The sequence below is a fragment of the Ketogulonicigenium robustum genome, assembly GCF_002117445.1.
Classification (GTDB): domain Bacteria; phylum Pseudomonadota; class Alphaproteobacteria; order Rhodobacterales; family Rhodobacteraceae; genus Ketogulonicigenium; species Ketogulonicigenium robustum.
In genome coordinates, this window is the sequence record NZ_CP019937.1 from 280001 (window position 1) to 335619 (window position 55619).

Annotated in this window: 54 protein-coding genes, 2 tRNA genes, 2 rRNA genes and 3 pseudogenes (2 of these 61 running past the window's edge); 32 read left to right on the forward strand and 29 right to left on the reverse strand. The window is 62.8% G+C overall.

All coding sequences use genetic code 11. The features are described 5' to 3' along the window. From BVG79_RS01455 to BVG79_RS13385, 5 genes and pseudogenes are all read left to right on the forward strand, one after another. A 23S ribosomal RNA gene (locus tag BVG79_RS01455) occupies positions 1-1072 on the forward strand; it begins 1765 nt to the left of the window's first position. Positions 1073-1144: 72 nt separating this feature from the next. After that, positions 1145-1259 (forward strand): 5S ribosomal RNA (gene rrf / locus BVG79_RS01460). Between the two features lie 45 nt (positions 1260-1304). Then, positions 1305-1381, forward strand: a tRNA-Met gene (locus BVG79_RS01465). A gap of 292 nt (positions 1382-1673) precedes the next feature. Next, positions 1674-2165 carry a GntR family transcriptional regulator gene (locus BVG79_RS01470; RefSeq protein WP_257789405.1) on the forward strand — a complete coding sequence of 164 codons (492 nt, stop codon included), beginning with the start codon at positions 1674-1676 and terminating at the stop codon, positions 2163-2165. Then, a pseudogene (locus BVG79_RS13385) lies at positions 2144-2263 on the forward strand (integrase core domain-containing protein); the annotation flags it as partial. The gene BVG79_RS01470 and the pseudogene BVG79_RS13385, both read left to right, overlap by 22 nt. A gap of 39 nt (positions 2264-2302) precedes the next feature. Here the strand turns inward: BVG79_RS13385 and BVG79_RS13800 are convergent. The 3 genes and pseudogenes from BVG79_RS13800 to BVG79_RS01480 all read right to left on the reverse strand — a co-directional run bounded on the left by BVG79_RS13800 (position 2303) and on the right by BVG79_RS01480 (position 4264). Continuing rightward, on the reverse strand, positions 2303-2434 hold the full coding sequence (locus BVG79_RS13800; RefSeq protein WP_257789406.1) for a hypothetical protein: 132 nt from the start codon (positions 2432-2434) through the stop codon (positions 2303-2305). Positions 2435-2654: 220 nt separating this feature from the next. Continuing rightward, positions 2655-2966: pseudogene (locus tag BVG79_RS13870) on the reverse strand (hypothetical protein); the annotation flags it as partial. 340 nt (positions 2967-3306) lie between these two features. Continuing rightward, positions 3307-4264 (reverse strand): annotated as a pseudogene (locus BVG79_RS01480) (IS481 family transposase). A gap of 239 nt (positions 4265-4503) precedes the next feature. On the opposite strand from BVG79_RS01480, the gene BVG79_RS01485 reads away from it, so the two are divergent. After that, positions 4504-5630 (forward strand): IS3 family transposase gene (locus BVG79_RS01485; RefSeq protein WP_418268921.1). Its coding sequence is split into 2 segments (ribosomal slippage): positions 4504-4765 and positions 4765-5630, totalling 1128 coding nucleotides; the frame shifts between segments, so codons are not numbered across the junction. An 874-nt stretch (positions 5631-6504) separates the two neighbouring features. Here BVG79_RS01485 and BVG79_RS01490 read toward each other — a convergent pair. From BVG79_RS01490 to BVG79_RS01515, 6 genes are all read right to left on the reverse strand, one after another. After that, entirely contained in the window at positions 6505-8304 is a 1800-nt protein-coding gene (locus tag BVG79_RS01490) for an ABC transporter ATP-binding protein (RefSeq protein ID WP_198167866.1), read from the reverse strand. A gap of 32 nt (positions 8305-8336) precedes the next feature. After that, entirely contained in the window at positions 8337-10100 is a 1764-nt protein-coding gene (locus BVG79_RS01495) for a gamma-glutamyltransferase family protein (protein ID WP_085785332.1), read from the reverse strand. Continuing rightward, positions 10097-10975: an ABC transporter permease gene (locus BVG79_RS01500; protein ID WP_085785333.1), complete on the reverse strand. Its 879-nt coding sequence runs from the start codon at positions 10973-10975 to the stop codon at positions 10097-10099. The genes BVG79_RS01495 and BVG79_RS01500 overlap by 4 nt, the downstream gene beginning before the upstream one ends. Then, complete coding sequence (locus tag BVG79_RS01505; protein ID WP_085785334.1) at positions 10972-11919, reverse strand: ABC transporter permease; 948 nt, start codon at positions 11917-11919, stop codon at positions 10972-10974. Before BVG79_RS01505 ends, BVG79_RS01500 begins: the two co-directional genes overlap by 4 nt. 69 nt (positions 11920-11988) lie before the next feature. Beyond that, on the reverse strand, positions 11989-13494 hold the full coding sequence (locus BVG79_RS01510; protein ID WP_085785335.1) for an ABC transporter substrate-binding protein: 1506 nt from the start codon (positions 13492-13494) through the stop codon (positions 11989-11991). A gap of 385 nt (positions 13495-13879) precedes the next feature. Further along, complete coding sequence (locus BVG79_RS01515) at positions 13880-14527, reverse strand: carbonic anhydrase (protein ID WP_085787179.1); 648 nt, start codon at positions 14525-14527, stop codon at positions 13880-13882. A 185-nt stretch (positions 14528-14712) separates the two neighbouring features. Between BVG79_RS01515 and BVG79_RS01520 the strand changes: the two genes are divergently transcribed. From BVG79_RS01520 to BVG79_RS01530, 3 genes are all read left to right on the forward strand, one after another. Next, complete coding sequence (locus tag BVG79_RS01520; protein WP_085785336.1) at positions 14713-15123, forward strand: hypothetical protein; 411 nt, start codon at positions 14713-14715, stop codon at positions 15121-15123. 80 nt (positions 15124-15203) lie between these two features. Further along, on the forward strand, positions 15204-16616 hold the full coding sequence (locus tag BVG79_RS01525; protein ID WP_085785337.1) for a leucyl aminopeptidase family protein: 1413 nt from the start codon (positions 15204-15206) through the stop codon (positions 16614-16616). Continuing rightward, positions 16616-17437 (forward strand): C40 family peptidase, encoded by an 822-nt coding sequence (locus tag BVG79_RS01530; protein ID WP_085785338.1) that lies wholly within the window; start codon positions 16616-16618, stop codon positions 17435-17437. The genes BVG79_RS01525 and BVG79_RS01530 overlap by 1 nt, the downstream gene beginning before the upstream one ends. On the opposite strand, the gene BVG79_RS01535 is transcribed toward BVG79_RS01530, so the two are convergent. Next, positions 17434-17766 carry a DUF2794 domain-containing protein gene (locus BVG79_RS01535; RefSeq protein ID WP_085785339.1) on the reverse strand — a complete coding sequence of 111 codons (333 nt, stop codon included), beginning with the start codon at positions 17764-17766 and terminating at the stop codon, positions 17434-17436. The genes BVG79_RS01530 and BVG79_RS01535 overlap by 4 nt on opposite strands. A 39-nt stretch (positions 17767-17805) precedes the next feature. Continuing rightward, complete coding sequence (locus tag BVG79_RS01540) at positions 17806-18096, reverse strand: I78 family peptidase inhibitor (RefSeq protein WP_085787180.1); 291 nt, start codon at positions 18094-18096, stop codon at positions 17806-17808. 95 nt (positions 18097-18191) lie between these two features. Between BVG79_RS01540 and mbfA the strand changes: the two genes are divergently transcribed. From mbfA to zapE, 4 genes are read left to right on the forward strand one after another with little or no spacing between them, the layout of a single operon-like run. After that, positions 18192-19169, forward strand: coding sequence for an iron exporter MbfA (gene mbfA, locus BVG79_RS01545; RefSeq protein WP_085785340.1), 978 nt, complete (start codon positions 18192-18194; stop codon positions 19167-19169). Positions 19170-19215: 46 nt separating this feature from the next. Continuing rightward, on the forward strand, positions 19216-20142 hold the full coding sequence (locus tag BVG79_RS01550) for an AEC family transporter (RefSeq protein ID WP_085785341.1): 927 nt from the start codon (positions 19216-19218) through the stop codon (positions 20140-20142). After that, positions 20139-20582, forward strand: coding sequence for a YaiI/YqxD family protein (locus BVG79_RS01555; protein WP_085785342.1), 444 nt, complete (start codon positions 20139-20141; stop codon positions 20580-20582). The genes BVG79_RS01550 and BVG79_RS01555 overlap by 4 nt, the downstream gene beginning before the upstream one ends. 1 nt (position 20583) lies before the next feature. Beyond that, entirely contained in the window at positions 20584-21639 is a 1056-nt protein-coding gene (gene zapE / locus BVG79_RS01560; RefSeq protein ID WP_085785343.1) for a cell division protein ZapE, read from the forward strand. A 127-nt stretch (positions 21640-21766) separates the two neighbouring features. On the opposite strand, the gene BVG79_RS01565 is transcribed toward zapE, so the two are convergent. Together BVG79_RS01565 and accD are read right to left on the reverse strand one after the other, a co-directional pair. Then, entirely contained in the window at positions 21767-23074 is a 1308-nt protein-coding gene (locus BVG79_RS01565; RefSeq protein WP_085785344.1) for a bifunctional folylpolyglutamate synthase/dihydrofolate synthase, read from the reverse strand. 2 nt (positions 23075-23076) lie between these two features. Further along, complete coding sequence (accD, locus tag BVG79_RS01570) at positions 23077-24006, reverse strand: acetyl-CoA carboxylase, carboxyltransferase subunit beta (RefSeq protein ID WP_085787181.1); 930 nt, start codon at positions 24004-24006, stop codon at positions 23077-23079. A 113-nt stretch (positions 24007-24119) separates the two neighbouring features. On the opposite strand from accD, the gene cls reads away from it, so the two are divergent. From cls to BVG79_RS01590, 4 genes are all read left to right on the forward strand, one after another. Further along, entirely contained in the window at positions 24120-25646 is a 1527-nt protein-coding gene (cls, locus tag BVG79_RS01575) for a cardiolipin synthase (RefSeq protein ID WP_085787182.1), read from the forward strand. Positions 25647-25747: 101 nt separating this feature from the next. Then, positions 25748-27481, forward strand: a complete 1734-nt coding sequence (ilvD, locus tag BVG79_RS01580; protein WP_085785345.1) for a dihydroxy-acid dehydratase — start codon at positions 25748-25750, stop codon at positions 27479-27481. 178 nt (positions 27482-27659) lie between these two features. Then, a complete protein-coding gene (locus BVG79_RS01585; protein ID WP_085785346.1) occupies positions 27660-28424 on the forward strand; it encodes a DUF6478 family protein in 765 nt (254 codons plus the stop codon). A 7-nt stretch (positions 28425-28431) separates the two neighbouring features. Beyond that, a complete protein-coding gene (locus BVG79_RS01590; protein ID WP_085785347.1) occupies positions 28432-28845 on the forward strand; it encodes a hypothetical protein in 414 nt (137 codons plus the stop codon). A 36-nt stretch (positions 28846-28881) separates the two neighbouring features. Here BVG79_RS01590 and map read toward each other — a convergent pair whose 3' ends face one another. Next, positions 28882-29703, reverse strand: a complete 822-nt coding sequence (map, locus tag BVG79_RS01595; RefSeq protein WP_085785348.1) for a type I methionyl aminopeptidase — start codon at positions 29701-29703, stop codon at positions 28882-28884. Positions 29704-29838: 135 nt separating this feature from the next. Between map and BVG79_RS01600 the strand changes: the two genes are divergently transcribed. The 4 genes from BVG79_RS01600 to BVG79_RS13710 are packed head-to-tail and all read left to right on the forward strand — an operon-like array spanning position 29839 to position 32172. Continuing rightward, positions 29839-30561 carry a competence/damage-inducible protein A gene (locus BVG79_RS01600; protein ID WP_085785349.1) on the forward strand — a complete coding sequence of 241 codons (723 nt, stop codon included), beginning with the start codon at positions 29839-29841 and terminating at the stop codon, positions 30559-30561. 5 nt (positions 30562-30566) lie between these two features. Further along, positions 30567-31283, forward strand: a complete 717-nt coding sequence (locus tag BVG79_RS01605) for a GNAT family N-acetyltransferase (protein WP_085785350.1) — start codon at positions 30567-30569, stop codon at positions 31281-31283. Beyond that, positions 31283-32032: a hypothetical protein gene (locus BVG79_RS01610; RefSeq protein WP_236951388.1), complete on the forward strand. Its 750-nt coding sequence runs from the start codon at positions 31283-31285 to the stop codon at positions 32030-32032. Before BVG79_RS01605 ends, BVG79_RS01610 begins: the two co-directional genes overlap by 1 nt. Beyond that, positions 31945-32172 (forward strand): OmpA family protein, encoded by a 228-nt coding sequence (locus BVG79_RS13710; protein WP_236951445.1) that lies wholly within the window; start codon positions 31945-31947, stop codon positions 32170-32172. The genes BVG79_RS01610 and BVG79_RS13710 overlap by 88 nt, the downstream gene beginning before the upstream one ends. Here the strand turns inward: BVG79_RS13710 and rsmD are convergent. Beyond that, a complete protein-coding gene (rsmD, locus tag BVG79_RS01615; RefSeq protein WP_085785351.1) occupies positions 32129-32710 on the reverse strand; it encodes a 16S rRNA (guanine(966)-N(2))-methyltransferase RsmD in 582 nt (193 codons plus the stop codon). The two genes, BVG79_RS13710 and rsmD, sit on opposite strands and share 44 nt — an antisense overlap. Then, entirely contained in the window at positions 32707-33924 is a 1218-nt protein-coding gene (locus BVG79_RS01620; RefSeq protein WP_085785352.1) for an NAD(P)/FAD-dependent oxidoreductase, read from the reverse strand. Before BVG79_RS01620 ends, rsmD begins: the two co-directional genes overlap by 4 nt. An 89-nt stretch (positions 33925-34013) precedes the next feature. Here BVG79_RS01620 and BVG79_RS01625 point away from each other — a divergent pair, with 89 nt between their 5' ends. Next, positions 34014-34502, forward strand: coding sequence for a peroxiredoxin (locus BVG79_RS01625; RefSeq protein ID WP_085785353.1), 489 nt, complete (start codon positions 34014-34016; stop codon positions 34500-34502). Between the two features lie 3 nt (positions 34503-34505). Here the strand turns inward: BVG79_RS01625 and BVG79_RS01630 are convergent, their stop codons facing one another. Genes BVG79_RS01630 through BVG79_RS13605 form a run of 5 tightly spaced genes read right to left on the reverse strand, consistent with a single transcriptional unit; the run spans position 34506 to position 38786 of the window. Further along, complete coding sequence (locus BVG79_RS01630; RefSeq protein ID WP_085785354.1) at positions 34506-34781, reverse strand: 4a-hydroxytetrahydrobiopterin dehydratase; 276 nt, start codon at positions 34779-34781, stop codon at positions 34506-34508. Beyond that, on the reverse strand, positions 34781-35947 hold the full coding sequence (locus tag BVG79_RS01635; RefSeq protein ID WP_085785355.1) for a GNAT family N-acetyltransferase: 1167 nt from the start codon (positions 35945-35947) through the stop codon (positions 34781-34783). The genes BVG79_RS01630 and BVG79_RS01635 overlap by 1 nt, the downstream gene beginning before the upstream one ends. 3 nt (positions 35948-35950) lie before the next feature. After that, on the reverse strand, positions 35951-36415 hold the full coding sequence (locus BVG79_RS01640; RefSeq protein ID WP_085785356.1) for a RidA family protein: 465 nt from the start codon (positions 36413-36415) through the stop codon (positions 35951-35953). A gap of 41 nt (positions 36416-36456) precedes the next feature. Beyond that, positions 36457-37629 carry a beta-barrel domain-containing protein gene (locus BVG79_RS01645; protein WP_198167867.1) on the reverse strand — a complete coding sequence of 391 codons (1173 nt, stop codon included), beginning with the start codon at positions 37627-37629 and terminating at the stop codon, positions 36457-36459. After that, positions 37626-38786 (reverse strand): type I secretion system permease/ATPase, encoded by a 1161-nt coding sequence (locus tag BVG79_RS13605; RefSeq protein WP_198167868.1) that lies wholly within the window; start codon positions 38784-38786, stop codon positions 37626-37628. The genes BVG79_RS01645 and BVG79_RS13605 overlap by 4 nt, the downstream gene beginning before the upstream one ends. A gap of 190 nt (positions 38787-38976) precedes the next feature. Between BVG79_RS13605 and BVG79_RS01655 the strand changes: the two genes are divergently transcribed. Next, on the forward strand, positions 38977-39375 hold the full coding sequence (locus BVG79_RS01655; protein ID WP_085785359.1) for a hypothetical protein: 399 nt from the start codon (positions 38977-38979) through the stop codon (positions 39373-39375). On the opposite strand, the gene BVG79_RS01660 is transcribed toward BVG79_RS01655, so the two are convergent. Next, a complete protein-coding gene (locus BVG79_RS01660; protein WP_085785360.1) occupies positions 39376-41706 on the reverse strand; it encodes a transglycosylase domain-containing protein in 2331 nt (776 codons plus the stop codon). A gap of 288 nt (positions 41707-41994) precedes the next feature. Here BVG79_RS01660 and BVG79_RS01665 point away from each other — a divergent pair, with 288 nt between their 5' ends. Together BVG79_RS01665 and amt are read left to right on the forward strand one after the other, a co-directional pair. Beyond that, positions 41995-42333, forward strand: a complete 339-nt coding sequence (locus BVG79_RS01665; RefSeq protein WP_085785361.1) for a P-II family nitrogen regulator — start codon at positions 41995-41997, stop codon at positions 42331-42333. 24 nt (positions 42334-42357) lie between these two features. Further along, a complete protein-coding gene (gene amt / locus BVG79_RS01670; protein WP_085785362.1) occupies positions 42358-43707 on the forward strand; it encodes an ammonium transporter in 1350 nt (449 codons plus the stop codon). Positions 43708-43787: 80 nt separating this feature from the next. Here amt and BVG79_RS01675 read toward each other — a convergent pair whose 3' ends face one another. From BVG79_RS01675 to smpB, 3 genes are all read right to left on the reverse strand, one after another. After that, a complete protein-coding gene (locus BVG79_RS01675) occupies positions 43788-44972 on the reverse strand; it encodes an amino acid aminotransferase (RefSeq protein WP_085785363.1) in 1185 nt (394 codons plus the stop codon). After that, positions 44972-45853, reverse strand: a complete 882-nt coding sequence (gene sseA, locus BVG79_RS01680; RefSeq protein WP_085785364.1) for a 3-mercaptopyruvate sulfurtransferase — start codon at positions 45851-45853, stop codon at positions 44972-44974. Before sseA ends, BVG79_RS01675 begins: the two co-directional genes overlap by 1 nt. A gap of 85 nt (positions 45854-45938) precedes the next feature. After that, complete coding sequence (gene smpB / locus BVG79_RS01685) at positions 45939-46412, reverse strand: SsrA-binding protein SmpB (RefSeq protein ID WP_085785365.1); 474 nt, start codon at positions 46410-46412, stop codon at positions 45939-45941. A 172-nt stretch (positions 46413-46584) separates the two neighbouring features. Between smpB and BVG79_RS01690 the strand changes: the two genes are divergently transcribed. Next, entirely contained in the window at positions 46585-47037 is a 453-nt protein-coding gene (locus BVG79_RS01690) for a c-type cytochrome (protein ID WP_236951389.1), read from the forward strand. Positions 47038-47089: 52 nt separating this feature from the next. After that, positions 47090-47593: a tryptophan-rich sensory protein TspO gene (gene tspO, locus BVG79_RS01695; RefSeq protein WP_085785367.1), complete on the forward strand. Its 504-nt coding sequence runs from the start codon at positions 47090-47092 to the stop codon at positions 47591-47593. Between the two features lie 15 nt (positions 47594-47608). On the opposite strand, the gene BVG79_RS01700 is transcribed toward tspO, so the two are convergent. From BVG79_RS01700 to dapA, 3 genes are read right to left on the reverse strand one after another with little or no spacing between them, the layout of a single operon-like run. Further along, positions 47609-48667: a dipeptidase gene (locus BVG79_RS01700; RefSeq protein ID WP_085785368.1), complete on the reverse strand. Its 1059-nt coding sequence runs from the start codon at positions 48665-48667 to the stop codon at positions 47609-47611. 20 nt (positions 48668-48687) lie between these two features. After that, entirely contained in the window at positions 48688-49215 is a 528-nt protein-coding gene (locus tag BVG79_RS01705; RefSeq protein WP_085785369.1) for an isopentenyl-diphosphate Delta-isomerase, read from the reverse strand. Continuing rightward, positions 49199-50068, reverse strand: coding sequence for a 4-hydroxy-tetrahydrodipicolinate synthase (dapA, locus tag BVG79_RS01710; RefSeq protein WP_085785370.1), 870 nt, complete (start codon positions 50066-50068; stop codon positions 49199-49201). Before dapA ends, BVG79_RS01705 begins: the two co-directional genes overlap by 17 nt. Positions 50069-50200: 132 nt before the next feature. On the opposite strand from dapA, the gene BVG79_RS01715 reads away from it, so the two are divergent. The 4 genes from BVG79_RS01715 to BVG79_RS01730 all read left to right on the forward strand — a co-directional run bounded on the left by BVG79_RS01715 (position 50201) and on the right by BVG79_RS01730 (position 53588). Then, positions 50201-52207 carry a lytic transglycosylase domain-containing protein gene (locus tag BVG79_RS01715; RefSeq protein ID WP_085787183.1) on the forward strand — a complete coding sequence of 669 codons (2007 nt, stop codon included), beginning with the start codon at positions 50201-50203 and terminating at the stop codon, positions 52205-52207. Between the two features lie 78 nt (positions 52208-52285). Next, on the forward strand, positions 52286-52747 hold the full coding sequence (locus BVG79_RS01720; protein WP_085785371.1) for an Rrf2 family transcriptional regulator: 462 nt from the start codon (positions 52286-52288) through the stop codon (positions 52745-52747). Between the two features lie 117 nt (positions 52748-52864). Continuing rightward, positions 52865-52939, forward strand: a tRNA-Phe gene (locus BVG79_RS01725). Positions 52940-53126: 187 nt separating this feature from the next. Then, positions 53127-53588, forward strand: coding sequence for an Lrp/AsnC family transcriptional regulator (locus BVG79_RS01730; RefSeq protein WP_085785372.1), 462 nt, complete (start codon positions 53127-53129; stop codon positions 53586-53588). On the opposite strand, the gene BVG79_RS01735 is transcribed toward BVG79_RS01730, so the two are convergent. Next, on the reverse strand, positions 53579-55054 hold the full coding sequence (locus BVG79_RS01735; RefSeq protein WP_085785373.1) for an aminotransferase class V-fold PLP-dependent enzyme: 1476 nt from the start codon (positions 55052-55054) through the stop codon (positions 53579-53581). The two genes, BVG79_RS01730 and BVG79_RS01735, sit on opposite strands and share 10 nt — an antisense overlap. A 306-nt stretch (positions 55055-55360) precedes the next feature. On the opposite strand from BVG79_RS01735, the gene BVG79_RS01740 reads away from it, so the two are divergent. Next, positions 55361-55619, forward strand: partial view of a transglutaminase family protein gene (locus BVG79_RS01740; RefSeq protein ID WP_085785374.1) — the 5' end (the start) only. It continues 3041 nt past the right edge of the window; only the first 259 of its 3300 coding nucleotides appear in the window; the start codon lies at positions 55361-55363; its stop codon lies off the right edge, out of view.

Below are 55619 nucleotides of genomic sequence, written 5' to 3' on the forward strand. Positions count from 1 at the left end.
CGTAAGACGACGTATACAGTCTGACGCCTGCCCGGTGCTGGAAGGTTAAAAGGAGAGGTGCAAGCCTTGAATTGAAGCCCCAGTAAACGGCGGCCGTAACTATAACGGTCCTAAGGTAGCGAAATTCCTTGTCGGGTAAGTTCCGACCTGCACGAATGGCGTAACGACTTCCCCGCTGTCTCCAACATAGACTCAGCGAAATTGAACTGCCCGTGAAGATGCGGGCTACCCGCGGTTAGACGGAAAGACCCCATGCACCTTTACTCCAGCTTCACATTGGCATCAGGCCAAGCATGTGCAGGATAGGTGGTAGGCATTGAAACAGAGACGCCAGTCCCTGCGGAGCCATCCTTGAGATACCACCCTTGCTTTGCTTGATGTCTAACCGCGGTCCGTTATCCGGATCCGGGACCCTGTGTGGTGGGGAGTTTGACTGGGGCGGTCGCCTCCCAAAGTGTAACGGAGGCGCGCGAAGGTTGGCTCAGACCGGTCGGAAATCGGTCGTCGAGTGCAATGGCATAAGCCAGCCTGACTGCGAGACTGACAAGTCGAGCAGAGACGAAAGTCGGCCATAGTGATCCGGTGGTCCCGAGTGGAAGGGCCATCGCTCAACGAATAAAAGGTACGCTGGGGATAACAGGCTGATGATGCCCAAGAGTCCATATCGACGGCATCGTTTGGCACCTCGATGTCGGCTCATCTCATCCTGGGGCTGGAGCAGGTCCCAAGGGTATGGCTGTTCGCCATTTAAAGAGGTACGTGAGCTGGGTTTAGAACGTCGTGAGACAGTTCGGTCCCTATCTTCCGTGGGTGTAGGATACTTGAGAGGAGTTGCCCCTAGTACGAGAGGACCGGGGTGAACGGACCACTGGTGGACCAGTTATCGTGCCAACGGTAGTGCTGGGTAGCTATGTTCGGACAGGATAAACGCTGAAGGCATCTAAGCGTGAAGCCCCCCTCAAAACAAGGTATCCCTGAGGACCGTGAAAGACCATCACGTCAATAGGCTAGAGATGTAAGTGCAGTAATGCATTCAGTTGACTAGTACTAATCGTCCGATAGGCTTGGTTTGATCCAGAAATAGCTCAACCAAATCAAAAATCATACATAACAGTATACTTGAACAAAAATGCTTCTTTCCCGGTCTGGTGGATATAGCTCTTGCAAAACACCCGATCCCTTCCCGAACTCGGAAGTTAAGTGCAAAAACGCTGATGGTACTGCGACTTAAGTCGTGGGAGAGTAAGTCACCGCCAGACCTGATAAGAAGCATATCTCTCTCTATATACAAAAAATCCAAACAACGCGGGGTGGAGCAGCCCGGTAGCTCGTCAGGCTCATAACCTGAAGGCCGCAGGTTCAAATCCTGCCCCCGCAACCAACAAATCCTACACTTTCCGCAACCTCCCCTAAAACGGAGGTCTTTTGATGCACAGACATCAGGTCCGCATTCAGGCTCAAAGCCAGAATAATGCCGGACAAGACAGCGAACAATCATCGAGCTGAGGCTTGAGCACCCATTGGTGCAGGTCGAGAAATCGAACGACGCGCGGATGGGTTTGACGCGCGAAGAGTATAGAGCCCTGCGCACCCCTAGCGCCAGAAAATACTATTCTTGCTGTATCATGGTATTATACTGGACCTATATTTGGCTTTGATCTTGCAGGGGCATAGTGGAAGACCAGATCGCGACCCAACCGCGCCTTCTTGCTGATCGCATTGCTGCTGCCCTCGCGCAGGACGCGGGCGAGGACCCGCTTTATCGCCGTTTGGCGCGGGCCATGCGCCTCCTCATCGCGGCGAGCGAGATGAAAAACAACGACAACCTGCCCTCCGAGCGACGCCTCGCCGAAGTCACAGGGCTGTCGCGGGTGACAGTACGAAAGGCGCTGACAGCTTTGGCCGAGGAAGGCATCATCGGTCGGCGCGCCGGGGCGCGTGCGCATGTCGTGAAAGATATCGACCAATCGCTCTCGGTGCTTATCGGGTTTACGGCTGATATGCGACGGCGCGGGGCTGATGGCCGCTCGATCCTGCTGTCGCAAGATGTCGGGCTCCCGACCCCTGACGAGGTTATTTTGTTAGGGATATCACCGACCGACAAGGTCATGCGGTTGTCGCGGGTGCGGCTGGCCGAGGATGAGCCGGGATCGGCCGATATCTGAACTTCTACAACACCCGCCGTCCGCATTCATCGCTTGACGGGAAAACCCCCGATCACGCTTACTTCAACCAGCCAATGCCCGAAGTGGCAGACGCCTAACCGAAGAGGAAAACCACTTAGAAAACGCCCGGAACATATTTAGATAAACCGAACCACCTCTATACCGGGGGGCAGGGCATTGCGCAACGTCACCCAAAGGCCTGCCAGAATCTCGGGCGGGTATTGCGGGATGAAGTCGAACCTGAAGAAGGTGGTCAGAAAATGGTCCATGGCTTTCAGTCCGGACGTATGGGCAGGGGGGGCGCAAGGCACGGCACAGAAGTGGCGGATCAGTCGCAGCTGAGGGTGTGTTCGCTCGCGTCATACCCCTCGTAGTCGGGGGCGCCGTAACCGGGGAAAACCTCGGCTTGGGGGGCTGCGGCGGGGCGATGCCGAACCATTTGGTGTAGATTTCAGCGAACGCGTCGTTGGTCTTCATGCATTCCAGCGCGACTTCGACTTCGTTGCGGAAAGCGACGTCGTCCTTGCGGAAGAAAAACGACACGTTCACGCCCACCGGAATGCGTAGCGACACTTCCAGTTGCGGGTTTTCGGCAGCGAAATACCGGCTGGCCGACATATCGGCAATGGTGGCGTCGGCGCGGCCCGTCAGCACTGCGCGGATCGCATTGGGCTGCGAATTGTAACGGTCCGACTGCAGGCCCGTGAAGATCGACGAAAACGGGGTGTCGATCAGGTCGGTGCCGGGGCGGCCCATCTGCGCGGCCAGTGCAACGCCAAGGTCGTAGGTAAAGCCGGTCAGGTCACCGTCATCGCCGACGAAGGCAAAGGGGGCGAAGCCGCCCTCTCATGGGCATCAACTGCCGCCGCCACCCAAATTACCCGGACGGGCGCCGCGCAAAGCATCCCTTTTGCGTCAGAGCTCCTCAGCTAGCACACTTTTTTGACAATGCGCGCCATATGCCCATCATGACACGCCATGAACCTCATCGCTTTCGTCTCTCAGAAAACGAAAGTTCAGCGCCCGAGACCACGACAATCCTGTACGGTGCAATCCCAGTATAGCCGCGCCGCGTACCGCACCATTGTCCGCGAATATCTCAACGATGCCTCGATCGTGGATGATCCGGAGGCCTACGTCCCTAGGTGTTCAGTCCCGACATTTGGTGGATCGGGTTGAGGATGAATCGATCTGGCTCTGATGTCCAGATTTTGCAAATGTATTCGTAGGGCGTAAGTCCGCCGGAGTCTTTAGCCTGCGCGCGAAGTTGTAGGCCGCCATGAAGTCCCCCAAGTGGGTGCGGAGCTGGTCATGGCTTTGGTAATGGAAGCGCTTGATCGTGGCCTCTTTGATCGTGCGGTTCATCCGCTCGACCTGACCATTAGTACATGGATGGTTGGGCTTGGTCAGCCTGTGCTCAATCCCGTTTGCCTCGCAAATCATGTCGAAGCGCATCGGCCGAGAGTAGATGGTATTCTTGTTCCGCGGCTGCTCAGCGTACTGAATACCGTTGTCGGTGAGAGTGGTATGGACTTGGTAGGGCACGGCTTCGAGCATGTGCTGGAGGAATCCCTAGGCTGTCTTTCTATCGGCCTTTCGACGAGTTTGGTCACAGCGAACTTGCTCGTCCGGTCGATGCCAACGAACAAATATAGTTTGCCTTCAGCGGTCTGCACCTCGGCAATATCGATGTGGAAGAACCCTATGGGGTAGCGTTTGAACTTCGACCGCTTCGGCTTGTCGCCCTCCATATCAGGCAGGCGCGAGATGCCATGTCGTTGCAGACAGCGGTGCAGCGCAGATCGCGTCAGATGTGGGATCGAGGGCTGCAGGGCATAAAGGCAGTCGTCCAGCGGCAGCAGCGTATGGCGCCGAAACGCGACGACCGTCGCCTCTTCAGCCTCAGTCAGAACGGTCGATCGAGGCTCGGAAGGTCCGTTCTTCATATCCTCGACCGTCGCGCGATTGCGCCACTTCGCAACCGTCTTGGGATTAATGCCCAACTCCCGGCTCAGCTGCGCGAGCAAAGCTTGCGATCGCTGTATTGCTGCTCGGACAGCGTGCGTGGTCGTGGCGCTGCCGTGACGAACTTGTCCCACAAGGCTTCCTTCCATTCCAGAGAAAGGATCGCACCATCAAACCGTGGGATCAAACACCTAGGCGCAAGCCCCATTGATTTCGGGATTTTGGCTTGATTCAGGCTCCGCGCGGAGACCTGATCGATGATCAATCTTTACTGGCTGAGCGATACTCAGATGTCGCGCCTTGCGCCGTTTGGACTTGTCTCACTTCCGTTCCGGTTTTTTACGAGCAATGCTCGCCATAAAGGAGACCAGATATGGCACCCAAGCACAGTGAAGATTTCAAGCGCGATGCGGTTCGGATCGCGACGCATAGCGGCCTGACACGGCGACAGGTGGCGTCGGACCTTGGTGTCGGGTTTTCGACCTTGGGCAAGTGGATGCGGGATTATTCGACCGATCCGACAGCGGCCGAGGACGCGGAACTACGCCGCGAGAATGAGCGCTTGCGCAAAGAGAACCGTATCCTGCGGGAGGAGAGGGAAGTACTAAAAAAGGCCGCGATCCTCTTCGCGAGCCAAAAGCAGTGAGATTTCAGTTCATTGCGGAGTATCGCGGAGATCTTTCACGCGCCCGCCTTTGCTGTCTGATGCAAGTTTCGGACCGTGGTTTACGAGCGTGGCGTCACAGGCCGCCCTCGCTGCGTCAGCGGCGCGACATGGTCCTTCTGGCCCATATTCGCGAACAGCACCGGCTCAGTCTGGGTAGCTATGGCCGCCCGCGCATGACGCAGGAATTGACCGAATTGGGCATCAGGGTGGGGCAACGCAGGGTTGCCCGGATCATGCGCGACAATGGCATCCAGGTCTTGCGAAGCCGCAAATTCAAGCGCACGACCGACAGCGACCACAGTTTCAACATCGCCCCGAACCGTCTGAACCAGGATTTCACGGCGCGGGCCCCGAACCAGAAATGGGCGGGAGATATCACCTATATTTGGACCTGCGAAGGATGGGCCTATCTCTCTGTGATCATTGATCTATATTCGAGGCGCGTAATCGGTTGGGCAATCAGCAACCGTATGAAGCAGGACTTGGCCTTGCGGGCTTTGGACATGGCAATCGCGTTACGCCGACCGCCACCGGGCTGCATTCACCGCACCGATCGCGGCGCGCAATATTGTGCGCACGCGTATCAGAAGCGCCTTCGCCGTCACGAGTTGCTGCCTTCCATGAGTGGCAAAGGAAATTGTTACGATAATTCCGCAGTCGAGAGTTTCTTCAAGTCGCTCAAGGCCGAACTCATCTGGCGAAACACGTGGCAAACACGCCGGGACGTCGAGGTCGCGGTGTTCGAATACATCAACGGATTCTACAATCCGCGCAGGCGGCATTCTTCGTTGAATGGAAAATCACCCGTGGCCTTCGAAAAGATCGCCGCATAACATCAGCAACACACCGGAACGAAAACGGTGCAAGTCCAGTGTCCAGAGACCTTCTTCTCCGCCATCATCCTCGCCGCAACCGTCCTGTTCTGGCTATGATCAAGAACGAGTTCTGAGCTTAGGGGGAGGTTAATCCGTGGCTGACGCCCAATCGGCATGCCGTGGTCCGCGCGTGCTGCTCCTTACCGCCAGCCGCTGTTGTAGTTGTGGCGTCAGTCCAACCTTCGCTGCTGGCTAAGCTAGCTGCTATCCATACAGTCACCGGTATCGCGTCATCGCAAACACCAGCACCACTGTCGCCGTGTCGATTGCAAACTTGTTAGCGGATGGATGATCGATTCGCTGCTGTATTCGGTCGATAATGCTGTGGACACCCGGCGAAGCGCTCGAGCTGTTGTGGATGCTTGAGGTGATCGCCGGAGCGCGCGCGGGCTTTCCAAGCCTTTGGTTTGGGGATGAGATATATGACGAAGATGGGTAAGCGCATGGCTCAGATTAGCAGGCCAAGCGCTACCAGCAAAAGGGCGGAAAGCCGCCTTACGGCGGTGCGGCATGGCAGCTGTGGCAAGCCCAACCGTCCACGCAGCACTTTGTACGGCGCACGCTGCGTCTGGTGGCGGATCATCTTGCGATCTGCCCCGGCAATCCGCCACGCCCGCCGTTCCGAGGGCCTAAGCAGTGACCTCAGATGTGGGCCTGCTTCGTGATCGGTCAGGATGACGATGATCTGCTCGTCCGTGAAACGCGCTCACTTCTTTGACCGTCCTCAACGTGGGCCGGACGCGAATTGACGCGTTTGGAAAAATTCCGTCGCAGGTCAACAGCTATGGCGGAAAGGGCAAAGAATCACATCACCCTGAATTTGCAACAACGGCTATTCCATCACAAAATGACCCTCGCCGGCCATGCGGTAGCTGCGCTTTGGCGGCGTGTAGTCAAGCGCGCGGATCGGGCTGCGGATTTCGTCGTTGCTGATTGCACGGCGCAGGCCGCGGCGGGCAGGGTCGGGGACGGGAACGGCCGCGATCAGCTTCTTGGTGTAGGGGTGCTGCGGGTTGGCGAACAGTGCCGCGCGCGGCGCGATTTCGACGATCTCACCCAGATACATCACTGCCACTCGGTGGCTGACGCGTTCGACCACGGCCATATCGTGGCTGATGAACAGGTAGGATAGGCCCAAGCTTTCCTGCAGATCCATCAGCAGGTTCACGACCTGTGCCTTGATCGAGACATCCAGCGCCGAGACGCTTTCATCCGCGATGATGACTTTGGGGTCCAGCACCAGCGCCCGCGCGATCGAGATGCGCTGCCGTTGCCCGCCCGAGAATTCATGCGGAAAACGCGCCAGCATCGCCGGGTCGAGGCCGACCTGCGCCATCAGATGGGCGGCTTTCTCGCGCGCCTCGGCTTTGCTACCCATCTTGTGTGTCAGGAACGGCTCGGTCAACGCCTCGGCGATCGTCATGCGAGGGTTAAGGCTGGCGAATGGGTCTTGGAAGATCATCTGCGCTTGCCGGCGCAGGCTGTTCAAGCGCGACTTGGGCATGGTGCGCATGTCCTCGCCATCAATCAGGATTTCGCCCGACAGGCTGTCGGTCAGCCGCATGATCGAGCGGCCGATCGTCGATTTGCCACAGCCGGATTCGCCCACCAACGACAGCGTTTCGTGCGGGAACAAGTCGAACGACACATTCTCGACCGCGTGGACGGCGCCGGTTTTACGGCCAAGCCACCCGCCTTTGACGTCGAAACGGGTCACCAGGTTGCGCACGCTCAGCAGCGGGGTCGTCGTATCGACGGGGGTATCCAGCGGCACCTCGGGGCTGGCAAGGCCGGTTTCCTTATCGACAATCCCGAAGCGCAGCGGGTAGGGCTGCCCTTCCATCGCGCCCATGCTGGGCACTGCGGCCAGCAGCGCACGCGTGTAGGGGTGCTGTTGGTGCGCAAAGATTTGTGCCGTCGGCCCGGCTTCCACAGCGTCTCCGCGGAACATGACGACGGTGCGGTCGGCAACCTCGGCCACGACACCCATGTCGTGGGTAATGAACAGCACCGACATGCCTTCTTCTTCCTGAAGCGTCTTGATCAGGTCGAGGATCTGGCCTTGGATGGTCACATCCAGCGCGGTTGTAGGCTCGTCCGCGATCAGCAATTTCGGCTTCGAGGCCAGCGCCATCGCGATCATCACGCGCTGGCGCATGCCGCCCGAAAACTCGTGCGGATAGGCCTTCAGCCGGGCTTCGGCGTTGGGAATACGGACTTTTTCCAGCAGGCGGATAGCTTCGGCGCGAATTTCGGCTGCAGGCATTTTGTGGTGGGCGCTGATGGCCTCGGCCAGTTGCTGTCCGACAGTGAAGACGGGGTTCAGCGATGTCATCGGCTCTTGGAAGATCATGGCCATTTCACCGCCGCGCAGTTTTTGCATCTGCGTTTGCGGCAGGCCGACCAGTTCGCGCCCGTTCAGGCTGATAGACCCGCTGATGCGCGTTGCTTTGGGCGGCAACAACCCCATGATCGACAGCGAGGTGACGGACTTGCCCGAGCCGCTTTCGCCAACGATGGCCACAGTCTCGCCCGGCATCACATCCAGCGATATGCCGTGCAGCACTTCGCGCCAGTCACCATCAACCGCGAAAGCGACGCGCAGGTCGCGCAGCGAAAGAACGGGTTTCATCGTCGTCTCCGATAGGTTCGTGCTGTGGTCCATCAGGGCAGCACCGTGGCGCCGCCGTAAGTGGCGCGGTAGGTCGCGGCGGCTTCCAGCCGGCCGTCGGGGTGACGCAGAGCAGCTGTTACACGCCCGACGCTGCCTTTGGGCACGGCGCGCAGCACATGCCCGCGCGCAGCAAGGGCGTCGCGGGTCGCTTCAGGCAGGTCGGCCTCGGCCACCAAGCCGCCCGGCTCGCGCGAGCGGGGGAAAAAGCTGGCGGGCATATGCGTCGAATGGAACATCGGCGCATCCAACGCGTCTTGCAGCGACAGGCCTTGGGCCGCGAAGCGTAGGAAAAACAGCAGTTGCCATTGGTCTTGCTGGTCGCCGCCGGGGGTGCCGAACGACAGAACGCGGCCGTCGCGGTGCCACGCAAGGCTGGGCGATAACGTAGTGCGCGGGCGCTTGCCGGGGGCCAGCGATCCGGGCAGGTCAGGCTCCAGCCAGAACATTTGCGCGCGCGAATTCAAACAAAAGCCCAAGCCCGGAATCGTGGGCGAGCTTTGCAGCCACCCGCCCGACGGCGTGGCCGAGACGATATTGCCCCATTTGTCGATCACATCAAGATGGACGGTATCGCCGCGCGGGATCGTTCCTTTGTCGGTGGCCAAATGCGCCATGGTGGGCTCGTACACCGCCCCTTCGGGCAGGCTCAGGCGCTCCAGCACGTCGGCCATGGTGGCAACCTGCGCCTCGAACCCCGGGACGGTTCCGGCGTGCAGGGTGTTGTCGGCGGTCGGGCCGATTTGGTCGCGGCGGGCGCTGGCATAGGCGTCGGATAGCAGGTCATCCATCGGCACATCGACCAGCGCGGGGTCGGCGTAATAGGTGTCGCGGTCGGCGTAGGCCAGCTTTTGCGCCTCGATCACCAGATGGACGAAATCGGTGCCGGTGGTGTCCAGTGATGCGACCACATCGGCAGGCAGCATCGACAGGGATTGCGCCAGAACCGGGCCTTGGCCCCACGGCCCGGTCTTGGCCAGCGTCCAGCCGTTGTAGTCATAGGTGAGGGGGGCTTCGTAGCTGGCACTATAGGTTGCCATATCGCCGGCGGTCAGCACGCCGCTGTGGGCGGTGCCGCTGGCATCCATCGCCTTGAACGTCGCGCAGAAGTCGCCGATCGCCTCGGCGACGAAGCCACGGTAAAAGGCGTCGCGCGCGGCATCGATACGCGCTTCGCGTGTCTCGCCCGTGGCGAGGTCCAGAATCCGCCGCCACGTTTGCGCCAGATCGGGGTTGCGGAACAGGCCGCCCTTTTCCGGCGGCTTGCCGCCTTGCAGCCACAGCGCCGCCGACCCCGGCCAGTGCTGGGTGAAAAAGTCGCCGAGTTTGGTGATCGTATCAACCGCGCGATCCAGAATGGGGTGCCCTTCATCCGCAAGGCGGATGGCGGCAGCCATCACAGTGGGCAACTCCATCGTGCCGTGGTCGCGCAGCATCAGCATCCAGCCGTCAAACGCGCCGGGGATGACCGTGGCCAGCAGGCCGTCGCCGGGGATCAGATCCAACCCTTCTGCCTTGTAATGGGCGATTGTCGCACCCGCAGGTGTAGGCCCTTGGGCGCAGAGGACTTGGGCCTTTCCGTCTTTCCAGAAGATCGCGGGCAGATCGCCGCCTGGCCCGTTCAGGTGCGGCTCGACCACTTGCAGAACAAGGCCTGCTGCCACGGCGGCATCGAACGCGTTGCCGCCTGCCGCCAGAATATCAGCGCCTGCCTGTGTGGCCAGCGCATGGGTCGATGAAATTGCGCCAGTGGTCATCCGTTATCCCTCGGGTCTAGTGCGTCGCGCAGGCCGTCGCCCAGCAGGTTGAAGCCCATCACGACCAGAAAAATCGCGATACCGGGGGCGACAGCCATATAGGGGGCTTGCGTTAGGAAGTTCTTGGCAGTGGCCAGCATCGCGCCCCAGCTGGGTTCGGGGGCCTGTTGGCCAAGCCCGAGGAACGACAGCGATGCCTCGGCGATGATGGCGGTGGCGATGGTCAGCGTGGCCTGCACCAGAATGGGCGGCAGGATGTTTGGCAGAATATAGCGCCCCATAATCCGCAGGTTGCTGATGCCGATCGATCGCGCGGCTTCGACGTAATCCTCGGTTTTGACGGACAGTGCTTGGCCGCGAGCAAGGCGGATAAAGACAGGCATCGCCGAAATACCGATTGCGATCATGGCGTTTTGTAGGCTCGGCCCCAAAAATGCCGCCAGCGCAATCGCAAGGATCAGGAACGGCATGGCCAGCATGGCATCGGTGATGCGCGCAATGATCTGGTCTAGCCAGCCGCCGAAGTAACCGGCCAGCAGGCCCAGCGGCACGCCGAACGCAACCGCGATGGCGACCGAAATCACCCCCGCCTGCAGCGACGCCCGCGCGCCCCAGATCATCCGCGAGAGGATGTCGCGGCCCAGCTCGTCCGTTCCCAGCCAGTTGGCGGCCGATGGCGGCTTGCGCACCAGCATCCAGTCGGTCGCGGTGGGGTTGGGGATGGGCAACAAGGGGGCCAGCAGCGCGACGACGGCAAAGAACAGCACCACGCACGCCCCGACCAGCGCGGCGCGGTTACGTTTGAACTTGCGCCATGTGCGGTTCTGGCGGCGGGGCGGCACTTCGGCCACGGTGGGGACGGCTGTACCGGTCACAGGGTTGCCCTCATACGCGGGTTCAGCATGACATAGAGGATGTCAGCCAAAAGATTGATAATGATGAAGCTGGTCGCCGTGACCAGAACCACGCCCTGCACAACGGCGTAATCGCGGTTGAAGACGGCATCGACGATCATCTTGCCAAAGCCGGGGATGGTAAAGATTTGCTCGGTCAGAACGGCGCCGGCCAGCAACTCGCCGAACATCACCGCCGACAGGGTTACGATCGGTAGCAGTGCATTGCGAAACGCGTGACGCAGCACGACGATCTGCTCGCTCAGGCCCTTGGCGCGGGCCGTGCGGACGTAATCGGCCTGCAACACCCCCAGCATGGCCGAGCGTGTGTGCCGCATCAGCGTGCCCGCGATGCCGGTGCCCAGCACGATGGCGGGCATGATGGTGGTCTGCAAGCTACGCCACGGATCGACGAGGGGCGATTCATACCCCGAGGCCGGCAACCATCCCAAATTGACCGATACCAGCAGGATCAGCATGATCCCCAGCCAGAAATTCGGCACAGACAGGCCGGACAGCGCAACGCCGTTGGCCAGATAATCCCACAAGGTTCCGCGTTTCACCGCCGCAATCACGCCCGCAGGCACACCGATCAGCAGGGCGAAAAACATCGACATGACCGCTAGCTGCAGAGTCACCGGCAGCTTTTGCAAGATCAGGTCGCTGACAGGCAGCCCCGTCCGCAACGACCGGCCCAAATCGCCGCGCAGCACATCGCCCAGCCAATACAGATACTGCATCAGAACGGGGTCGTTCATGTGGTACCGCTCGCGCAGCATTTCGATTGTGGCGGGGTCGCGGCTTTCGCCGGCCATGACCAAAATCGGGTCGCCGGGCAGCAGTTTTTGCAGCAGGAAAACAAAAATCGACACCAAAATCAGCGTCGGAATCGCCACCAGCACGCGGCTCAGAATAAAACGCATCATCGCGCGGGATTTCCCTCTTGTACGGGATAGCCGCCCCGGCGCGCGGGGCGGCTTCGTTATTGTCGGACTTTAGCCCTGCACACCGCGCAGACGGATGATGCCGTCGGCGTAGGGTTCAAACCCTTCGATACCGTCACGAAGCGTGAAGAAATACTGGATGTGGTACAGATAGATGATCGGCAGGTCGTTCTGCAGGATTGCCGTGGTTTGGTCATACAGATCCTTGCGAACGGCGGGGTTGGGTTCCCGACGAGCCTGATCCAGCAGTTGGTCGATCTCGGGGTTCGCGTAGTGCTCGTCGTTGTTCGAGCCGGTCGTGTGAACAAACGGGTGGATGTTGGCATCGGGGTCGATGCGGCCCGACCAGCCTTGCAGCGACATGTCGAAGTTGCCCGCGACGTTTTCCGACAGCAGAGTCGCAAATTCGGTCGCGCGCAGCGAAATCTCGAAGCCAGCCTCGGATGCCATGGCCTGAATGACCTGACCGGCCTGCATGGCGACAGGGCTGTTACCCGTTTGCATCTCGATCTTCACCGGCAGCTCGACACCAGCTTCGGCCAGCAGGGCACGGGCGCGGTCGACATCGCGCGCGGGGACGGGGAAGGCTTCGTCGTACCATGCGCTACCCGGTGCAGCCCATTGGTTGCCCGGCACATAGAGGCCCTCGAAAACGACTTGGTTGAAAGCTTGTCGGTCGATGGCCAGCGACAGGGCTTGGCGCACCAGCGGGTTCGCGCCCAGCGGGCCTTCCGAACGGGGGCCGTTGCCCACGTTGATGGTGATGCCCTGATAGCCGATGTTCGGCACTTGGAATAGTTGCAGGCGGCTGTCGCTTTGCACGGCGGGGACGTCGGCGGGGGCCGTACGCTCGACAATATCAAGATCGCCCGCGCGCACGTTCGCCAGACGGACGGTCGTGTCGGGGATCGGCATGAAGACGATGCGGTCATAGTGGAATTCGTCGGCATCAAAGTAGTCGGCGAATTTTTCCAGAACGATGCGGTCGCCCTCGCTGCGGCTGACGAAGCTGTAGGGCCCCGAACAGACGGGGTTCTGGCCAAAGTTTTCACCGGCCGCGTCGGCGGCGTCGGGCGAATACATGCGGCCTGCGTGGTGAGCCAGCTGCGCCAGCAGCGTCACATCGGGCGACTTGAGGTGGATGGTCAGTTCGTAGTCACCCGTCGCCTCGACGCTTTCGACCGAGCCAAGCTCGGCTTTGCGGTTGGACACGGGCAGCGTCATGTTGCGTTCGAAAACGCGCACGGCGGATGCGGCGTTGAAGGGGGTGCCGTCGTGGTGGGTGACGCCCTCGCGCAGCTGCAGCACCAGCGTCTTGCCGTCTTCCGACCAGCTGTAATCTGTCGCCAATTCGGGGGTGATTTGCATGTTGACGTCGACGTTGAACAGGCGGCTGCACAGCTGTTCATACACCAGCGAGGAAACGAAGGTGCGCGACTGGGCCGGATCAAGCGAGTCCGGATCTTCATTCAGGCCGATCCGCAGGTCTTGTGCGAAAGCGGCACCAGCCAGCGAAACCGACGCCAGCAGCGCGGCTGTGAATAAGCTTTTCTTCATTATACACTCCCGATTTTCAAATCTTGATCAGACACGACTGCCCAAAAAGACGGCATGGATTCAGAATTAGGCGAGGGCTGGTGCGATCTGCGCGGACAATAGGCACTCGCGTGGGGGCAGGGCAACCGTCTGGCGGGCGAAAACTGCATCACATTGGGGCTTTCCGCCTTTTTTCTGTGACTTTCCCGACGGAACCGGCCAGCGCGCGCAGCGGTTGTCTTGGTGCTGCCTATTGCGAATGGCGCCTATCAGGGAATCGTCCGCCGCAGTGGCTCAATGCGCGGGGGGATTGCGGGCTGATGCTGGCGATGGGCTTGCACCGCCTAGGGCATTAACAAAATCGGCGGGGCCGTGGCCCGCGCCGGTTTGCGCTTTTCGTCCGGCTTCAGACCAGTTTGAAATCGCCCGTTTCGGTGTCGTATTGTTCCAGTGTGCCTTCGCCGATGTCGTTCCACAGGCCGTGCAGCGTCAGCACGCCGCTATCGACTGCCTCGGCGACAAAGGGGAATGTCATCAGGTTGAACAGCGAACGGACGACCGAGGCCTTTTCGAACGCGCGCAGGCGGGTCGGCAAATCGGCCTTGGGCAGGTTGTCGTATTCGGGGCGCAGGATGTCCATCCAACGACCGACGAAGCTGCTTTGCGCCTCAAGCTGAGGGGCCGCGCCCGAGCACATGTCGTGGCAACCTTGCACACCGCCGCACCCCGAATGGCCCAGCACGATCACATGCGCTACCTTCAGCGCGGTAACGGCATATTCCAACGCGGCCGACGTGCCGTGCTGTTCCCCGTCGGGTTTGCACTGCGGTACCAGATTGGCGATGTTGCGGTGGATGAAGAATTCGCCCTGATCCGCCCCGAAGATCGACGTGACATGCACGCGGCTGTCGCAGCACGAAATCACCATCGCGCGCGGGTGCTGACCACCCTCGGCCAAACGTTTATACCACGCGCTGTTTTCGGCATAGCTGGTGGCTTTCCAGCCATGATAGCGGCGAACAAGGTAATCAGGCAGCGGCCTTGCGATTTTCATGGCATCCTCGTGGGTAGCGCGGGGCATCGGGTGCCCCCTGACCACCCCCGTATCGCGCAAATATATTTCCAGCGCGAGCCTATTTAATCTTCTGCGGCATCATGGCTCGGGCAAATGTGGAAACCAATTGGGAAGAAATCGTGTCTATACAGGCCCCAAGAGGTCATCGGATAAAGGGAGTTCTTATGGGCCATTCGGTTAACGCCAGCGTCGGGCAGGCGACCGTTTCACCCTTGCCGCTGAACTTCCGTGAGGGGGTCTTGCCAAATCGCAGCCACATGCTGCGCATGGCCGCCAGTCTGGGGTCAGGGGCGTTTAGGGCGGCGCTACACGATGACGCATCGGAATTAGAACGGCGCTTGCTACGCCTGTCGGCGCTTGCGCCAGACTTTCAGCCCGCCGATGTCGTGCGCGATGTCGGTGTCGTGGCCGAGGTGTCGCGCAGGTTTGGGATTTTGCAGGTCGATCAGGTGGCAACAGCCGTCATCGCCACACTGGAGGGTGGCGATAATGTGGCCTTCGCCGCGACCTTGCGCCGTTTAATGCGGCTGGGAAATTCGGCGCTGTTCCTGCTGGCGTGTCAACTACCCGACTGATCGGGCGGGCGAAAGCGGTTGGGGTGATTGTCGCCGCGCCCCCGCAGGTTTAGGGTTGTTGCAAAGACAGGAGCCTTCACATGTCCTATGACGCCCCCCAACCCACCTTTGCCCCCCCATCCGATGCGGCAATCCCGCTGCATTTGGTGACCCCTGCAGACCTGCCGGATTTGGCAGGGCGTTTGTCGCCCCAGCATGCAGCTTTCGCGCAAGGTGCGGGGTTCACGGCTGGTGCGGGCGACGTGCTGTGCCTGCCGGACGCCGATGGTAAGGTGGTCGCGGTGCTGGTGGGGATGGGCAATGACGAGGCCCGTCGCCGTGGCCGGTTCATCGCGTCCCCCGCCGCCAGCCGCCTGCCTGCGGGCGATTACCGGCTGATCGACACCCTCAGCACTGCTGCTGCCGCCGAATTCGCGCTGGGCTGGCTGCTGGAGGGATACCGCTTTGACCGTTACCGCAAGCTAACCCGCCCCGCCGCGCGCCTTGTTGCACCGGCAGGCGTCAATGCCGCCGAGTTACAAGCGATGGCCGCGGGCGAGTTTTTGACGCGTGATCTGATCAACACCCCCGCGGCCGATATGGGCCCTGCGGATCTGGCCGCCACCGCCGAGGCGCTGGCCGCGCGCCACGGGGGCAGTTTTGCCGTGACGGTGGGGGATGATTTGCTTGCGGCCAATCTGCCGATGATTCATGCCGTCGGTCGCGCCGCAGCAGCAGATCGCGCGCCGCGCCTGATCGATATGTCGTTTGGCACCAGCGGCCCGCTGCTGACATTGGTGGGGAAGGGCGTGTGTTTTGATACCGGCGGGCTGAATATCAAGCCTGCGGGCAGCATGGGCCTGATGAAGAAAGACATGGGCGGGGCAGCCACTGTGCTGGGGCTTGCGCATATGATTCTGACGCTTGCGGTGCCGCTGCGTCTGCGCGTGCTGATACCGGCTGTCGAAAACAGCATCTCGGGCAATGCGATGCGCCCGCAAGATGTGCTGACCGCCCGCAACGGTCTGACCGTCGAAATCAACAATACCGACGCCGAGGGGCGCTTGGTGCTGGCCGATGCCCTTGCGCTGGCAAGCGAGGAAAAGCCCGACCTGCTGGTCTCGATGGCGACGCTGACGGGGGCCGCGCGTGTCGCACTGGGCCCCGATGTGCCGCCGTTCTACACCGATGACGACGCGATGGCCGCGCAAATTGCCGCCGCCGCCGTCACCGCACGCGACCCGCTGTGGCGCATGCCCTTCCACCCCGCCTACGAGGCGCTGATCGAACCGGCTGTCGCCGATCTGGATAACGCCCCGGGCGGCGGCATGGCCGGGTCGATCACGGCGGCACTGTTCCTGCGCCGCTTCGCAGCCGCACCCTATGTGCACTTTGACATTTACGGCTGGCAACCCAGCGCCGCACCCGCGCGGCCCAAGGGGGGCGTCGGGCAGGGCGCACGCGCGCTGCTGACCGCGCTGCCTGCGCTGCTGGGGTTGGGGGGCGCGCGCTGATGGATCGTCGCCGCACACCCGCCAATGGCCGCGTGGCAGCCGCTTTTCTGCAAGGCCAAGTCGAGGCCGAATATTTTGTTGATGGCGAGGCAGCCCGCGTCATCTGGCCCGTCGCCAATTTGCTGAAGGCCCCGGGCGGCGCGCGCGATCGGCAGCTGCTGTTCGGGGCTGCCGTCAAAATCTATGATCAGGTGGATGGCTGGGCTCTCGTGCAGGCCGACCGCGACGGTTATGTCGGTTATGTCCCGTTCGAAGCCTTGGGCCCCGCGCGCACCGCGACCCACCGCGTCGGCACCATGGCCACGCATGTCTACAGCGCGCCTGACATCAAACAGCCGGAGATCATGCACCTTTCGCTGGGGGCCGAGGTGAGCGTTTTGGCAGAACTGGCCAAGTTCTACGAAACACCCGAAGGGTTCATCCCAAAACCGCATCTTCGCCCGCTGGATCGCCCCTACCGTGACCCCGTCACCGTCGCGCAGATGCTGTTTGGCGTGCCGTATTTGTGGGGCGGCAATTCCGCGCTGGGCATTGACTGTTCGGGCACCGTACAAATGGCCATGACGCTGTGCGATATCGCCTGCCCGGGCGATACCGACATGCAAGAGGCCGAGCTGGGTACCCTGCTGCCGCCCGATGCCCCCTTGCAGCGCGGCGATCTGGTATTCTGGGCTGGCCACGTGGCGTTGATGGTCGATGAACAAACGATGATCCACGCCAACGGCAACGATATGGCGGTGCGGTATGAAGGGTATGAAACCGCCGTCAAACGCATCATCGCGCAAGGTGGTGGCCCCGTAACCGCGCTAAAGCGGATCTAATCGATCAGCTTCGGCTTGCCTTCCAGCACGCGCAGCACGGCCGTCAGGTCGTGCCCGCGCCGCAGAACCTGCCCCTCGGCCCCGATGACGGCATATTGGCCCTGTCGCTGCCGCAATTTGGGCCGCTTCTCGATACGATAGATCGGGGTTTCAGCCGCGCGCCGGAAGATGGCGAAGATGGCCACATCGCGCAGATGAGATATGCCGTAGTCACGCCATTCGCCCGCCGCGACCATGCGGCCATAAAGGTTCAGGATTGGTTGCAATTCGGTGCGGTGAAAGGCGACCTGATCGTCTGTCCCCGCGCTGGTGGGGTTTGGCTGGTTCATGTCAAAATGATGACGCCCGCAGCCACACTTGGCAAGCGCTTAGCCGCAGCTGATGCGCGCGATCAGCCCATCGGCGTTGATGGTAAAGTTCAACCGCGCGGGGCGATGATCCATCGTCACCATCGTATCGGGGTGAATGATACGCACCTGCCGCATGATCAGCACCCGTTCCAGCGCATTGGCCTTTTGACCGATCAGATAGCCATAGGCCGCCCCGCCGCAGGTGTCACTGGCCGCATCCGGCACGGTGGGGCCGCTGGGCTGCGGGGGTGTGGCCTGCGCGCAGGCAGCCAAAAGCGGAAAGATCAGCAGGAAGCGTGTGTGTTTCATGTCGACACTCTTGACCGGATTTGCGCTTCGGGCAACGATTTGCTTGACGATATGCGACTCCAATTTTAGAATTATTCTAAAAATAGGATAAGAACATGCTGCTCTCTTTGACGGCAAGGCGCCGTTTTTCCGACCTGACCGAACAAGAGATCATCGCGCTGGCGATCTCGAACGAGGAGGACGATGCGCGCATCTATCGCACGTTCGCCGAAAAGCTGCGCGCGCAATACCCTGCTTCGGCGGCCGTGTTCGACGGGATGGCCGAGGAGGAGGACGCCCACCGCCAGCGGCTGATCGCGCTGCACCGCATTCGCTGGGGCGATGTGATACCGCTGATCCGGCGCGAACATGTGGCAGGCCACTATCATCACCGTCCTGTTTGGCTGACCGAGAACCTGTCGCTGGATGCGATCCGCGCCGAGGCCCATCAGATGGAACAGACGGCAGGCGATTTCTACACCCGCGCCGCGATGCGCACCCAAGATGCGGCCACGCGCAAACTGCTGGGCGATCTGGCCGCCGCCGAGGCGGGCCATGACGAACGCGCCAGCGCGCTAGAGGCCGAGCATCTGAGCAAGGACGCCCGCGAGACGGAGGAGAAGACCCAGCAGCGCCAGTTCATTCTGACATGGGTGCAACCGGGGCTGGCGGGGCTGATGGACGGGTCGGTCTCGACCCTCGCGCCGATTTTCGCAACCGCTTTTGCTACGCAGAACAGCCACACGACCTTGCTGGTTGGCCTTGCCGCAGCCGTGGGCGCTGGTATTTCCATGGGCTTCACCGAAGCTGCGCATGACGACGGGGTGATCTCGGGGCGGGGCTCGCCGATCAAGCGCGGGATTGCGTCGGGGGTGATGACGGCGCTGGGGGGGTTGGGCCACGCGCTGCCTTACTTTATCCCCGATTTCTGGATTGCGACCACCATCGCGGCCATTGTGGTGTTTATCGAACTCTGGGCTATCGCGTGGATTCAAAACCGGTTCATGAAAACGCCCATTCCGCGTGCGATCGTGCAGGTCGTCATCGGCGGGGCGCTGGTTTTTGCGGCGGGTGTTCTGATTGGCGGCGGGTGATCGGAATCTGCTTTCCCCGCACCAATCATGGGCGTAAGCCACGCCTATGCTAGACGTGTTTTATCAAATTATCCCCTTTTTCGCCTTGGTGATTCTGGGCTTCGGCGCGGGCCGGACGGGGTTCTTCCCTGCCGAAGCAACTGCCTACCTGACGCGATTCGTGTTCTATTTCGCGCTGTCCGCACTTATGCTGCGTTTTGCCGCGACCATGCCGATACTCGATCTGCTGAGCTGGCCGTTCGTGCTGGCGTATTTGTGCGGAACGGGGTTGGTTTTTGGTGCGGTGATGCTGGCGGCGAAGCTGCGCGGGCGCACACTGGCGGAAATGGCGATTGAAGGGTTCACCTCGGCTGTCGCGAATTCGACCTTTCTCGGGTTGCCGCTGCTGGTGACGCTGATGGGCGACTGGGTCATCGGCCCGCTGATGACGGTCGTGGTCATCGACTACACGGTCTTTGCCGGGCTGATGGTGGTGCTGATGAGCGTGGCCGGCGGCGGGCGCGTCAGCTGGGCCGTCGTTCCTGCCATTTTCAAAGGCTTGCTGCGTAACCCAATGATCATGGCACTGGTTGTGGGCTTGGTGATTTCGGCGCTGCATATCCCCTTGGCCGAACCCGTCGACCACTTTCTGGCGTTGCTGAGCGCGGCGGCGACGCCGGGCGCACTGTTTGCATTGGGGGCATCATTGGCGACGCGGCCTGCTGAAAAGTCCGATGCTGCGGTGTGGCTGACAGGGGCGAAACTGCTGCTGCATCCGGCGCTGGTGGCGTTCATGGCGTTGGTCGTCTTCAAGGTGCCCGCCGGCCCCGCGCATGTGATGATCGCGGTTGCGGCGATGCCGGTGGCTAGCTCGACCTTCATTCTGGCGCAGCAATATGGCGTCGCCGTGCAGCGCATTTCGACCACGATCTTGCTGACCACGTTTTTCAGCATCATCACCTTGCCAATCGTCATGGGGTGGGTGCGCGGATGATTTATGTGGATGCCGATGCGTGCCCCGTGCGGGACGAGGTTGAGCGTGTAGCCTCGCGGCACGCCCATCCCGTGGTGCTGGTGACGAACGGCGGGTTGCGCTTGCCCACCAACCCGCTGGTGACCCTGCATATCGTCCCCGCCGGCCCCGATGTCGCCGACCAATGGATAGCCGATCGCGCGGGCGCGGGGGATGTTGTCGTCACCAACGATATACCGCTGGCGGCCAAGGCCGTCGCCGCAGGTGCCGCCGTGCTGCGCCCCAATGGCGAGGCCTTGACCCCCGCCAATATCGGCCCGACATTGGCCGCGCGCGATTTGATGGCCGATCTGCGCGCCGCCGACCCCTTTCGCCAAGGCGGGGGCAAGCTGTTTTCCAAGGCCGACCGCAGCCGCTTTCTGGACGGGTTGGAGCGGGCGCTGCGTCAGATAAAGGGTTAAGATGAGCCTGAGCCAGATTTACGCGCAGCGTGTCGCCCAAGGGCAGATTGCATCCGACCCCGCCCAACTGGCCGTCCTTCCCGCACTGGATCGTTTGCTGGCCGATGTCGCAGCGCCGCAAAAGCGCGGGCTGTTCCGCAAGGCGGCGCAGGTCAAGGGCCTCTACCTGTGGGGGGGCGTAGGGCGCGGCAAGTCGATGTTGATGGATATGCTGTGCGATGCGCTGCCCATCGCGGTCGAGCGGATACATTTTCACGCCTTTATGCAAGCGGTGCATATGGGGCTGGCGCAGGCGCGCGCGGCGGGCAAGGCCGATGCCGTCGTGCCTGTTGCGGATGATCTGGCCGCCCGCCTGCGCGTTCTGGCGTTAGACGAAATGCAGATCACCGACATCACCGACGCCATGATCGTTGGGCGCTTGTTTCAGCGTCTGTTCGAAAAGGGCGTTGTTGTGGTGACGACATCGAACCGTGCGCCCGATGCGCTTTATGAAAACGGACTGAACCGCCAGCTTTTCTTGCCGTTCATTGCGCAGATCAAAGCGCAGCTGGACGTGGTCGAGTTGGTCAGCCCGACCGACCACAGGCAAGGGCGCGTGCAAGGCGCGGCGCGCTATTTCACCCCAGCTGACCTGCCTGCACGCGCAGCGCTGGATCAGATCTGGGCCGATCTGACGGACGATGCTGCCGGCGTGGCCCAAATCCTGCGTGTGCACGGCCGCGATGTCGTGCTACCGGCCTTTGCCGCTGGGGTGGCCCGCGCCAGTTTTGCCGACCTTTGCGCCGTCGCGCTGGGCCCCGCTGATTATCTGGCCATCGCTGCGGCGTGCCGTGTGTTGATTTTGGACGACATTCCGCGCCTCGGCCCCGCGAACCACGACAAGGCCAAGCGCTTCGTGACCTTGATCGACACCCTTTACGAGGCGAAGGTGCAGCTGTTTTGTAGTGCCGCCACCCCGCCCGAGGCACTCTACGATACCGGCGAAGGGCAATTCGAATTTGCGCGCACCGCCAGCCGTTTGCGCGAAATGCAGGATGTGGGCTGGGGGCAGCAATAAAAAGGGGGGCGTTCAACGCCCCCTCGTTCTTTGTTCGGCTGCCGTTTTGTCGCCCGCCTTGCCCCTTGGTTAACTTGGTAGGGCAACGGTGATTCGCAGGTCAAGAAAAATGATTCGTTTGCGCGAATCAAGCCGCATTTTCACGCAGAACATGCCCCGCCAGGTAAAGCGATCCGCAAATCAGGATCCGCTCGCCCGGGTGCGCGGCGGCAAGGCGCACCAAGGCCGCCTCGACCGACGGGGCGGTGCTGGCATTGGGCAGGCCCGCAGCCGCTGCGGTTGCAGCCAGCTCATCGGCAGGGATCGTGTTGGTTTCATCGGGGATGGCGACGGCGGTGAAGCTGTCAGCAACGCTGGCCAGCGCACGCAGGTAGCCACCTGCATCCTTCGTGTTCAGCATGCCGCAGACCAGATGGATCGGCCTGTCGTGCAGCCCCTGCAGCGTTTCGGCGATCACGATGCCGGCGGCGGGGTTGTGCCCACCGTCCAGCCACAGATCGCACGGCGCGGCGATTTGTACCAACCGTCCAGCGGTCAGGTGCTGCATGCGGGCGGGCCATTCGGCGCGGGTGACGGCAGCCTCGGCGGCGGTGGCGGGCTGTTGCAGCACGCGCAGGGCGGCAATCGCCGTACCCGCGTTGATGATCTGGTGCGGCCCGCGCAAGCGCGGCAGCGGCAGATCCAACAACCCGTTGTCGTCCTGATAGACCAGCCGCCCGTTTTCGGTGCTGACGTGCCAGTGTTGGCCGTGCGCGAAAACAGGGGCGCCTTTGCGGGCTGCCTCGGCTTCGATCACATCCATCGATTCGGCATGCTGGGGCGCGACAACCACAGGCACGCCGCGCTTGATAATGCCTGCCTTCTCGCCCGCAATTTTGGTCAATGTGTCGCCCAAGAACCCTTGGTGATCCAGATCGACAGGGGTGATGACTGTCAGGGCAGGTTTCGCCACCACATTGGTGGCATCTAGCCGCCCGCCCATGCCAACTTCCAGCAGCGTCCAATCGGCGGGGGTTTCGGCAAAGGCCAGCAGCGCCGCAGCGGTGGTGATCTCGAAATACGTGATCGGATCGCCGCCGTTCAGGGCGTAGACGCGATCCAGATACCCCTCGAGCGCGGGTTCTGAAATCAGCTTGCCTGCCAGACGGATGCGTTCGTGAAAATGGGCCAGATGCGGCGACGTATAGGCATGCACGCGCGCGCCGGTCGATTCCAGCCCCGCGCGAATCATGGCCTGCGTCGAGCCCTTGCCGTTGGTGCCCGCGATATGGATCACCGGCGGCATCCGGTCTTGCGGATTGTCCAACAGCGCCAGAATGCGCCACATGCGGTCCAGCACAAGGTCGATGACCTTGGGGTGCAACTGCATCATCCGGCGCAAAATGCGGTCGGATGCGGCGTCATCGGCGGCGCGGGGGGCGCCGGGAAGACTCATGGTTATTTCGTCTCCGGCGCGGCGGGGGCTGCGTCATGGGGCGGGGTCGGCGCATGTTTGTGGGTGTCTACCACAGGTGCAGGCAGGCCCATCAACATGCGGATGATCTGCGCCAGCTCTTCTCTCATCTTGCCGCGCGGGGTCACGCGGTCAAGCATGCCGTGGTCCAGCAGGTATTCGGCGCGCTGGAACCCCTCGGGCAGCTTTTCGCGGATGGTCTGCTCAATCACACGGGGGCCGGCAAAGCAGATCAGCGCGTTCGGTTCGGCAATCTGCACATCGCCCAGCATCGCGTAGGATGCGGTGACGCCGCCCGTGGTTGGGTTCGTCAGCACGACGATGTAGGGCAGGCCGGCTTCTTTCACCATGTCGACGGCGACGGTGGTGCGCGGCATCTGCATCAGGGACAAGATCCCCTCTTGCATGCGGGCGCCACCGGCGGCTGCAAACACAACCAGCGGGCGCTTGGTTTCGACGGCGCGCTGCGCAGCGGCGACCAGCGCATTGCCTACATACATGCCCATGGAACCGGCCATGAACTTGAATTCCTGGCAGGCGACAACGGCGGGGGTCTCGAAAATCTCGCCTTCGGCGACCAGCATCGCGTCTTTTTCACCGGCGGATTTCTGCGCGGCTTTCAGGCGGTCGGTGTATTTTTTCTGGTCGCGGAAGTTCAGCGGGTCGACGATCGGCTCGGGGACTTTCACCTCGGTAAAGTTGCCGTCATCGAACAGCGCCTTCAGGCGCGCGCGGGCCGTAATGGCCATATGGTGGCCGCAGTGTGTGCAAACGTTGAGGTTTTCCTCAAGCTCGCGGTGGAACAGCATGGTGCCGCATTCGTCGCATTTGCTCCACAGATTCTCGGGCACATCGGTGCGCCGCGAAAAGAGCGATCCAAGCGTCGGACGGACGTAATTCGTGATCCAGTTCATGGGTTCCTTGCCGTTCGGCTGCAATTTGACCCCTGAAATAAGGCGCATGGCGCGAATATGCAATCTTGGGGGGCAAGGTTTGCGGCGAAAAGCGCAACGATGCGCATTCCGTGATGGACTTTTTCGCGCCGTTCGCATGCTATCACGCCATGGAATTGTTCGGTTTGCACATCAATTGGCGTACCGCGCTGACGGTTATCGTCATTGCCTGCCACTACGCGCTGATTGCAGGCGTGATTTTGCGCGTCATGGTGCGCGACCAGATGGAACCCGTCGTCCGGCTGACTTGGGTGATGTTGATCGCCCTGCTGCCGATCGTTGGCGTGCTGGTTTACCTGCTGTTTGGCGAAATCCGGCTAAACCGTGCCAAGGGCAGCAAAATGCGCACCGTGCGCACCAAGCTTAGTAGTGTGTGGGCCATGGGCCGCGCGGCTGACCACGGTGCGGCGGTGGATGCGGCGAACAGTTTTGCCATGGGCACCGCGACCAGCGACTTCTATCCCGTTGCCGACAATCGCCTGACCATGCTGCCCCAAGGCGACGCGATGATGGACGACATGATCCGCGCGATTGAGGGGGCAGAGGATACCGTCCATATTCTATTCTATATCTGGCTGCCGGACGGGGTGGGCGGGCGCGTTGTGCAGGCGGTCTGCGACGCGGCCGAGCGCGGCGTGACCTGCCGTGTGTTGGTCGATGCCGTGGGATCGCGGCTGCTGATCGCATCGCCCCACTGGAAGGCGCTGCGGGCGGCGGGCGTCAAACTGCACCGGGCCTTCCCCTTCCGTAACCCGCTGGTCGAGATGCTGTTCCAGCGCGTCGATTTGCGCAACCACCGAAAAATTGCGGTGATCGACAACAAAATCACGTGGATCGGCAGCCGCAACTGCGCGGACGAGGCCTTTGCCATCAAGGCAAAATACGCGCCATGGGTTGATGTGTTGCTGCGCGTCGAAGGGCCGCTGGTGCGCCAGATGCAGTCGGTCTTTCTGGCCGACTGGATGCTGTACGACGATGACGCGCCGGTGCATCTGCTGCTGGAAAGCCAATCCCATTTCCCGCCGGTGGATGATGGCCCCGTGGTGGCGACGGGCGTGACGGGGCAAGTGATCGCATCGGGCCCCTCGCAAAGCGTGATTGGCATATCCGACACGATGATCGCGATGTGTTACGCCGCGCGGCACCGGTTGATGGCGACAACGCCTTACTATCTGCCCGACATGGCCCTGCACCAAGCGCTGCTGGCCGCGGCGCGGCGCGGCGTCGATGTCACGCTGATCCTGCCCGAGAAGAACGATTCGTGGGTCGTGGCCGCCGCCAGCCGCAGCCTTTTCCCGACTTTGCTGGCCGCTGGCGTCAAGCTGCGCATGTATCGCGGCGGTCTGCTGCATGCCAAGATCATGACTGTTGACGGTATGTTGTCTATCGTCGGCTCTGCCAATCTGGACAGGCGCAGTTTCGATTTGAACTACGAATGCAACATCCTGATGGATTCGCCCGAAGTGGCCGACATGCTGGACGCGCGGCAGGCCATCTATCTGGAAAACTGTCACGAAATCACCGTGGCGCAGGTGGCGCTGTGGCCGACGTGGCGGCGGATCTACCAGAATCTTGTCGCACTTGCGGGCCCTCTTTTGTAACTTGCGAAAACATTTCTTTCGCCAAAAGACATAATGTTGTCTTGAAGCCGCGCCGCACGGGCGTTATTCCCCCAGTCAGCCATTGAACTGGGAAGGACCCCATGCAGAACAGCCGCTTTGACAAGTCCCGCCTGCCCAGCCGCCATGTGACCGAAGGTCCCGAGCGCGCGCCGCACCGCAGCTATTTCTATGCGATGGGGATTTCCGAGGAAGAAATTCACCAGCCTTGGGTTGGCGTCGCCACCTGCTGGAACGAGGCTGCGCCGTGCAACATCGCCCTGAACCGTCAGGCGCAGGTCGTGAAGCAGGGTGTGAAAAAGGGCGGCGGCACGCCGCGCGAATTCACCACCATCACCGTGACCGACGGCATCGCCATGGGCCACGAAGGGATGCGGTCGTCGCTGGCCAGCCGCGATGCGATTGCCGACACGGTCGAGCTGACCATGCGCGGCCACTGCTACGACGCCATCGTCGGGCTGGCGGGCTGTGACAAATCGCTGCCGGGGATGATGATGGCGATGGTGCGGCTGAACGTGCCGTCGGTGTTCATCTATGGCGGCTCGATCTTGCCGGGCAAGTTGAATGGCCGCGACGTGGTCGTGCAGGACGTGTTCGAAGCGGTGGGCCAACACGCCGCCGGTAACATGACATCGGCCGAGCTGGACATTCTGGAACGCGTCGCTTGCCCCAGCGCGGGCGCCTGCGGCGGCCAATACACCGCGAACACCATGGCCTGCGTGTCCGAGGCGATTGGTCTTGCACTGCTGAACAGCTCGGGCGCGCCCGCGCCGTACGAATCGCGCGACCAATACGCCGATTTCTCGGGGCAGGCGGTGATGAACCTGATCGAAAAGAACATCCGCGCCCGTGATATCGTGACCCGCAAGGCGCTGGAAAACGCCGCGCGTGTGGTGGCCTGCACTGGCGGCTCGACCAACGCAGGTCTGCACCTGCCCGCGATTGCCCACGAGGCTGGCATCGACTTCGACCTATTCGACGTCTGCGACATCTTCCGCGACACGCCTTATTTCGTGAACCTGCGCCCGGGTGGCGACTATGTGGCCAAAGACCTGCACGAGGTCGGCGGTGTGCCGGTCGTGATGAAGGAATTGGCCAAGCAGGGCCTGCTGCACCTTGACTGCTTGACCGCAGCCGGCGTTACGCTGGGCGAGGAGCTGGAGGTCATCACCCGCCAAGCCGACGGTCGTGTGATCTACCCGATTGAAGCGCCCATCACGCCCACGGGCGGTGTTGTCGGCCTGCGCGGCAATCTGGCACCCGACGGGGCGATTGTGAAAGTTGCGGGCATGACGCCCGAACAACAGGTCTTCACCGGCCCCGCCCGCGTCTTTGAATGCGAAGAAGACGCCTTCGAGGCTGTCACTCACCGCAACTACAGCGTGGGCGACGTGATCGTCATCCGCAACGAAGGCCCCGCAGGCGGGCCGGGCATGCGCGAGATGCTGGCCACCACCGCCGCGCTGTCGGGGCAGGGGATGGGCAAGAAAGTCGCGCTGATCACGGACGGGCGATTCTCGGGCGCGACGCGGGGCTTCTGCGTGGGTCACGTCGGCCCCGAAGCCGCGCACGGTGGCCCCATCGCGCTGCTGAAAGATGGCGACATGATCACCATCAACGCGGTGACGGGCGACATTTCCGTCGATCTGACCGACGCCGCATTGGCCGAACGCAAGGCCCAGTGGGCGGGCCCGCGCCAGACCGAATATGAATCGGGCGCTTTGTGGAAATACGCCCGCCTTGTCGGCACGGCACGTTACGGCGCGGTTACGCACCCTGGGGCCAAGGCTGAACGCCACGTCTACATGGATCAATAACGATTCTACGCCCAGCCCGTGTGCCACCGCCACATTTTTGGCGCAGTGCACGGGCTGGGCGTAGCTGTCGCGCATGCTTTGGCACCAAATATGCCGATCGTGCGGATTCGCACTTGGCGTTAACTGATTGTTTGATCTACACCTAAACGGGGTTGCTTGGCGGCGTTTGGGATTTGCTATGTCTGATTTTTGGAACAGCTTGTCGGGTCAGCTTGGCCGCCGTTTCTGGGCGCGCGCCGCACAGGCTGCGCAAGGCGAAAACACCCCCGCTGAAAAGCTGGCGCAGATCGGCAAAGCCGCCAAACAGCAGCGCCATCTGATGGACGACATCATCCAAAATACCGAATCGCGCCTGAAACTGGCAGCTTCGCCCGATGATGGCATTGTCCGCCCCTTGGGCAGCGATTGGGCCTGGCGGCCGCTGTTGTGGTCGGCGCCCATGGTGCCGCATGTTCTGGTCGGCGCGCCGAGTAAAACCGCACTGGGTGACCAGCTGCGCCTATTCCATGATGGCGATGCGGGGCAATTGGTCGTCCGCCAAACCGAAGGGACGCAAAGCGATGCGGCCCCCTACCGGCTGGGGCTCGAGGCATTTAACCTTGATAGCAGCTACCTCAGCCTTGTTTTGACGGTGCCCGACGCGCCGGTCAAAGACCTGAAGCTGCGTCATCTGATCTCCCTCCGGTTGCGCTACACGATGGAAGCGCCGACCAAGGTCTTTGCCCGATTGAACGTCAAGCACGGCCCGAATGTCGAAACCGTTCTGCGCGAATTGCCCCCCGGCGAGGCCGACACCACCGTCGAATTCGACATGGCCTACACGAAGCTGAACGAAAAGCGGGTCGAGAGCATGTGGCTGGACCTGATTTTCGACCGTCCGGCAATGAACCGTATTTCCATTATCGATCTAACGATGGCGCGCTTCCCCCGCGCAGAAATGTAGGCTTGGTATGAAACTTATTCCGACACGGATCGTGGATGGCGTCTGGGAAGGCGTGCTGAGCGGCGCGCTGAGCCAACCGCATGTGGTGGGGGTGCACCTGGGGTCGGAAGTGCCGATCGACCTGTCTGCACAGGACGAGGGCAATTATGCCCTGCGCGTTGAAATTCCGCGCGCGATGCTGAGCTCGGGCACGCAAACGCTGACGATTCGCGATGCCGAAACGGGGGCCGAGCTGGGCCATTTCGTCCTGCCAGTGGGCGAGCAGGACGTAGACGCGGCGCAGGTGGAATTGGCTGCCCTGCGCGCCGAACTTGATCTGCTGAAAACCGCCTTCCGCGCACTCGCACGCGATACCGAGGAATTCCAGCGCATCGTGGTCGAGCAGATGGAAGCCGAAATGGATTCCGAAAACGCCGAGTAATCACAGCATGAAAAAGGCGCCCGAGGGCGCCTTTTCTTAGCTTGCGGTGCTGTCCGCTGTCGGGTGAAAAATCCCGCCGGGCGATAGCGTGAATATCTGGCAACCATCCGCCGTGATGCCGATCGAATGTTCGAACTGCGCCGACAGCGACTTGTCGCGGGTCACCGCTGTCCAGCCGTCCGACAGCACTTTCGTTTCGTGACGCCCAAGGTTCACCATCGGTTCAATGGTGAAGAACATCCCCTCTTCCAGAACCGGCCCCGATCCGGCGCGACCATAGTGCAGCACGTTCGGCGGGGCGTGGAACACGCGGCCCAAGCCGTGGCCGCAGAAGTCTCGCACCACCGACATCCGTTGCGCCTCGACATAGGTCTGGATGGCGTGGCCGATATCGCCATAGGTGTTGCCGGGCTTGGCCTGCGCAATGCCGATCATCAGCGCTTCGTGGGTGACATCGATCAGGCGCTGGGCTTTGCGCGACAGCGCGCCCGCCACATACATGCGGCTGGAATCGCCATACCACCCATCGACGATCACGGTTACGTCAATGTTCAGAATGTCGCCATCTTTCAACAGCTTCTCGCCCGGAATGCCGTGACACACGACGTGATTCAGCGAAATGCAGGACGCGTGCTGATAGCCGTTATAGCCGATGGTGGCCGATGTGGCCCCGTGGGCCTCGACCATCTCGAGGATCAGTTTATCCAGCTGGCCGGTCGATACGCCCGGTTGCACGTGGGGGGTGATGTCGTCCAGTATCTGGGCCACGACGCGTCCGGCCTCGGCCATGCCTGCGAAATCGGCGGCCTCGTGAATGCGAATTCCGTCGCGCGTCAGTCTTCCTTTGCGTTCGTCCACTGTCGTATCCCTTTCATCTGCATCCGCAGATAATCCATCACCCCGCACAATTCCAGTGCAACAGCCCTGCGGCTTGCGGGGCGGGCAGGGCAGCGATACCAATGTGGCAGGGAAACTGATCAGACAGGGGGTCTTATGCCCAATCCAACGGCTGCAATCATTCTGATCGGGGACGAGCTGCTTTCGGGCCGCACGCGCGACAGCAACATGTTCTTTTTGGCGCAAGAGCTGACGCGACTGGGCATTGACCTGCGTTTGGCGCAGGTCATCCCCGATGACGCGGCGACGATCACGGCCACCGTCCGCGATGTTGCGGGGCGATTCGACAATGTCTTCACATCGGGCGGCATCGGCCCCACGCATGACGATATCACCGCCGATGCGGTCGCCGCCGCCTTCGACCGCCCCATTGACGTGCGCGCCGATGCGCGCGCCATCCTCGAAATCTATTACGCCGACCGCAATATCGAGATGAACGCCGCGCGCCTGCGCATGGCGCGCATTCCCGATGGCGCGATCTTGATTGAAAACCTTGTCAGCGCCGCGCCCGGTTTTTCGATTGAAAACGTGCATGTTATGGCCGGCGTGCCCCGCGTGTTCGAGGCGATGTGCCACAGCTTGTTGCCGGGCCTTGCCAGCGGCCGCCCCGTCCTGTCGCAAACCTGGACTGTCATGCGCGGCGAGGGCGAGATTGCCACGCGTTTGGCACAGATTGCGGGCGATCATCCGCAGGTCTCGATCGGGTCGTACCCGTTTTCCAAAGACGGGGTGTATGGCACCAATGTGGTTGTGCGCGGCGTCGATGGCGCGGCGGTCGAGGCGGCTTTGGTCGCCATTGCCGAGGCCTTCCCCGCGTGAGGCCAATGCTAGACCTGATGGAGCCGACATGGCCCCCCGCCGCACGTGTGCAGCAGGGGGCGCTAGTCTTGCGGCAAGGGCAGGGCGGGGGCAGCCGCGTCAGCGCCATCACGCGCGCGGGCACCCCCCGCGACGCACTGGCTGCCTTGCCTGAAGCCGAAACTATCGTGCGCGGCTGGGGGCAAACCCCGCTTTACATGTTGTCCGACGGGGACGCGGACGACGATGCCCTCGCCGCGCTGTTGCAGGCCCGCGGCTATCAGAAGACCGATGCGGTATTTATCTTTGACGGCCCGCTGCCTGTAGCGGCCTTGCCAACCGACGCAGCGTTGCGGCTTAGCTACGGCTGGCCTGCCGATGCCGCCGCGCTGGCCGCATGGGCGAATGACGGGCGCGTGGGTGATGCGCGCATGGCCGTCATGGCCCGCGCGCAGGGGCCTAAAACAGTGATTGCACTGTCGGACAACGGCAAACCTGTCGGCGCGCTATTCATTGCCGTGCACGCGGGCGCTGCGGTGCTGCACGCGCTAGAGGTTGTGCCCGCAGCGCGTGGGCGCGGCTATAGCCATGTGCTGCTGGGGGCAGCCAGCCACTGGGCGGCGACGCAGGGCGCGCAGCGGATGCTGCTGGTCGTCAGCAAAGACAACACGCCCGCCGTGACACTGTATCTGCGCCATGGGCTGCAGGCGGTGGGCGGGTATTACTATCTGGGGGCGGTCTGATGCGCTGGATGGCGGGAACTGCTTTGGTTTTCGTGGCGGGTGCCGCGCAGGCGGTAGACCTGCCGCTGCCCGACACCGCAACACTGCTGCAGCAGACCGATAGCGACGCGGGCACCTATGCCTTGCCCAGCGGCCCCGCCGTTCAGGGCGGCTTGCCCAGCCAGTCGATCGACGGGGCGATTTCGCGCCGGGCGTGGCGCATCGCCGATAGCGCACCGCAAACGCTGCCACTGTTCCAAACGCTTGAGGCAGCGCTGTTGGCGCAGGGCTATGTAGTTGTTTTCATTTGCGAAACAGGTACCTGCGGCGGCTTCGACTTTCGCCGCGCGACCGAGGTGATGCCTGCCCCCGCCATGTTCGTCGACTTAGGGGATTTTCGTTTTCTATCGGCCCGCCGCCCCGACGAAGCCGTGTCTATTCTGGTCAGCAAAAGCGTGGGGGCGCTGCACGTGCAGGTCATCACTGCACGCGAAACCCCGCTGCCGCCCCCTAGCACCGCCCAAGGCACACCTGCTGCGCTGGCCGACGCGCTGGATGCTGATGGCCGTGCCGTATTGGAGGGTGTCGATTTTGCCTCCGGCAGCACCGATGCCATCGGGGGCACGATGCGCTGGCCGATTTGGCGGCATGGCTTCGGGCCGACGGGGCGCGGCGTGCGGTTATTGTCGGGCACACGGATGCGACGGGCGCGTTGGCGGCCAATCAGGCTGTGTCGACGGCGCGTGCGGCTGCCGTGCGCCAACGCCTGATTAATGAAAACGGTGTAAACCCCGCCCAGTTGGATGCGGCGGGCGCAGGCTATCTGGCACCGCGCGCCTCGAACGCCGATGCCGATGGCCGCGCCCTTAATCGGCGGGTTGAGGTTGTGGTTCTGCCCGCAGCAGGGTGATGTGCGTATCGCCATAGCGGCGGCTTTCCAGCAGGGTGAAACCGGCTGGCGGCGGCAGCGGGCCGTTTTCTTCGGCGACGACCAGCGCACCATCCGCAATCCAGCCGCTTTTGCGCGCGGCGATCAGCGCGCGGCCACCCAAATCCGCGCCATAGGGCGGATCAAGAAAAACCAGATCTGCTGCGGGCCCCGTGCGAGGGGGAAGCGCGCTTGCATCGGCCGCCAGCAGCGCAGCATCGCTTTGCCGCTGCAGGCGGGCAATATTGTCGCGGATCAGCTTTTGCGCGACGCGGCCGCTATCAACCAGCGTCACATGCGCCGCCCCGCGCGAAAGGGCCTCTAGCCCAAGCGCGCCGGTGCCGGCGAACAGGTCCAGCACCACCGCACCTGTGATCGGATCACCAAAGCGGCCACCGGCCAGCAGATTGAACAGCGACTCGCGCACGCGGTCTGTCGTCGGGCGCAGGTGCGCGGCAGGATCACCTTTGCCGACCTCGGCCAGATGCAAGCCGCGATGACGCCCGGCGATAATCCTCATTTCAACAGCGCCTTCAGATCGGTTTCAGGGTCGGCTACCAGCGCGGGGTCGGCAGATTTCCCGGCCTCGATCAAGCGCTTGGCGACCATATAGGCACGCGGGTCGTTCATGGCGTCGATGGCAACCAGCTGGCCGTCGCGGTAGTACCAGTTCGACTGGGTCAGCCCCTCGCCCTTGCGTATGACGATCGTATCGTCGGCCGCGCCCAGGCCTGCGATTTGCAGCTTGCAGTCGTATTGGTCGGACCAGAACCATGGCTTCGGAACATAGGGCACATCTTGGCCCAGAATGTTCAGCGCCACGTTTTCGCCCTGATCGATGGCGTTGCCGACGCTTTCAATCCGCATGCGGCGGCCCTGCCAGTCCAGCGCGGCCACATCGCCCGCCGCAAAGATCGAGGGGTCGGACGTGCGCGAATGAAGATCGACCGCGATACCGTGGTGCAGGTCCAAACCGGCGGCGTGGGCCAGTTGGTCGTTTGGCGTCACGCCGATCCCGACGATGACCAGATCGGCGGCGACTGTGCTGCCGTCGGTCAAAACCGCACCCATTACATGGCCCGTGCCCGTCAGGTGATCGACCGAGGTGCCTTCGAGAATTTTGACGCCGTGCGACGTGTGTAGCGTGCGGAAATAGTCCGATGTCGCCGCCGCCGCCACGCGGCTGAGGATGCGCGCACCGGAATGCACCAGCGTCACATCCAGCCCGCGCTTGGCGGCAACGGCCGCAGCTTCTAGCCCGATGTAGCCGCCGCCAACGACCAACAGCTTTTTATCGGCCGTCAGCAGCGGGTCGAGGGCGTCGGCGTCGGCCAGATTGCGCATGGTCAGCACACCGTCCAGCGCGCCGCCTTTGTCTGCTGGCAGCGGGCGCGGCGTGGCGCCGGTGGCCAGCACCAGCGCGTCGTAGGGCAGCACTTCACCGCCCGCCAGCGCGACGGTTTTCGACGTGCGGTCGATGGCGGTCGCAGCCTCGCCCAGCCGCAGGGTGATGGCGTGTTGATCGTAGAAAGCCGCGGGGCGCAGATACAGCCGCTCGCGCGTCATTTCCCCCGCCAGATAGGCCTTGGACAGCGGCGGGCGCTGGTAGGGCGGGTCGATTTCGGCGCCGACAAGGGTGATGCTGCCAGTAAACCCGCTGGTGCGCAGCTTGGCGACCAGTGCCGCAGCGGCTTGCCCGCCGCCGATCACAACGACGTTGTTCACTGCATTCATCCTTCTTCCCGCCTCTGCTTCGTGCTGGATTGCAAACGCCGGATCAATATACAACTGCCCTGCCGGACAAAAGCCCAAAGGAGGCAAGAATGACCATTGCTGTTGGAGATAAGTTGCCGTCGGCCAAGTTGATGAAGCTCGGTGAGAACGGCGTCGAGGTGGTAGATATCGCCGCGCTGGCCAAGGGCCGCAAGATCGTGCTGTTCGGGCTGCCGGGCCCTTATACCGGCACGTGCAGCACCGCCCACGTGCCCAGCTTTATCCGCACGCGCGCAGGCTTCACCGAAAAAGGCATCGACGAGGTGATCTGCGTCGCCGTGAACGACGCCTTTGTCATGAAGGCTTGGGGCGAAGATACCGGTGCGACCGCAGCCGGCATCACGATGCTGGCCGATCCGCTGTCGGAATTCACGCAGGCGGTTGGTCTGGCGTTTTCGAACCCCGACGTGGGCTTTGTCAACCGCTCGCTACGGTATGCGCTGATGGCTGACGATGGTGTCGTCAAGGTGCTGCACGTCGAAGAAAACGCCGGAATGTGCAGCATTTCGGGCGGCGAGGATATGCTCGCCTCGATCTAACGACTACTGGCCCGCGAAGTCGTTCATTTTGCGGGCCAGTTTCACGTCCATATCCGACAGGCCGCCCGCATCATGGGTGGTCAGGCGCACATCGACCCGTTTGTAGACATTGGTCCATTCGGGGTGGTGGTTCAGTTTCTCGGCCACCAGCGCAGCGCGCGTCATAAAGCCGAACGCCGCGTTGAAGTCGCTAAACGTGAAGCTGCGGGTGATCGCGCGGCCATCGGCGTCAAGCGCCCAGTCGGTTTGCAGCAATGCGTCCAATCCATCAGGGTGCATCAGTCGTTCTCCGGTCGCTCGCCCCGGCGGAAGGGGCCGAAGCTGGTTAGAACCTCGATTTCTTCGTCCACGGCGGCTGTTTCGGCGGCGACAAAGCGTGCCACGGCGTCGCGAAAGGCGGGGTCGGCAATCCAGTGCAGCGAATGGGTCGCGCGGGGCAGATAGCCGCGCGCCAACTTGTGTTCCCCCTGCGCCCCCGCCTCGACCAACGGCAGATTGTGGGCGATCGCGTAGTCGATGGCCTGATAGTAGCACAGTTCGAAGTGCAGAAACGGGTGATGTTCCAGCGCGCCCCAGTACCGGCCATAAAGTGCCTGTTGGCCGATGAAATTCAGCGCCCCCGCAATGGGCTTGCCACCGCGCAGGGCCAGCACCAACAGAATGTCATCGCGCAAGTCGCGTTGGCACAGGTCGAAGAATGCACGCGTCAGGTAGGGCTGGCCCCATTTGCGCGCGCCGGTGTCTTGATAAAACGCCCAGAACGCATCCCAGTGTTCGGGCTGGATCTGTGCGCCCGTCAGTTGCACGATCTGGCCGCCAAAGGCCTGCGCTGAGGCCCGTTCGCGGCGCAGCATCTTGCGCTTGCGCGCGGCAAGGGCGTTCAGGAAGTCGTCAAAGGTGCGGTAGTCTACGTTCTGCCAGTGAAACTGGGTGCCGGTGCGCTGCAGCAGCCCCATTGCGGCACCGGCGGCGGCCTCGTCTTCGGTGCAGAATGTGATGTGCAGCGACGACAGGTCGTTCTGGTCGGCAATGCGCACCGCTGCCTCGACCAGCGTCGCCATGATGGCGGGATCGGCGGTCAGAAAGCGCTGGCCGGTGACGGGGCTGAAGGGCACGGCGATTTGCAGTTTCGGGTAATACTGGCCGCCGGCACTGTGCCAAGCCTCGGCCCAGCCATGGTCGAAAACATATTCGCCCTGACTGTGCGATTTCACAAACAGCGGGGCGACGCCCACGGTTTTGCCCTCAACGGTTGCTTGCAGGTAAAGCGGCTGCCAGCCGCTGCGCCCGCCGACGGACCCGCTTTCTTCCAGCGCGTTGAGAAAACGGTAAGTCGTGAACGGGTCGCGCGCGGGCGCGGCCCCGCCGGGGTTGGCGCAGCTGTCCCATGCCACCTCGCCGATGGCGGTGATCGTGTCATGCGTGGTCAGCTGCACCGTGGCCATGGGTCAAGCGATCTGGAACAGGCCTTCAACCTCGACAGCGACGCCGCGCGGCAGGGCGGCAACGCCGACGGCGGCGCGGGCGTGGCGGCCGGCGTCGCCAAACACCTCGACCATCAGGTCGGATGCGCCGTTGATGACTTCGGGTTGGTCGGTGAAGGCGGGGGCCGAATTAACAAAGCCGCCCAATTTGACGACGCGCTTTACGCGGCTCAGGTCGCCGCCGCACGCGGCTTTCAACTGGGCCAGCAAGTTCAGGCCGCAGGCGCGCGCCGCAGCGGCCCCCGCCGGAATGTCCAGATCATCGCCCAAGCGGCCCTTGATCAGCGCGCCATCGGCCATCGAAATCTGACCCGAGATATGGATCATATCACCCACAACAACGTAGGGCACGTAATTGGCCGCAGGCATGGGGGCTTCGGGCAGGGTGATACCAAGGTCGGCGAGGCGGGTCTCGATCGGGTGTGTCATGGCCTTCTTTCGTCGTGGGTGTGGCTGCGATGTGGCGAAGGCTAGTCCGATTGCGGGGCCGCTGCAATGTGCGGCAGGGCAGGCTCGCGCAGGGTTGCGCGCAGTGCGGCGGTGAGGGGTTGCAGCAGATACCCCAAGATCACCCGCGAGGGGCCGGTGAAATAGGCGTCAACCGGATGGCCCGCGCGCAGGCCGCTGTCATCTGGAAGGGTCACCGTGACGCGGTAGTAGGCCGCCCCATTCGCGTCGCTGAGGGTATCTGCCGAAATCGCGCTGACATGGCCGGTTATCTCGCCGCGCTGGAATCCCGCAGGCACAAGGCGGGCCGCTTGGCCGACGCTGATCTGGCTGGCCTGCGCGGGCGGCACCGGCACAACAGCTTGGTTCGTGGGGCTGTCGGGCAGCAGCATCGCCACGGTATCGCCTGGCCGCACAACTTGGCCGACGGTGGCATCCAGCGTGATCAGGCGGCCAGCGGCTGGGGCGATAATGCGTGTTTGCGACAGGCGTTGGGTCAGGGCGGCACGTTCGGCGCGCACTGCGATCAGGCGGGCCTGCGTCGATGCGCGCTGGGCGGCGGTGTTTTCGGCGACCTCGGCCTGCCGCAAGCTGCGCCGCTGCAAGATCACCTCGCGTTGCAAGGGGATCGCGTCATAAGCCGCCTGCAGGGCCGCCTGTTCGGATCGTAACGCTGCCACCGCCTCGGTGGCAGCGCGCGCGGCGGGGGCGGGGGCGCGCCCCGTTGCGGCCAGTTGCGACTGCGCATCGGCCGTCGCTTGCGCCAAAGGCAGACGCGTCGCAAGGATTGACAGGCGCGCGGCAAGGCCCGCACTGTCGGCGGCCAATGTGGCAAGGTGTGCCTCGGCCTCGGCTGAAATGATGGGCACTAATGCTGCGCCGGGGGTAAGGCGGGTCAGCAGCAGCGTTTCTTCTGCATCCAGCGCGGCAAGCTGCGCCCGCAAAGCAGTGTCGGACAAATTGACCAGCGCTTCGCCCGCCGCGACGCGGGCGTCGGTCTGGGTCAGGACAGCCGCGACAACCCCCATTTCGCTGGTGCCGAGGGGGATGGGCCGCAGCGCCCCGCCAATCGTGCCATGGGCGATGGTGGCCGACGGCACGGGAATACTACCCATCAGCCCGACCAAAGCCACGGTGGTGATCGCAATCAGGTGCCACAGGCGCGTTTGCAACTGGCGTAGCGACAGCGTGCTCATGATGCGGCCCGCCATTGGGTTTGCGCTTCGATAACCAGCACCTGAGTGCAGGCGGCGATAATGCGCGGTTGATGGGTAGCGATGATCAGGGTGCTGCCCGCTGCGCGCGCGGTGGCGATCAGGGTGCACAGCCTGTCGATGCCGTGACTGTCCAAGTCGTTTTCCGGCATGTCCAGCAAGATAGACCGCGCGGGGCCTGCGAAAACTTGCTTGATCGCGAATAGGCGGGCCGTGCCGCCGGTAAACCCCTGCGCCGGGTCGATCAGTGCCTGTGGCACATAGCCCAGCGGTGGCTGCCCCGCTGCGGGTGCGGGAAAGCACGTCCCCGCGCCCCGCTGCGCCAGATAGGTCAGTAACCGCGATTTGCCGCTGCCCGATGCGCCGACAACCGCCAGCGCGTCGCCTGCGTTCAGGGCGAAAGTCACCGGTGTTGTCAGGGGCGGTAGGCGCAACCCCTGACAAGCCAGTTTGTCGCCGCTGAACACCCCTGCAGGCGGTGGCGCGGCGCGGGGCGGGGGCACGGTCAGGCTCGCCGCCGCCTCGAGCGGGGCGTAGAGCTTGCCGCACAGCAAGGCGGCGGCGAAGAGCGCACCGGCGGATATCGCGCCTTCCAGCGCAAGCCACGCGCCGACCCCGATGATCACGCTCTGGCCCGCCTGATGCAGGTTACGCAGCAGCGCCGCGATGCGCCCGCGCCCCAGCGCATCAAGCGGTTGGTAGCGCGCGATGGCGAAGGCCCCGCTGCCAAGCACCACCGCCGTCAACGCAAGCAGCGGGTGGATCGCGCACAGCACCGCCAGAAACAGTGGGATGAAGGGCAAGTCCAGCAGTTGCGCCGCGTTCGGCCGCGACAGCAGCCGCGCTGCGGCGCTGCCTGTTGCCGGGGATTGGGCAAGAATGCGCAGGCGCAGATCCTCGGCGCGCAGCAGCGCGCCGTAGCCGCACAGCGCCATCAGGCTGAGCGCGAGCAAGGTCGCCAGCGATGCGGCGGCGAACACTTTGTCATAGACATTCAGCATGTAGAGCGGGCCGGTCAGCGCCAGCAGATTGATCAGCGCGCTGGCGGCGATGCTGGCAACCAACGGGGGGCGATCATCGGCGGTGCGGGGCGGCGCATCCCGTGATGCCGCAGTTGTGATGGCGCGAACCGGCTGCATCGATGTCATCCTATAGCGTGAACCGCAGGCCGATTGGTCGCAGGCCCGCCTGCAGCCGCGTTCCGGCCTTTGATCCTGTGGCTACGGGGAATGCGTATATATTTGGTTCACGCGCATCTGGCCCCCTCGCGGCGGTGTCGGGGCGCGATTATGAAGGAACAGGCCGATTCGCGCGGCCTTGGGGAAAATAATGGGTCGCGTTCGCTTGGTGCGTGTGGCGAGTATTGCCGCATATGTTTTGATCGGTTTCAGTAGCGCCGTGGCAGCAGGGCCATGGGATGGCATCTATCGCCAGTCGCCCAACGCCAGTTGCACGCAGATCGGCGTCAATGGGGGCGCCCTGAAGATCGAGGAAAGCGTCTTTTACGGCGTAGGCATCGCCTGCCGTATGACGCGCCCCGTTGATGTGCTGGACATGGACGCCACGCTTTACACTATGGAATGCGTCGACGGTAACGAGGCGGACTCGGATCACTGGAGCGAGCGCGCCATGATGATGCGCGACGCACAAAGCGACGGCATCATCATGATTTGGAACGGCTATTCCTTCCGCTACGGGCGCTGCCCTGCGCCCGAGGAAAGCCAGTAGTCAGTTCCCCCCACCCAGAATGCCCTGCAGGGCATTGGTGATCGCATCTTGCGAATTATCGCCGCTGCCTGCGGGCGGCAGGCTGGACGGCGGCGCGCCGAAGGCTTCCAGCAGCGCGCGATCCAGCGCAGCATCGCCCGACGGCACATACCCCGAGCCGTCCGCCGCCAGACCGCTGGGGTCGACGAAGCGGCTGGATTCATCGGGCGACTGCATAGGCAGCGGGTTCGGGGTCATCCCGTTCAGCACGCCTTGCATCGTCTCGTGGAAGATCTCGGCCGGTATGCCGCCACCCGTGACGCCGCGCAGGGGCGTGTTGTTGTCGTAACCCATCCAGACACCGATCACGTAATCGGCCGAGAAGCCAATGAACCACGCATCGCGCGCAGCCGAGGTCGTGCCGGATTTCCCCGCGATCTGCCAGCCGCTAACGCGGGCGCGCTGGCCGGTGCCTTCCTCGACCGCGCGCCACATCATCCACGTCAGTTCTTGCGCCGCGTTTTCGGAAATGACGCGCGCGCCGATACCGCCGCTGGTGCCCATCAGGGGGGTGTTGTCGCCTTGCAGGCTAAGTTCGACCAAGCCGTAAGGTGTGACCGACGATCCGCCGTTCAGGAAGCCTGCATAGGCGCCGGTCATCTCGATGAGCGTGCCTTCGGATGCCCCCAACGCCATCGCGGGGCCCTCCGAAATCTCGCCCGTAATGCCGAACCCGTGCGCGATGCGGCTTACGTTTTGGCGCCCGACGGCCTCGCTCAGGCGGACGGCGGGGATGTTGCGGCTTTCGGCCAAGGCTTGGGTCAGGGTGATCCAGCCCTTGAAGGTGCGGTCGTAGTTTTGCGGCGACCATGGGCCAGACCCGCGTACGTTGATGGTCAGCGGGCTGTCGTCGACCATCTCCATCGGGCTGATGCCTTGGTCCAGCGCGGTCGCGTAGATGAAGGGTTTGAAGGACGAGCCAGTCTGCCGGTTTGCGCGCGTGGCGCGGTTGAACGCACCCGATGCCCGCAGATCCCGCCCCCCCACCATGGCACGCACGGCGCCATCGGACGACATGACAACCACAGCCGCTTGCGCCTCGGACCCTTCGCGCACCTTGGTGGCGAAAATGTCGGTCACGGCGGCCTCGGCCACGCTTTGGATGCGCGGGTCGAGTGTGGTGCGGATGATCACATCCTCGGTCGTGTCGCGGGTGAAGAATTCGGGGCCCGATTCCATGACCCAGTCGGCAAAATAACCGCCCGCGCGCGCGGCGGCGGCTTGCGACAACTGGGCGGGGTGCTCGCGCGCCTCGGCGGCCTCGGCAGCGGTCAGATAGCCCTGCTCCTGCATCAGGCCGATCACCACGTTTGCGCGGTTTTGCGACCGTGCAAGGTTGGCCGTGGGGGCCAGTGCGGACGGGGCTTGCAGCAGGCCCGCCAGAACGGCGGCCTCGGATGCGGTGACATCACGCGCGGATTTGCCGAAATAGCGCTGCGCACCGGCCTCGAACCCGCGGGCACCTGCGCCCAAGTAAGCGCGGTTCAGATACAGCGTCAGAATTTCGTCTTTGGAATAGCGCAGCTCCATCGCCATGGCGTAGATGGCTTCGTCTACCTTGCGCATGATGGTCGAGCGGCGGCAGTCCGCCTCGTAGGCGGTCTCGTTTTCCCACTGGCGCGGGTCATAGGGGCGGCCGAGGCACATCAGCTTGGCAGTTTGCTGTGTGATGGTCGAGCCACCGTTGCCCTGCAGCGCGCCGCGCCCTGCGCCCAAGTTGATGCGCACGGCGGATGCGATGCCGATGGGATCGACGCCGAAGTGCCAGTTGAAGCGGCGGTCCTCGGTCGCGATGACGGCGTTGCGCAGCACCGGGGCAACGTCGGTCGACAAGATCACGCCCGCAAAATGGTCGCCCCGCCACGCAAAGGTGTCGCCGTTGCGATCGAGCAGCGTGACCGAACCACGCGTGCGGCCGTCGATCATCTCGTCAATCGAGGGAAGGGTGGTCGATTTGTAATAGACGACAATCCCCAACAGCACGACGGCGGTCAGGCCCAGCTTCCAAAAAACCGACCAGACGGCGCGGACGATGCCGAACACCAGCCCGGCGATTGCGGCCAGAGTGCTACCAATGGGGCCGCGTTTGCGTGGGCTGCGGCGCGGGGTTTTCGATGGCGGTTTCGACGGGGGCTTGCGCGCGCCGCCGCCATTGCCGCCGGTCGCCTTGGCGCCGCCGCCACTGCTGCGCGGCGCGGCTTTGCTGCCGGACGGGGATGCGGCGGGGTACCGACGCTCGGCGGCCAGAATCGGGGGCCTGCCCCGGCTGCCGTTATTCGAATTTTCTGCCATCTCTGCCCGCCACTCGCCGTATTTTTTTACATATTAACGCGAGATAGCCCGAATGTTGAGGGGGGATGCCGCCCCATACGGTGTTTTCATACGGCATAAAAATGCGGCAATTATGCGGATTTTATCTATTTTTTAATCGACAGCGCGCTGGCAATTTTCCGCCTGTACACGCAATTGGGACTGAGCGCTTGTCCTGCTGCATGAATTTGAGGCTGTGTTGGGGAAGGGCGGCGAGGATTCTGGCATCAGGATTCTGGCAACCGCGTCATAACTCGCAAGGGGAAGAACGTGAAACTCATCATCGCTACGATCAAACCGTTCAAGCTCGAGGAAGTGCGCGAAGCGCTGACTTCCGTGGGTGTACGCGGCATGATGGTGACCGAAATCAAAGGCTTCGGCCTGCAGTCCGGTCATACGGAAATCTACCGCGGCGCGGAATACGCCGTTAATTTCGTGCCGAAGGTAAAACTGGAAATCGTCGTGCCCGACAATCTGGCCGACGAGGTCATCGCGACCATCGCCAAAACCGCCAAGACCGACAAAATCGGCGACGGCAAGATTTTCGTTCTCGACGTGGAAAGCGCGCTGCGCGTGCGCACCGGCGAGACCAATGAAGACGCGCTCTGACGCAGAGGCAAGGGACAGCTATAGATGTTGAACGCTAAAAAACTTGCAGGGCTTGCGGCAGTTGCCGCGATGCTTGCCCTGCCGGCCCATGCACAGGAGGCCGAGGCCGCCGTCGAGGCCGTCGAGACCTACGGTCCCTCCTCGATGGACCTGCAATTCATCCTGAACTCGCTGATCATGCTGATCGGCGGTATTCTGGTGTTCTGGATGGCGGCCGGTTTCGCCATGCTGGAAGGCGGCCTTGTCCGTTCGAAGAACGTGACCATGCAAATGCTGAAGAACATCTCGATGTTCGCGATTGCGTGTTTCATGTACTACCTTGTCGGCTACATGGTCATGTATCCGGGCGATGGCTGGATCATCAGCAACATCTTCGGCGCGCTGGGCACGGCCAAGCTGGAAGCCGTGGGTATCGATGCGGCTGGCGCCGATGCATATGACTATGCCTCGACCTCGTCGGACTTCTTCTTCCAAGTCATGTTCTGCGCCACCACCGCCTCGATCGTGTCGGGCGCCGTGGCCGAGCGTATCAAGTTCGCGCCTTTCATGGTCTTCACCGTGGTCATGACTGCGCTGATCTACCCTGTCCAAGCGTCGTGGAAATGGGGCGGCGGCTTCCTTGATCAGATGGGTTTCCTCGACTTTGCTGGCTCGACGGTCGTGCACTCGGTCGGTGGCTGGGCTGCGCTGATGGGCATCATCATTCTGGGCCCGCGTATCGGCAAATACAAAGACGGCAAAGTGATCCCCATGCCGGGTTCGAACCTGCCGCTGGCCACGCTGGGCACGTTCATCCTGTGGATGGGTTGGTTTGGCTTCAACGGTGCCTCGCAGCTGGCGTTCTCGGCTGTTGGCGATGCGGCTGACGTCGGCCGTGTGATGGCGAACACCAACGCTGGTGCTGTCGGCGGTGCGCTGGCCGCGCTGATCCTGACGGGCGTCCTCTACCGTAAACCCGATCTGACCATGGTGCTGAACGGCGCGCTGGGCGGTCTGGTGTCGATCACCGCTGAACCGCTGACCCCCACGCTGGGCGCAGCAACCCTGATCGGTGCCGTCGGCGGTATCATCGTGGTCTTTGCGGTCTCGTTCCTCGACAAGCTGAAACTGGACGATGTCGTCGGTGCGGTCCCCGTCCACCTGTTCGCAGGTATTTGGGGCACTATCGCGGTTGTCTTCACGAACCCCGATGCGGTTCTGTGGGTGCAGCTGTATTCGATCATCGTCGTGGGTCTGTTCACGATCATCGCCTCGGGCGTGGTCTGGCTGATCATCAAGGCGGTCATGGGGCTGCGTGTCTCGCCCGAAGCCGAACAAGTCGGCCTAGACAAGGCCGAGCTGGGGATGGAAGCCTATCCCGAATTCAGCAAGTAAGTGCAGCGCGCCGGTTTTCCGGCGCGCCCAAAATAAAAGGCCCGCCAATTGGCGGGCCTTTTTCGTTATCGGTTGGTCGCTTATGCGCCGGCTTTGACGATAGCGGCTGCCAACAGCGGAATGGTGCGTGCGTTCAGGCCGGCGATGTTCATGCGGCTGTCGCCAACCATGTAGATCGCGTCATCTGCCCGCATCGCCTCGACCTGCGCAGGCGTCGCGCCAATGCGCGAGAACATGCCGCGGTGGTGCGCGATAAAGTCGAACCGGTCCGAGTTTGTTAGGCGGCGTAGCTCGTCCGCCAGCTGTTTGCGCAAGTTCAGCATGCCAAGGCGCACTTCCTCCAGCTCGGCCTGCCAGTCGGCGCGCAGATCGGGATCGGTCAGAATCATGCCCACAACGCGCGCGCCGTGATCGGGCGGGAACGAATAGTTCTGGCGGTTCAGAAAGTTCAGCGTGCCCTGCGTGATCGGGGTGCGGGCAGCATCGGCCGAAATCGCCATCAGGATTCCGGTGCGCTCGCGGTAAATGCCGAAGTTTTTCGAACACGACGCGGCAATCAGGCATTCGGGAAAGGCGCTGGCAATGGCGCGGGTCGCAGCGGCATCTTCGTCCAGACCGTCACCAAAGCCCTGATAGGCGATGTCGACCAGCGGCACGGCGCCCGCGGCTTTGACGGTCTCGATAATGACGGCCCATTGTGCGGCGGTCGGGTTTGCGCCGGTCGGGTTGTGGCAGCAGCCATGCAGCAGCACGACATCGCCCGCAGGCACTGTTTTCAGATCCGCGATCATGCCATCAAAGTCGAGGCCGCGCGTTTCTTCGTCGAAATAGCGGTAATCTTTGCGGGTCATGCCAAGGTAGTTGATGATCGACGCATGGTTGGGCCAGCTGGGGTTCGACACCCAAATCTGGGCGCTGGGTGCGGCCAGCTTGATCAGTTCCAGCGCTTGGCGGATGGCGCCTGTGCCGCCAGGGGTCGCGATGCCGGCCACGCGGTCGCGTGCAACGGCCCCGTCCAGCACCAGATCGACCATGGCGTCGATAAAGACCTGATCGCCCGACAACGCGGTGTAGACCTTGGTATCCTGCGTGGCGACCAGACGGCGCTCGGCCTCTTTTACGGCGCGCATGACGGGGGTGTGCCCCTCGCCGTCTTTGTAGACGCCAACGCCCAGATCGACTTTGTTCGGGCGCGGATCGGCACGGTAGGCGGTGGTCAGCGACAGGATTTTGTCGGCAGGCTGTTCTTTCAGATGCTCGAGCATCAGCTTTGTCCTTTGGCGATGGGAAGGTCGGCAAACATGCCCCATTCCGCCCACGATCCATCGTAGAGGGAATGATCGGTAACCCCGATTCTTTCGAGGGCGAGGACGAGGACTGCGGAGGCAACCCCCGACCCACAGGTCGTGATGACCGGACGGCGCAGGTCAACGCCGGCGGCGTCGAACAAGGCGCGCAGTGCTGCAGGCGGCTTCATGGTGCCGTTTGGCTGCAGCAGATCCTTGAAATAGACGTTGATTGCCCCGGGAATGTGGCCGCCGCGCAGGCCGGGGCGCGGCTCGGGCGCGGCACCGGCGAAACGGTCGGGGGCGCGGGCATCGATGATCGTGTGGGTGCCTAGTTTGCTGGCGCGTGCGACGGCCGTGACATCCATCGTGCGGGCCGCATCGGGGGCGACGGTGAAGTGCCGGTCGCGGATGGGGGCGGGGGTTGCCGTAGTGATGCGGTGTTCGGCCTGCCATTTGGGTAGGCCCCCATCCAGCACCGCGACAGCGCGCTTGCCCATCATGCGGAACATCCACCACGCGCGCGCAGCCGAAAACACCCCAGCGCTGTCGTAGATGACAAACTGTTGCCCGTCGCCAAGGCCAAGCGCCCGCATGCGCGAGGCAAACAGCGCAGGCGGCGGAGCCATGTTCGGCAGCCCGGCATTACTGTCGGCCACCGCCTCGATGTCAAAAAATCTTGCGCCGGGAATATGCGCTGCCTCGAACTCGGCGCGGGGGTTGCGCCTGTCGGTCGGCAGGAACCACGATGCATCCAGCAGGCGCAGATCGGAATCGTTCAGATGCGCCGCAAGCCACGTCGTCGATACCAACGTGCACGGGTCGTCGTCGACCTGATCGGAAAGGTGCAATCCTTGCATGCTTTGCCTTTCGCAGGGCACGCCTTGGCTGGCGGCGACTGTCGGCGTTGACCTACAGCCCCGCTATGGCGCATGCAAGGGTGGCTTAGCCGTGGTCGCGCAGAAGGCGCTGCTTTTGCCGGTCCCAGTCGCGCTTGGCTTCGCTTTCGCGCTTGTCGTGCAGCTTTTTGCCCTTGGCGATGGCGATTTTCAGCTTCACGCGGCCGACGTCGTTGAAATACATCACCAGCGGCACGATGGTCATACCCTCGCGCTGGGTGGCATTCCACAGGCGAGCCAATTCTTTGCGCTTGACCAATAGCTTACGCAGGCGGCGTTCCTCGTGGCCCCAGGTGCGGGCAGGTTCGTACGGGGCGATATAGCCGTTGATCAGCCACAGCTCGCCGTTTTCGACCGAGGCGTAGCTTTCGGCGATATTCGCCTTGCCCGTGCGCAGCGATTTCACCTCGGACCCCGACAGCACGATACCGCATTCCAGATCTTCCTCGATCTGGTAATCGTACCGCGCACGGCGGTTTTCAGCGACAATCTGGTAGTTGTTGTTTTTATCCTTGGCCATGCGGGGCAGATATGCATTTTATGCCCTCAAGTCCAGCCCGCGTGCGTGTCTGGTTAGACCCTCGCATTCCCGTGATGCGCGGCCCCCTGTGAATTCCATTAACAAGAGTTTACTTGCGCCCTATAGGGATTGGCTGAAATAGGTCGGTCCCATAAGGGATAGGGTTGCCGTTTTGGTCTTGTTGTCACATTTGAAACGCCGCATCGGGGCTGCAGTGCTGGCTTTTGGCGCGCTATTGGGTGCACCCGCGATTGCCGTAGCTGGCGATGCGCAGGCGGGCGAGCGTAGCTTTGCGCGCCAGTGCACCGCGTGCCATGTCATTCGCGACGATAGCGGCAGCATCATCATGGGCACCGGCGCGCGCACGGGCCCGAACCTGTTCGGTTTGGCCAGCCGCCCTGCCGCAACCGCCGACGGCTTTGCGTATGGCCCCTCGATGCAGCAGTTAGCGGGCCGCGCCGTAGGGTGGGACGAAAACGCATTCGTGTCGTTCGTCACCGCCCCCAGCGCCTTTTTGCAGCAGCGCTTGGGTGACCGTCGCGCCAGCAGCCGCATGGCCTATCTTGTGCGCAACCCGGCGGATGCTGCCGACATTTGGGCGTATTTGTCGCGCTTTTCCAACTAGGTTGCGTCGCAAGGCTTCTGCGCTACTATGGCCCCAATGATGGAGGGCCGATATGGACTTGTTTGTCTTTGGCGCATTGCTGGTCGGCGGGATGGCCGCCGGTATTTCAGGAATGCTGTTTCAACCGGGTGATTGGTACAAGGCGCTGCGCAAGCCCACGTGGACGCCCGCGCCCATCGTCTTCCCGATCGTATGGACAACGCTGTATGTGCTGATGGCGCTGGCGGGTAGCTGGGTTGCTGGTCGCCCGGGTGCTGACGCGGCGCTGGCGCTGATGGCCGCGCAGCTGGCCGTCAACGTGCTGTGGACGCCGCTGTTTTTCGGGTTGCACCGCGTGCGGATCGGCTTGGGCGTTATCGGGCTGTTGTGGTTGCTGGTGCTGACGATGATCATCGTGTTCTGGCGGATCGACTGGCTGTCGGGCCTGATTCTGGTGCCCTACATCCTGTGGCTGACGCTGGCCGCTGCGCTGAATTTCATGGTGGTGCGGCTGAACCCGTTCATCGTGCCGATCGACCCCAGCCAGCTGCGTGTGGGGGAAAGTGGGGGCCGTTAGGCCCCCTTTTTTGCGTTAGCGCCAAGTCTTGTCCAGCACGGCAAGCCAGTTCTGCCAGCTGATCTTGGCAATCAGCGCGTCATTGTAGCCGTGCGCGCGCATGGCGTCGTGGAAGGCGGGCAGACCTGCCACATCGCCCAGTACGCTGGGCACCTGCGCCCCGTCAAAATCCGACCCGAGGCCGACGTGATCCTCGCCCAAGAGGCTGATCAGATGGTCGAGGTGGCGCAGCATCACATCCCAGCCGATTCCCGCATCGCCTTTGCCCGCAGGGTTCAGGAAGGCGGTCGCGTAGTTCAGCCCGACCATACCGCCCGACTCGCGGATCAGCCCTAGCTGCCGGTCGGTCAGGTTGCGGGCAGATGGTGTCACCGCATGTGCGTTCGAATGGGTGGCCACCAGCGGCGCATCCGATAGCGCGGCGATGTCGTTAAAGCCCGCTTCGTTCAGGTGCGACAGATCCAGCATGATACCCAAGGCATTGCAGGCTTTGACCAGCCGCTTGCCCGCATCGGTCAGCCCGTCGCCCGTATCGGGCGAGGACGGGAATGCAAAGGGCACGCCGTTGCCGAAGGCTGTGGGGCGGCTCCAGACCGGCCCGAGCGAGCGTAGGCCCATGGCGTGGAAGGTGTAAAGCGCGTCCAGATCGGGGTCGATGGCCTCGGCCCCCTCCATGTGCATGATGGCGGCGATGCGGCCCGCAGCCATTGCAGCGCGGATGTCTGCCGTGCTGCGGACGATGGTGAAATCATCGGGCGCCGCGCGTTCCAGCGCGAAAAGCGCACCCGCCTGGCGCAGGGCAACCGCCTGCGCTGCCTCAAGCGGGACGGGCGCGGGCAAGGGGATGGCATAGCTGTCTTGCGCCATCATCTTGGCCATATCAAACGCAGGCCCATCGCCGCGCGGCGACGGGACGTAGATGGCAAAGAATCCCCCAGCAAACCCACCTTTGCGCATACGCGGCAGGTCTAGCTGGCCCTGTCCGTCCCCTTCCAGCCAGATCTTGTCGCGCTGCGGCTGATCCGTGATGCGCAAAAGAAAATCGTTGTGGCCGTCGAAGACTGGGATGGACATCGGACTATCCTGTTGTTGTGTCAGCTATTACCGAAGATCGATTGCAAATGCTGATCAAGGTAAATGTTCAGCCATGGGGTAAATTTCCACGGCGCTTGGCTGCGTGCGGCGTTCAGCGCATCCAGCGACATCCAGTGGGTGGCGGCAACCTCGTCAGGGTTGGGCGCGACGCGCAGATCGGCGGGCGCGTGGGCGGTGAAGATCGCGACGTCCTCGTGCTCGGTCAGGCCTTGCCCGACATCGGCGCGGTAGGTGACGCGCCCGCGCAAGGTGGGGGTCAGGCCGCGAATGCCCATTTCTTCGTCCAACCGGCGGATGGCGCAGGTCAGGTCATCCTCGCCCACATGCGGGTGCGTGCAGACGGTGTTCGCCCACAGCAGCGGGCTGTGATACTTGCCTGCCGCGCGTTGTTGCAGCAGGATTTCATCGCCGCGTAGCACGAAAACGCTGATCGCCGGATGCAAAAGCCCGCGGCGATGCGCCGCGAGCTTGTCGACCGGCACCAGCCGGCCGTCGACCCAAGCCAGAATGTCAGAGGAGGCCGGCATGAACCATTGCGGCGCGGATCGCCTCTTTCGTGTCGTCCAGCAGCTCGGTCAGGGGCGAGCGGACCTCGGCGCTGCACAGGCCCAGCAGCGACATAGCGTATTTCGCGCCAGCCACGCCGGGTTCAATGAAAATAGCCTCGTGCAGGGGCATTAGCTGGTCTTGGTAGGCCAGCGCAGCGGCGTAATCGCCTGCCAGCGTGGCCGCTTGCATCTTGGCGCACAGGGCAGGGGCGACGTTCGCGGTGACCGAAATGCAGCCGACGCCGCCCATGGCGTTGAAGCCGACGGCAGTCGCGTCCTCACCCGAAAGCTGGATGAAATCTGCCCCGCAGGTGCCGCGCTGCTTGGCCACGCGCGACAGATCGCCGGTTGCATCCTTGACGCCGACAATCGCGGGCAGCTTGGCCAGCACGCCCATGGTCGCGGGCGACATATCGACGACGGAACGGCCGGGAATGTTGTAAATGATAATCGGCAGGCCAACCTCGGCCACGGCGGTGAAGTAATCCAGCATGCCGCGCTGCGTCGGCTTGTTGTAATAGGGTGTCACGACCAGTGCGGCGGTCGCGCCCGCCTTTTTGGCGGCGGTGGTCAGGCGCACAGCCTCGATCGTGTTGTTCGACCCGGCACCCGCCACAACCGGCACGCGGCCAGCGGCGATTTCCACCACGGTTGCCACGACCAGATCGTGTTCTTCGTGGCTGAGGGTCGGGCTTTCGCCCGTGGTACCGACCGGAACGATGCCGTTGGACCCTTCGGCAATGTGCCATTCAACCAGTTTTTTCAGCGTGTCCAGATCCACCTTGCCGTCCTTGAACGGTGTGACAAGTGCTGGGAGTGATCCCTTGATCATGACGCGCTTCCTTTTGGGCAGGGCCTGAGTCGGCCCGCTTTGGTTGAGAATGGGCGGAAACTAGTCCGCTTGCGCCCGATTGCCAAGTTTGTGAGTTGCCTGCAAGAAGGGCGCGGCTATCTTGGCGGCGCAATGCGACAAATCATCGGAAAAACCTTGCTTGTTCTGGCGGTCGCGCTGGCGGTTCCTGCCGTGGCACAGGCCCAGCAGCACGCTTTTGCCGCCGCCAACAGTGCGGCCGATCGCGGTGACTGGTTGCAGGCGACAGTGCTGGCCGCGCCGCAAGGGCGCGTAGCGGTGGATTTGGTGACATGGCAACGCCTGCGCGCGGGCGAGGGCAGTTTTGCGGAAGCCTCAGCGTTCTTGGATACGCACCCCGACTGGCCTGCCGCCGACAGCCTGCGCGCCGCCGCCGAAAAGGCCATGACGCACCGCGACGCCGCTGCCGATATCGTCGCGTTCTTTGCCACGCGTCCCCCGCTGACGGGTGAGGGGGCCGTGCGCTACGCCGCCGCGCTGACGGAAATGGGCCGCCCCGCCGAGGCGCAAACCGCGCTGACCGCCGCGTGGGTCGGGTTGGGGCTGGACGACGCGGGCGAGGCGGCGATGCTGGTCGCCTATGGTCAGCAATTGATCCCTCAGGCTTGGGCGCGCGTTGATGCGATGCTATGGCGCTGGCGTGTCAGCGATGCGCAACGCCTGTTGCCGCTGCTGGATGATGACCACCGCAAACTGGCGAACGCGCGCATCGCGCTCATCCGCAATCAGCCGACGCAGGATCAGGCGGTGCTGGATGTGCCAGATGCGCTGCGCGCCGACCCCGGCCTGGCCTATGACCGGTTCAACCGCATGGCCGATCGCGGCGATTATTCTGAGGCGATCGGCCTGCTCGAGGCGCGGTCGCATTCGGCCGCGGCGCTGGGGCAGCCGTTTCGCTGGGCCTCATGGCGGGGGCAGCTGGCCCGCTGGCTAATGCGCGAGGGGCGCACCGATGATGCCTATGCGCTGGCCGCCCGCCATCACCTGACGCCCGACAATGCCGATATGCTGGCCGATCTGGAATGGGTCGCCGGCTATGTCGCGCTGCGCAAAATGGACGACCCCGCGCGCGCGGCGGGCCACTTCGCGCGCGTGGCCGAAGTCTCGTCCGGCCCGATCAGCTCGTCGCGCGCGGCGTATTGGCAGGGCCGCGCCGCGCAGGCGCTGGGCGAAGATGCCGTGCCCTATTTCACCACCGCTGCGCAGAACCAGACCGCTTTTTACGGCCTGCTGGGTGCCGAAGAAATCGGCGCGCCGCTCGACCCCGCCTTGGCCGGGCGCGAGGATTTCGGCGACTGGCGGCAGGGGGCGTTTCTACACAACGATCTGACGCGTGCGATGCTGATCTTGCTGGCGGCAGGTGATCGCGGCAAGGCGGTGTTGTTTGGGGTAAAGCTGGGGCAGACGCTGCCGCGCGAAGATTTGGGCCAGTTGGGCGCGATGCTGTCGGAAATGGACGAGCCGTTTCTGGCGGTCTTAATCGGCAAGGCTGCGGCGGAACGCGGGGTTATCCTGCCCTCGATCTACTACCCCGTGCATCCGCTGGTGCAGCTGGATCTGCCCACCGCACCGGAACTGGCGCTTTCCATCGCGCGGCGCGAGAGCGAGTTTAACCCTGTCGTGGGCAGCCCTGTTGGCGCGCTGGGCCTGATGCAGTTGATGCCCGGCACCGCCGAGGAAATGGCCCGCGCCATCGGCGAGGATTTCGACCGTGCGCGGCTGACATCGGACTGGCAATATAACGCACGGCTCGGCTCGCGCTATCTGGCCGACCTCGAGGAGCGGTTCGGGCAATCGCCGGTGCTGATCGCGGTGGGCTATAATGCAGGCCCGGGCCGCGTGCTGCAGTGGATAGGCACGCGCGGCGATCCGCGCGATGACGGGGTGGATGTTGTCGACTGGATCGAAAGCATCCCCTTTACCGAAACGCGCAACTACGTGATGCGCGTCACCGAATCGATTCCCGTCTACCATGCGCGGCTGGGCGCGGGGGGCGATGGCGACGTGCCTGTGACGTTCACCGCGCTGCTGCACGGCACCAAACCGGTGCCACGCCCACCGCTGCGCCCTGCGAGTTACGCGGAAATGCGACAAGAGTGATAGATATTTTCGCCTTTTCAACCCCGCACCCCTACGCCCGCCGTTGAAGCGCGCCCGCGCACTCGCTAGGTGTAGGGGATGATCACCCAGAAAATGAAATATGCGCTGAAAGCCCTGATGGTGCTGGCCGATACAAAGGCCGAAGGCGCGGGCGCGTTGCGGATCGAAGAGATCGCGCGGCGCTCGGATACGCCCAAGCGTTTTTTGGAACATATTCTGCTGGAATTGCGCAACGCAGGGGTGATTGCCTCGATTCGCGGGCGCTCGGGTGGCTACACGCTGATCAAGGATCCGGCGGCGGTGCAAATATCGCAACTGCTGCGCCTGATCGACGGGCCGATCGCGCCGCTGCCGTGCCTGTCGCGCAGCGCCTATCAGCGCTGCGAAGATTGCACCGACGAGGCCACCTGCCGCCTGCGCCGCGCCTTTGCCGAGGTGTTCTGGTCGTATCTGGTCATCATCGATTCGCTGACGCTGGCCGATCTGGTTGCCCAACCTGGCGCTGCCGCGCAGGTGTTGGCCGCGCCCGAACCCGCTTAGCCGATTGGCGTCTTTGGACGTATGGTCAAGCGTATAACCGCTAAAATGCCTCTGGACAGGCCCCGCGTGCTCGCCTAGAAGACCGCTACCCAACAGGCTAAACAGTCTGTAACCCGTGCCCGGGTAGCTCAGGGGTAGAGCAGTGGATTGAAAATCCTCGTGTCGGTGGTTCGATTCCGCCCCTGGGCACCACTCTCCTTCTTCAGGAAGAATTGTGTTGGTTGACGTGATAGATTTCACGCAACGGCGCTGGTGATGTCGAAGTTTTTCCGCCTATATGGTCGATGCGCAAATGCAAGACTTGGCAATTTTGTCCGCCAATATGCAAATGTGACATACCATTGGAAGTCGCGCCCCGCGCGCGCGGAGAGCAAGTCACATGATCGACGATAGAGATCGCAAAATTCTGAACCTTCTGCAGACGGATGCAGACACCTCGATTGCCGATCTGGCAGATCGTGTAGCTCTCTCGGTTTCGGCCTGCTGGCGACGCGTGCGACGCCTGTACGAGCAGGGCTTTGTTCTGCGGCGCATCGCGCTGCTTGACCGGCAGAAAATGAAAGTGCCGACAACGGTTTACGTGATGGTGCAGACGTCCGACCACTCGGCCGAATGGCTGGACAAGTTCCGTCAGGCCGTGGTCGACATCCCCGAGATTATCGAGGTGCACCGCCTGACCGGCAATATCGATTACCTGCTGAAAATCGTGCTGCCGAACGTCGAACACCTTGACCATATCTACAAGGATCTGGTGGCCAAGGTGAAATTCGTCGACGTGTCGTCCTACATCTCGATGGAGGAGATGAAGGCGACAACCATGATCCCGACCGCTTACGCCTGATTGAGGGCGGCTTCGGGGATGGGGGCGAAACGGGCCGTGCTCGGGTCGCCCTTGTACATCTTTTGCCAGTCGGGCGCCTGCGCGATCAGGCTGGCGATCGATGTCAGAACGGTGGCAACCTCAGCGTCGCTCATCAGATAGGTCAGGTTCAGTCGCACCCAGCCGGGGCGGTCCAACTCGCAACCCGCGTCCAGCTGGCTGATGACTGCGGCAGAATCGGTCTCGTCCAAATCCAGCAGGCGGTGGGCATAGGGGCCGGCGCAGGCGCACCCGCCGCGCACCTGAATGCCATATGCGTCCGACAGCATCCGCGTGAACAATTGGTGGTGAATCCGCTGGCCGTCAGGCCCGCTGACGCGGAACGAAAACACTGGCAGCGCCGCGGCGCCTTGGCGTTGGCCCAACAGGTGCAGCCCCGCCACGTTTTCCCACGCCGCCAGCGCGCGTTGGCGCAGGTCTTCGTCGCGGGTCAAAATGTAGTCGATGCCGACGGCTTCTTTCACCAACAGGCACAGCGCCGCGCGAATGTCGCCGACGATATTCGGCGTGCCCGCTTCCTCGCGCGCGACGCGGTTGGTGCTGTAGATGTGCCCCCAAGGCGAAACGAACCGCACCGACCCGCCGCCGGGTGCCGAGGGGGTCTCAGTCCATTCCAACGCGCGCCGCAGCAGCAAAACGCCGGTCGCGCCGGGGCCGCCGGGGAACTTGTGCGGCGAAAACACGATCGCGTCCTTGGCCGCATCGCCGCTGCCCATGTTGATGTCGATGTAGGGTGCGGCGGCGGCATAGTCCCAAATTGCCAGCGCACCTGCGGCCTTCAGGCGGCGGGTAACGGCATCGGTGTCGGTCAAAATGCCGGTGACGTTCGACGCGGCGGAAAACGTGCCGATGATCAGATCCGATCCGGCAGCCGTTGCCAGCGCCTGATCCAGCGCCACCATATCGGGGCCGCCGTCAGCGGCCTCGGGCACTTCGATCACGGTCGCGCCCGTTTCGCGCCACGGCAAGATGTTCGAGTGGTGTTCGTAGGGGCCGGTAATCACGGTGACACGCTGGCCCGCGGCAACGCGCGCGCCAAGGCCCAGCCCCAGAACGATCTTGTTCAGCCCGCCTGTCGCGCCAGAGCCGGTGAAAATCACGTCCGCGTCTTCGGCGTGGCAAATACGGGCGATTTCGCGGCGGGCCGCCTCGCGCATACGGCTCATGACGCCGCCGACGAAGGACGCCTCGGTATGGGTGTTGGCGTAATAGGGCAGCACGCGCGTCATCACGAAGGTTTCGATCTGCTGCAGCGCCCGACCCGACGCCGTATAGTCGGCATAGATCAGGTGCTGCGTGCCAAAGGGCGTCTCGAACGTCAGATCGCGGCCGACCAGCCCTTGGCGCAACTGCGAGACCAGATCAGGCTGACGCAACTGCGCCTTGAAATCCTCGAGTGCGTTTTCCGGTTTGCTGGTCGATGACATGTGTGGCCCCGTGCTGATGCGTAAATTATTGCGTCATGGTTGATAAATGCGCCATGATTTGGGCTAGTATCTGACAGATAACTGGAAAATTATTGCGGTTTTATCGTTTCAAATCGAAATGAATTTTCGTCTACCGTCGTTTGCGCGCCGTTGCCGTGCAAACGCAGCGCGCGCCGGTGGAATTTCGGGCAGAATCGCGACCGCCCTCGCGCAAGCCGCGCAAATCCCCGAAAAGCCGTGGCGCGGCGGGGAGATGTGTGGAAATCTGGCAGATAGGAATGTTGCAGCGCAGGACGGCAAGGCAGAATGTCGATCAAGGCCAGTATCTATCATCTGACCCACTATACCTATGACCGCCCCGTGACGCTTGCCCCGCAAGTCATCCGCCTGAAGCCCGCGCCCCACAGCCGCACGCGGGTTATCTCGCACGCGCTGAAGGTGACGCCTGCCAACCATTTCGTGAATTATCAGCAAGATGCCTATGGCAATTGGCTGGCCCGCTTCGTCTTCCCCGAACCCGTGCGCGAGTTGAAGATTGAAGTCGATCTGGTTGCCGACATGACCG

Coding starts and splice junctions, on each gene's coding strand:
- BVG79_RS13800 (WP_257789406.1), bottom strand. CDS start 2,434: ATGGACCATTTTCTGACCACCTTCTTCAGGTTCGACTTCATCCCGCAA.
- BVG79_RS01490 (WP_198167866.1), bottom strand. CDS start 8,304: ATGAAACCCGTTCTTTCGCTGCGCGACCTGCGCGTCGCTTTCGCGGTT.
- BVG79_RS01495 (WP_085785332.1), bottom strand. CDS start 10,100: ATGACCACTGGCGCAATTTCATCGACCCATGCGCTGGCCACACAGGCA.
- BVG79_RS01505 (WP_085785334.1), bottom strand. CDS start 11,919: ATGATGCGTTTTATTCTGAGCCGCGTGCTGGTGGCGATTCCGACGCTG.
- BVG79_RS01510 (WP_085785335.1), bottom strand. CDS start 13,494: ATGAAGAAAAGCTTATTCACAGCCGCGCTGCTGGCGTCGGTTTCGCTG.
- BVG79_RS01515 (WP_085787179.1), bottom strand. CDS start 14,527: ATGAAAATCGCAAGGCCGCTGCCTGATTACCTTGTTCGCCGCTATCAT.
- BVG79_RS01520 (WP_085785336.1), top strand. CDS start 14,713: ATGGGCCATTCGGTTAACGCCAGCGTCGGGCAGGCGACCGTTTCACCC.
- BVG79_RS01525 (WP_085785337.1), top strand. CDS start 15,204: ATGTCCTATGACGCCCCCCAACCCACCTTTGCCCCCCCATCCGATGCG.
- BVG79_RS01530 (WP_085785338.1), top strand. CDS start 16,616: ATGGATCGTCGCCGCACACCCGCCAATGGCCGCGTGGCAGCCGCTTTT.
- BVG79_RS01535 (WP_085785339.1), bottom strand. CDS start 17,766: ATGAACCAGCCAAACCCCACCAGCGCGGGGACAGACGATCAGGTCGCC.
- BVG79_RS01540 (WP_085787180.1), bottom strand. CDS start 18,096: ATGAAACACACACGCTTCCTGCTGATCTTTCCGCTTTTGGCTGCCTGC.
- mbfA (WP_085785340.1), top strand. CDS start 18,192: ATGCTGCTCTCTTTGACGGCAAGGCGCCGTTTTTCCGACCTGACCGAA.
- BVG79_RS01550 (WP_085785341.1), top strand. CDS start 19,216: ATGCTAGACGTGTTTTATCAAATTATCCCCTTTTTCGCCTTGGTGATT.
- BVG79_RS01555 (WP_085785342.1), top strand. CDS start 20,139: ATGATTTATGTGGATGCCGATGCGTGCCCCGTGCGGGACGAGGTTGAG.
- zapE (WP_085785343.1), top strand. CDS start 20,584: ATGAGCCTGAGCCAGATTTACGCGCAGCGTGTCGCCCAAGGGCAGATT.
- BVG79_RS01565 (WP_085785344.1), bottom strand. CDS start 23,074: ATGAGTCTTCCCGGCGCCCCCCGCGCCGCCGATGACGCCGCATCCGAC.
- accD (WP_085787181.1), bottom strand. CDS start 24,006: ATGAACTGGATCACGAATTACGTCCGTCCGACGCTTGGATCGCTCTTT.
- cls (WP_085787182.1), top strand. CDS start 24,120: ATGGACTTTTTCGCGCCGTTCGCATGCTATCACGCCATGGAATTGTTC.
- ilvD (WP_085785345.1), top strand. CDS start 25,748: ATGCAGAACAGCCGCTTTGACAAGTCCCGCCTGCCCAGCCGCCATGTG.
- BVG79_RS01585 (WP_085785346.1), top strand. CDS start 27,660: ATGTCTGATTTTTGGAACAGCTTGTCGGGTCAGCTTGGCCGCCGTTTC.
- BVG79_RS01590 (WP_085785347.1), top strand. CDS start 28,432: ATGAAACTTATTCCGACACGGATCGTGGATGGCGTCTGGGAAGGCGTG.
- BVG79_RS01600 (WP_085785349.1), top strand. CDS start 29,839: ATGCCCAATCCAACGGCTGCAATCATTCTGATCGGGGACGAGCTGCTT.
- BVG79_RS01605 (WP_085785350.1), top strand. CDS start 30,567: ATGCTAGACCTGATGGAGCCGACATGGCCCCCCGCCGCACGTGTGCAG.
- BVG79_RS01610 (WP_236951388.1), top strand. CDS start 31,283: ATGCGCTGGATGGCGGGAACTGCTTTGGTTTTCGTGGCGGGTGCCGCG.
- rsmD (WP_085785351.1), bottom strand. CDS start 32,710: ATGAGGATTATCGCCGGGCGTCATCGCGGCTTGCATCTGGCCGAGGTC.
- BVG79_RS01620 (WP_085785352.1), bottom strand. CDS start 33,924: ATGAATGCAGTGAACAACGTCGTTGTGATCGGCGGCGGGCAAGCCGCT.
- BVG79_RS01625 (WP_085785353.1), top strand. CDS start 34,014: ATGACCATTGCTGTTGGAGATAAGTTGCCGTCGGCCAAGTTGATGAAG.
- BVG79_RS01630 (WP_085785354.1), bottom strand. CDS start 34,781: ATGCACCCTGATGGATTGGACGCATTGCTGCAAACCGACTGGGCGCTT.
- BVG79_RS01635 (WP_085785355.1), bottom strand. CDS start 35,947: ATGGCCACGGTGCAGCTGACCACGCATGACACGATCACCGCCATCGGC.
- BVG79_RS01640 (WP_085785356.1), bottom strand. CDS start 36,415: ATGACACACCCGATCGAGACCCGCCTCGCCGACCTTGGTATCACCCTG.
- BVG79_RS01645 (WP_198167867.1), bottom strand. CDS start 37,629: ATGAGCACGCTGTCGCTACGCCAGTTGCAAACGCGCCTGTGGCACCTG.
- BVG79_RS13605 (WP_198167868.1), bottom strand. CDS start 38,786: ATGCAGCCGGTTCGCGCCATCACAACTGCGGCATCACGGGATGCGCCG.
- BVG79_RS01655 (WP_085785359.1), top strand. CDS start 38,977: ATGGGTCGCGTTCGCTTGGTGCGTGTGGCGAGTATTGCCGCATATGTT.
- BVG79_RS01660 (WP_085785360.1), bottom strand. CDS start 41,706: ATGGCAGAAAATTCGAATAACGGCAGCCGGGGCAGGCCCCCGATTCTG.
- amt (WP_085785362.1), top strand. CDS start 42,358: ATGTTGAACGCTAAAAAACTTGCAGGGCTTGCGGCAGTTGCCGCGATG.
- BVG79_RS01675 (WP_085785363.1), bottom strand. CDS start 44,972: ATGCTCGAGCATCTGAAAGAACAGCCTGCCGACAAAATCCTGTCGCTG.
- sseA (WP_085785364.1), bottom strand. CDS start 45,853: ATGCAAGGATTGCACCTTTCCGATCAGGTCGACGACGACCCGTGCACG.
- smpB (WP_085785365.1), bottom strand. CDS start 46,412: ATGGCCAAGGATAAAAACAACAACTACCAGATTGTCGCTGAAAACCGC.
- tspO (WP_085785367.1), top strand. CDS start 47,090: ATGGACTTGTTTGTCTTTGGCGCATTGCTGGTCGGCGGGATGGCCGCC.
- BVG79_RS01700 (WP_085785368.1), bottom strand. CDS start 48,667: ATGTCCATCCCAGTCTTCGACGGCCACAACGATTTTCTTTTGCGCATC.
- BVG79_RS01705 (WP_085785369.1), bottom strand. CDS start 49,215: ATGCCGGCCTCCTCTGACATTCTGGCTTGGGTCGACGGCCGGCTGGTG.
- dapA (WP_085785370.1), bottom strand. CDS start 50,068: ATGATCAAGGGATCACTCCCAGCACTTGTCACACCGTTCAAGGACGGC.
- BVG79_RS01715 (WP_085787183.1), top strand. CDS start 50,201: ATGCGACAAATCATCGGAAAAACCTTGCTTGTTCTGGCGGTCGCGCTG.
- BVG79_RS01720 (WP_085785371.1), top strand. CDS start 52,286: ATGATCACCCAGAAAATGAAATATGCGCTGAAAGCCCTGATGGTGCTG.
- BVG79_RS01730 (WP_085785372.1), top strand. CDS start 53,127: ATGATCGACGATAGAGATCGCAAAATTCTGAACCTTCTGCAGACGGAT.
- BVG79_RS01735 (WP_085785373.1), bottom strand. CDS start 55,054: ATGTCATCGACCAGCAAACCGGAAAACGCACTCGAGGATTTCAAGGCG.